69 protein-coding genes (1 of these 69 only partly in view) are annotated in these 56,612 nt (G+C 47.7%); 5 read left to right on the plus strand and 64 right to left on the minus strand.

The window, feature by feature from the left end; translation table 11 throughout:
* Positions 1-15: 15 nt before the first annotated feature.
* The 25 genes from ACFVSO_RS10815 to ACFVSO_RS10935 form a co-directional block, all read right to left on the minus strand.
* Positions 16-837, minus strand: a complete 822-nt coding sequence (locus ACFVSO_RS10815; RefSeq protein ID WP_387473100.1) for a VanW family protein — start codon at positions 835-837, stop codon at positions 16-18.
* A gap of 126 nt (positions 838-963) precedes the next feature.
* Positions 964-2,745 (minus strand): cellulose binding domain-containing protein, encoded by a 1,782-nt coding sequence (locus ACFVSO_RS10820; protein ID WP_387473102.1) that lies wholly within the window; start codon positions 2,743-2,745, stop codon positions 964-966.
* A 106-nt stretch (positions 2,746-2,851) separates the two neighbouring features.
* Positions 2,852-3,037 (minus strand): DUF4177 domain-containing protein, encoded by a 186-nt coding sequence (locus ACFVSO_RS10825; RefSeq protein ID WP_387473104.1) that lies wholly within the window; start codon positions 3,035-3,037, stop codon positions 2,852-2,854.
* Positions 3,038-3,057: 20 nt separating this feature from the next.
* Positions 3,058-3,444: a VOC family protein gene (locus ACFVSO_RS10830; protein WP_387473106.1), complete on the minus strand. Its 387-nt coding sequence runs from the start codon at positions 3,442-3,444 to the stop codon at positions 3,058-3,060.
* Positions 3,445-3,494: 50 nt separating this feature from the next.
* On the minus strand, positions 3,495-3,944 hold the full coding sequence (locus ACFVSO_RS10835; RefSeq protein WP_387473108.1) for a GNAT family N-acetyltransferase: 450 nt from the start codon (positions 3,942-3,944) through the stop codon (positions 3,495-3,497).
* Between the two features lie 50 nt (positions 3,945-3,994).
* On the minus strand, positions 3,995-4,876 hold the full coding sequence (locus ACFVSO_RS10840) for a PhzF family phenazine biosynthesis protein (protein WP_387473110.1): 882 nt from the start codon (positions 4,874-4,876) through the stop codon (positions 3,995-3,997).
* A gap of 460 nt (positions 4,877-5,336) precedes the next feature.
* On the minus strand, positions 5,337-6,620 hold the full coding sequence (locus ACFVSO_RS10845) for a Cof-type HAD-IIB family hydrolase (RefSeq protein ID WP_387473112.1): 1,284 nt from the start codon (positions 6,618-6,620) through the stop codon (positions 5,337-5,339).
* A 3-nt stretch (positions 6,621-6,623) separates the two neighbouring features.
* A complete protein-coding gene (pyrE, locus tag ACFVSO_RS10850; protein WP_387473114.1) occupies positions 6,624-7,154 on the minus strand; it encodes an orotate phosphoribosyltransferase in 531 nt (176 codons plus the stop codon).
* Between the two features lie 59 nt (positions 7,155-7,213).
* Entirely contained in the window at positions 7,214-7,738 is a 525-nt protein-coding gene (locus tag ACFVSO_RS10855) for a YfiT family bacillithiol transferase (RefSeq protein WP_387473116.1), read from the minus strand.
* A 42-nt stretch (positions 7,739-7,780) separates the two neighbouring features.
* A complete protein-coding gene (locus ACFVSO_RS10860) occupies positions 7,781-8,332 on the minus strand; it encodes a hypothetical protein (RefSeq protein WP_387473118.1) in 552 nt (183 codons plus the stop codon).
* A gap of 280 nt (positions 8,333-8,612) precedes the next feature.
* Positions 8,613-9,068: a GNAT family N-acetyltransferase gene (locus ACFVSO_RS10865; protein ID WP_387473120.1), complete on the minus strand. Its 456-nt coding sequence runs from the start codon at positions 9,066-9,068 to the stop codon at positions 8,613-8,615.
* Between the two features lie 56 nt (positions 9,069-9,124).
* Positions 9,125-9,538: a hypothetical protein gene (locus ACFVSO_RS10870; protein ID WP_387473122.1), complete on the minus strand. Its 414-nt coding sequence runs from the start codon at positions 9,536-9,538 to the stop codon at positions 9,125-9,127.
* A gap of 98 nt (positions 9,539-9,636) precedes the next feature.
* Positions 9,637-10,182: a GrpB family protein gene (locus ACFVSO_RS10875; protein ID WP_387473124.1), complete on the minus strand. Its 546-nt coding sequence runs from the start codon at positions 10,180-10,182 to the stop codon at positions 9,637-9,639.
* A gap of 16 nt (positions 10,183-10,198) precedes the next feature.
* Positions 10,199-10,762: a histidine phosphatase family protein gene (locus ACFVSO_RS10880; RefSeq protein ID WP_387473126.1), complete on the minus strand. Its 564-nt coding sequence runs from the start codon at positions 10,760-10,762 to the stop codon at positions 10,199-10,201.
* A 12-nt stretch (positions 10,763-10,774) separates the two neighbouring features.
* Positions 10,775-11,188, minus strand: coding sequence for an NUDIX hydrolase (locus ACFVSO_RS10885; RefSeq protein WP_387473128.1), 414 nt, complete (start codon positions 11,186-11,188; stop codon positions 10,775-10,777).
* 13 nt (positions 11,189-11,201) lie between these two features.
* Positions 11,202-11,861 carry a hypothetical protein gene (locus ACFVSO_RS10890; protein WP_387473130.1) on the minus strand — a complete coding sequence of 220 codons (660 nt, stop codon included), beginning with the start codon at positions 11,859-11,861 and terminating at the stop codon, positions 11,202-11,204.
* A gap of 57 nt (positions 11,862-11,918) precedes the next feature.
* Entirely contained in the window at positions 11,919-12,410 is a 492-nt protein-coding gene (locus tag ACFVSO_RS10895) for a cysteine hydrolase family protein (protein ID WP_387473132.1), read from the minus strand.
* A complete protein-coding gene (locus ACFVSO_RS10900; protein WP_387473134.1) occupies positions 12,407-12,538 on the minus strand; it encodes a hypothetical protein in 132 nt (43 codons plus the stop codon). The genes ACFVSO_RS10895 and ACFVSO_RS10900 overlap by 4 nt, the downstream gene beginning before the upstream one ends.
* An 80-nt stretch (positions 12,539-12,618) precedes the next feature.
* Positions 12,619-13,326, minus strand: a complete 708-nt coding sequence (locus tag ACFVSO_RS10905) for a hypothetical protein (RefSeq protein WP_387473136.1) — start codon at positions 13,324-13,326, stop codon at positions 12,619-12,621.
* A gap of 15 nt (positions 13,327-13,341) precedes the next feature.
* The gene (locus ACFVSO_RS10910) at positions 13,342-13,806 is read right to left on the minus strand and encodes a hypothetical protein (RefSeq protein ID WP_387473138.1); all 465 of its coding nucleotides are present in this window, start codon (positions 13,804-13,806) and stop codon (positions 13,342-13,344) included.
* A 180-nt stretch (positions 13,807-13,986) separates the two neighbouring features.
* On the minus strand, positions 13,987-14,733 hold the full coding sequence (locus ACFVSO_RS10915; protein ID WP_387473140.1) for an SDR family NAD(P)-dependent oxidoreductase: 747 nt from the start codon (positions 14,731-14,733) through the stop codon (positions 13,987-13,989).
* 33 nt (positions 14,734-14,766) lie between these two features.
* The gene (locus ACFVSO_RS10920) at positions 14,767-15,453 is read right to left on the minus strand and encodes a VOC family protein (RefSeq protein ID WP_387473141.1); all 687 of its coding nucleotides are present in this window, start codon (positions 15,451-15,453) and stop codon (positions 14,767-14,769) included.
* 187 nt (positions 15,454-15,640) lie between these two features.
* Positions 15,641-15,787, minus strand: coding sequence for a hypothetical protein (locus ACFVSO_RS10925; RefSeq protein ID WP_387473143.1), 147 nt, complete (start codon positions 15,785-15,787; stop codon positions 15,641-15,643).
* Positions 15,788-15,805: 18 nt separating this feature from the next.
* Complete coding sequence (locus tag ACFVSO_RS10930; protein WP_387473145.1) at positions 15,806-16,492, minus strand: HAD family hydrolase; 687 nt, start codon at positions 16,490-16,492, stop codon at positions 15,806-15,808.
* A gap of 120 nt (positions 16,493-16,612) precedes the next feature.
* A complete protein-coding gene (locus ACFVSO_RS10935; RefSeq protein ID WP_387473147.1) occupies positions 16,613-16,909 on the minus strand; it encodes a hypothetical protein in 297 nt (98 codons plus the stop codon).
* A 194-nt stretch (positions 16,910-17,103) separates the two neighbouring features.
* On the opposite strand from ACFVSO_RS10935, the gene ACFVSO_RS10940 reads away from it, so the two are divergent.
* Positions 17,104-18,183 carry a T9SS type B sorting domain-containing protein gene (locus ACFVSO_RS10940; RefSeq protein ID WP_387473149.1) on the plus strand — a complete coding sequence of 360 codons (1,080 nt, stop codon included), beginning with the start codon at positions 17,104-17,106 and terminating at the stop codon, positions 18,181-18,183.
* 112 nt (positions 18,184-18,295) lie between these two features.
* Here the strand turns inward: ACFVSO_RS10940 and ACFVSO_RS10945 are convergent, their stop codons facing one another.
* From ACFVSO_RS10945 to ACFVSO_RS11010, 14 genes are all read right to left on the minus strand, one after another.
* A complete protein-coding gene (locus tag ACFVSO_RS10945; protein WP_387473151.1) occupies positions 18,296-18,904 on the minus strand; it encodes a response regulator in 609 nt (202 codons plus the stop codon).
* A 4-nt stretch (positions 18,905-18,908) separates the two neighbouring features.
* Positions 18,909-19,991, minus strand: coding sequence for a sensor histidine kinase (locus ACFVSO_RS10950; RefSeq protein ID WP_387473153.1), 1,083 nt, complete (start codon positions 19,989-19,991; stop codon positions 18,909-18,911).
* Between the two features lie 16 nt (positions 19,992-20,007).
* Positions 20,008-20,694, minus strand: coding sequence for an ABC transporter permease (locus ACFVSO_RS10955; RefSeq protein ID WP_387473155.1), 687 nt, complete (start codon positions 20,692-20,694; stop codon positions 20,008-20,010).
* Positions 20,691-21,422 (minus strand): ABC transporter permease, encoded by a 732-nt coding sequence (locus ACFVSO_RS10960; RefSeq protein WP_387473157.1) that lies wholly within the window; start codon positions 21,420-21,422, stop codon positions 20,691-20,693. The genes ACFVSO_RS10955 and ACFVSO_RS10960 overlap by 4 nt, the downstream gene beginning before the upstream one ends.
* Before the next feature lie 2 nt (positions 21,423-21,424).
* A complete protein-coding gene (locus ACFVSO_RS10965; RefSeq protein ID WP_387473159.1) occupies positions 21,425-22,366 on the minus strand; it encodes an ABC transporter ATP-binding protein in 942 nt (313 codons plus the stop codon).
* Positions 22,367-22,579: 213 nt separating this feature from the next.
* Positions 22,580-23,068, minus strand: a complete 489-nt coding sequence (locus ACFVSO_RS10970) for an 8-oxo-dGTP diphosphatase (protein ID WP_387474251.1) — start codon at positions 23,066-23,068, stop codon at positions 22,580-22,582.
* Between the two features lie 100 nt (positions 23,069-23,168).
* Positions 23,169-23,639, minus strand: a complete 471-nt coding sequence (locus ACFVSO_RS10975) for a hypothetical protein (RefSeq protein WP_387473161.1) — start codon at positions 23,637-23,639, stop codon at positions 23,169-23,171.
* 128 nt (positions 23,640-23,767) lie between these two features.
* On the minus strand, positions 23,768-24,064 hold the full coding sequence (locus tag ACFVSO_RS10980; RefSeq protein WP_387473163.1) for a hypothetical protein: 297 nt from the start codon (positions 24,062-24,064) through the stop codon (positions 23,768-23,770).
* A 22-nt stretch (positions 24,065-24,086) separates the two neighbouring features.
* A complete protein-coding gene (locus ACFVSO_RS10985; RefSeq protein WP_387473165.1) occupies positions 24,087-24,581 on the minus strand; it encodes a hypothetical protein in 495 nt (164 codons plus the stop codon).
* Between the two features lie 36 nt (positions 24,582-24,617).
* Positions 24,618-25,193 (minus strand): hypothetical protein, encoded by a 576-nt coding sequence (locus ACFVSO_RS10990; protein WP_387473167.1) that lies wholly within the window; start codon positions 25,191-25,193, stop codon positions 24,618-24,620.
* A gap of 119 nt (positions 25,194-25,312) precedes the next feature.
* On the minus strand, positions 25,313-25,972 hold the full coding sequence (locus tag ACFVSO_RS10995; RefSeq protein WP_387473169.1) for an HAD family hydrolase: 660 nt from the start codon (positions 25,970-25,972) through the stop codon (positions 25,313-25,315).
* 543 nt (positions 25,973-26,515) lie between these two features.
* Entirely contained in the window at positions 26,516-26,797 is a 282-nt protein-coding gene (locus ACFVSO_RS11000; RefSeq protein WP_387474253.1) for a GNAT family N-acetyltransferase, read from the minus strand.
* Positions 26,798-26,989: 192 nt separating this feature from the next.
* Complete coding sequence (locus ACFVSO_RS11005) at positions 26,990-27,319, minus strand: low molecular weight protein tyrosine phosphatase family protein (protein WP_387474255.1); 330 nt, start codon at positions 27,317-27,319, stop codon at positions 26,990-26,992.
* Positions 27,320-27,466: 147 nt separating this feature from the next.
* Positions 27,467-28,039: a GNAT family N-acetyltransferase gene (locus ACFVSO_RS11010; RefSeq protein ID WP_387473171.1), complete on the minus strand. Its 573-nt coding sequence runs from the start codon at positions 28,037-28,039 to the stop codon at positions 27,467-27,469.
* Between the two features lie 140 nt (positions 28,040-28,179).
* On the opposite strand from ACFVSO_RS11010, the gene ACFVSO_RS11015 reads away from it, so the two are divergent.
* Positions 28,180-28,653, plus strand: coding sequence for a GyrI-like domain-containing protein (locus tag ACFVSO_RS11015; RefSeq protein WP_387473173.1), 474 nt, complete (start codon positions 28,180-28,182; stop codon positions 28,651-28,653).
* Positions 28,654-28,758: 105 nt separating this feature from the next.
* On the opposite strand, the gene ACFVSO_RS11020 is transcribed toward ACFVSO_RS11015, so the two are convergent.
* The 8 genes from ACFVSO_RS11020 to ACFVSO_RS11055 form a co-directional block, all read right to left on the minus strand.
* A complete protein-coding gene (locus tag ACFVSO_RS11020; RefSeq protein ID WP_387473176.1) occupies positions 28,759-29,268 on the minus strand; it encodes a DUF2569 domain-containing protein in 510 nt (169 codons plus the stop codon).
* Positions 29,269-29,511: 243 nt separating this feature from the next.
* Entirely contained in the window at positions 29,512-29,955 is a 444-nt protein-coding gene (locus ACFVSO_RS11025; protein ID WP_387473178.1) for a DUF4362 domain-containing protein, read from the minus strand.
* Positions 29,956-29,992: 37 nt separating this feature from the next.
* The gene (locus tag ACFVSO_RS11030) at positions 29,993-30,502 is read right to left on the minus strand and encodes a DUF6886 family protein (RefSeq protein ID WP_387473181.1); all 510 of its coding nucleotides are present in this window, start codon (positions 30,500-30,502) and stop codon (positions 29,993-29,995) included.
* Between the two features lie 200 nt (positions 30,503-30,702).
* The gene (locus ACFVSO_RS11035) at positions 30,703-31,107 is read right to left on the minus strand and encodes a hypothetical protein (protein ID WP_387473183.1); all 405 of its coding nucleotides are present in this window, start codon (positions 31,105-31,107) and stop codon (positions 30,703-30,705) included.
* A 27-nt stretch (positions 31,108-31,134) separates the two neighbouring features.
* Positions 31,135-31,608 carry a hypothetical protein gene (locus ACFVSO_RS11040; RefSeq protein WP_387473185.1) on the minus strand — a complete coding sequence of 158 codons (474 nt, stop codon included), beginning with the start codon at positions 31,606-31,608 and terminating at the stop codon, positions 31,135-31,137.
* 368 nt (positions 31,609-31,976) lie between these two features.
* A complete protein-coding gene (locus tag ACFVSO_RS11045) occupies positions 31,977-33,041 on the minus strand; it encodes a DUF4037 domain-containing protein (protein WP_387473187.1) in 1,065 nt (354 codons plus the stop codon).
* A gap of 54 nt (positions 33,042-33,095) precedes the next feature.
* Entirely contained in the window at positions 33,096-33,725 is a 630-nt protein-coding gene (locus ACFVSO_RS11050; RefSeq protein WP_387473189.1) for a pyridoxamine 5'-phosphate oxidase family protein, read from the minus strand.
* Between the two features lie 716 nt (positions 33,726-34,441).
* A complete protein-coding gene (locus ACFVSO_RS11055; protein WP_387473191.1) occupies positions 34,442-34,714 on the minus strand; it encodes a hypothetical protein in 273 nt (90 codons plus the stop codon).
* A 542-nt stretch (positions 34,715-35,256) separates the two neighbouring features.
* On the opposite strand from ACFVSO_RS11055, the gene ACFVSO_RS11060 reads away from it, so the two are divergent.
* Positions 35,257-35,682 carry a VOC family protein gene (locus ACFVSO_RS11060; protein WP_387473193.1) on the plus strand — a complete coding sequence of 142 codons (426 nt, stop codon included), beginning with the start codon at positions 35,257-35,259 and terminating at the stop codon, positions 35,680-35,682.
* Positions 35,683-35,812: 130 nt separating this feature from the next.
* Here the strand turns inward: ACFVSO_RS11060 and ACFVSO_RS11065 are convergent, their stop codons facing one another.
* From ACFVSO_RS11065 to ACFVSO_RS11130, 14 genes are all read right to left on the minus strand, one after another.
* The gene (locus tag ACFVSO_RS11065) at positions 35,813-37,369 is read right to left on the minus strand and encodes an ABC-F family ATP-binding cassette domain-containing protein (RefSeq protein ID WP_387473195.1); all 1,557 of its coding nucleotides are present in this window, start codon (positions 37,367-37,369) and stop codon (positions 35,813-35,815) included.
* Positions 37,370-37,471: 102 nt separating this feature from the next.
* A complete protein-coding gene (locus tag ACFVSO_RS11070; RefSeq protein ID WP_387473197.1) occupies positions 37,472-38,272 on the minus strand; it encodes a helix-turn-helix transcriptional regulator in 801 nt (266 codons plus the stop codon).
* Positions 38,273-38,457: 185 nt separating this feature from the next.
* Positions 38,458-40,083: an MDR family MFS transporter gene (locus ACFVSO_RS11075; RefSeq protein WP_387473200.1), complete on the minus strand. Its 1,626-nt coding sequence runs from the start codon at positions 40,081-40,083 to the stop codon at positions 38,458-38,460.
* A 47-nt stretch (positions 40,084-40,130) separates the two neighbouring features.
* Complete coding sequence (locus ACFVSO_RS11080) at positions 40,131-40,583, minus strand: MarR family winged helix-turn-helix transcriptional regulator (protein WP_387473202.1); 453 nt, start codon at positions 40,581-40,583, stop codon at positions 40,131-40,133.
* Between the two features lie 235 nt (positions 40,584-40,818).
* Positions 40,819-41,343: a DUF2179 domain-containing protein gene (locus ACFVSO_RS11085; RefSeq protein ID WP_387473204.1), complete on the minus strand. Its 525-nt coding sequence runs from the start codon at positions 41,341-41,343 to the stop codon at positions 40,819-40,821.
* Positions 41,343-42,236 carry an ectoine hydroxylase gene (gene thpD / locus ACFVSO_RS11090; protein ID WP_387473206.1) on the minus strand — a complete coding sequence of 298 codons (894 nt, stop codon included), beginning with the start codon at positions 42,234-42,236 and terminating at the stop codon, positions 41,343-41,345. The genes ACFVSO_RS11085 and thpD overlap by 1 nt, the downstream gene beginning before the upstream one ends.
* A gap of 60 nt (positions 42,237-42,296) precedes the next feature.
* A complete protein-coding gene (locus ACFVSO_RS11095) occupies positions 42,297-42,698 on the minus strand; it encodes an ectoine synthase (protein WP_387473209.1) in 402 nt (133 codons plus the stop codon).
* A gap of 25 nt (positions 42,699-42,723) precedes the next feature.
* Positions 42,724-44,049, minus strand: coding sequence for a diaminobutyrate--2-oxoglutarate transaminase (ectB, locus tag ACFVSO_RS11100; RefSeq protein WP_387473211.1), 1,326 nt, complete (start codon positions 44,047-44,049; stop codon positions 42,724-42,726).
* A gap of 34 nt (positions 44,050-44,083) precedes the next feature.
* The gene (ectA, locus tag ACFVSO_RS11105) at positions 44,084-44,590 is read right to left on the minus strand and encodes a diaminobutyrate acetyltransferase (protein WP_387473214.1); all 507 of its coding nucleotides are present in this window, start codon (positions 44,588-44,590) and stop codon (positions 44,084-44,086) included.
* Between the two features lie 12 nt (positions 44,591-44,602).
* Entirely contained in the window at positions 44,603-45,406 is an 804-nt protein-coding gene (locus tag ACFVSO_RS11110; RefSeq protein ID WP_387473217.1) for an amino acid ABC transporter ATP-binding protein, read from the minus strand.
* 69 nt (positions 45,407-45,475) lie between these two features.
* Positions 45,476-46,138 carry an ectoine/hydroxyectoine ABC transporter permease subunit EhuD gene (gene ehuD / locus ACFVSO_RS11115; protein WP_387473219.1) on the minus strand — a complete coding sequence of 221 codons (663 nt, stop codon included), beginning with the start codon at positions 46,136-46,138 and terminating at the stop codon, positions 45,476-45,478.
* Positions 46,139-46,142: 4 nt separating this feature from the next.
* Positions 46,143-46,793, minus strand: coding sequence for an ectoine/hydroxyectoine ABC transporter permease subunit EhuC (ehuC, locus tag ACFVSO_RS11120; protein ID WP_387473221.1), 651 nt, complete (start codon positions 46,791-46,793; stop codon positions 46,143-46,145).
* A 1-nt stretch (position 46,794) separates the two neighbouring features.
* Positions 46,795-47,697 carry an ectoine/hydroxyectoine ABC transporter substrate-binding protein EhuB gene (ehuB, locus tag ACFVSO_RS11125; protein ID WP_387473224.1) on the minus strand — a complete coding sequence of 301 codons (903 nt, stop codon included), beginning with the start codon at positions 47,695-47,697 and terminating at the stop codon, positions 46,795-46,797.
* A gap of 410 nt (positions 47,698-48,107) precedes the next feature.
* Entirely contained in the window at positions 48,108-52,649 is a 4,542-nt protein-coding gene (locus tag ACFVSO_RS11130) for a DEAD/DEAH box helicase (RefSeq protein ID WP_387473227.1), read from the minus strand.
* Positions 52,650-52,770: 121 nt separating this feature from the next.
* Between ACFVSO_RS11130 and ACFVSO_RS11135 the strand changes: the two genes are divergently transcribed.
* Together ACFVSO_RS11135 and ACFVSO_RS11140 are read left to right on the plus strand one after the other, a co-directional pair.
* The gene (locus tag ACFVSO_RS11135; protein WP_387473230.1) at positions 52,771-53,676 is read left to right on the plus strand and encodes an NAD(P)/FAD-dependent oxidoreductase; all 906 of its coding nucleotides are present in this window, start codon (positions 52,771-52,773) and stop codon (positions 53,674-53,676) included.
* A 107-nt stretch (positions 53,677-53,783) separates the two neighbouring features.
* Positions 53,784-54,074, plus strand: a complete 291-nt coding sequence (locus tag ACFVSO_RS11140; RefSeq protein ID WP_387473233.1) for a hypothetical protein — start codon at positions 53,784-53,786, stop codon at positions 54,072-54,074.
* Positions 54,075-54,183: 109 nt separating this feature from the next.
* Here ACFVSO_RS11140 and ACFVSO_RS11145 read toward each other — a convergent pair whose 3' ends face one another.
* The 3 genes from ACFVSO_RS11145 to pyk form a co-directional block, all read right to left on the minus strand.
* Complete coding sequence (locus ACFVSO_RS11145) at positions 54,184-54,450, minus strand: CD3324 family protein (RefSeq protein ID WP_119799745.1); 267 nt, start codon at positions 54,448-54,450, stop codon at positions 54,184-54,186.
* A gap of 379 nt (positions 54,451-54,829) precedes the next feature.
* Positions 54,830-55,798 (minus strand): EamA family transporter, encoded by a 969-nt coding sequence (locus ACFVSO_RS11150; protein WP_387473236.1) that lies wholly within the window; start codon positions 55,796-55,798, stop codon positions 54,830-54,832.
* A 290-nt stretch (positions 55,799-56,088) separates the two neighbouring features.
* Positions 56,089-56,612, minus strand: the end of a protein-coding gene (gene pyk, locus ACFVSO_RS11155; protein WP_387473238.1) for a pyruvate kinase. Its footprint extends 895 nt past the window's final position; only the last 524 of its 1,419 coding nucleotides appear in the window; its start codon lies off the right edge, out of view; it ends in the stop codon at positions 56,089-56,091.

Consider the following 56,612-nt stretch of genomic DNA (forward strand, 5'->3'; position numbering starts at 1 on the left):
CCACCCCTATCTTAATTAGCCGCTGTTCCGTCCTTTTCCTGGTGCTTCAAGCAGCGGTTCATACATCATTAACGCTTTGTTTTCGGCAACCAACTCGTCCGCAACACATTCACGGCTTAGATTCATTACCCGTCGATAAATTTGATTATGCCTGGTATAACCGCCCCAATACTCCTGTGACATACGATGCTCTCGTTCATAAACTTCATAGTGATAGAGTGGCAGTTCATTGCATCTCCACTCCCCTGCCAGATGCTCGTCGGTCAGGTTAAGAAACAATTGATAGGGCGTATCTGTCGCATTATAGATTTGCAGATCCAAATAATTGTAAGCGCAAGTCGCACCGCTTCCGAAGGGCTGCGTACGGTTCGAATCCGGGAAGACATCGTAGCTGTGGCGATGACGCTCTATCACGGTAAGAGGCGTATGGAGCGTGATCCAATAGAGCAAGTTCGATAATTGGCACAACCCCCCGCCGACGCCGCTCTTGAAGCTGCCATAGTGTAGAATCATACCTTCTACGTAACCCTTTCTTCTGGTTGGCTTGCCAATCAGCTTCCAATAGGAGAAGGTCTCTCCGGGACTCAGGATAATGCCGTTCAACCTTTGCAAAGCAATCTTTAAATTTTTGATTTTATTATACTGCATGGTCATATCCACATCTTTAAGTCGTCGAAGCAGCGGTGTCTGATGTGAGCTGATGCGATGAGGCAAGGACATTGTACTGATTGTTCTTGCGTACTTCTTGCCGCTGAATCGCCAGGCCAGATGTCTTCTGAACCGATAATACGCCGTACCCGCCATAATTCTTGCTTTTGATCGCTTGATGGGTTTCATCTCACATCTCCTTGCTTCTAACTTCACCCAATGATTGGAAATGATTGTAGCGAAAAAAGCCGAAAGGTGTCAAGCACTATTCGAATTCATAGCGGACACCTTCGACTATTCGCATCTATCTATACGCTATGGCTCAATGCCCCACACCAGTATGCCGTTGCGGTACAGCGTTATTTTGTCATGATCAGCAAATGAAGCTAAGGATGGCGCGTAGGAGTAATCATTGGCTTCGTTGAAGTTAGACCAATTGCTGTTATTTATTCTCACTTTCATAACCCCTGTATCGCCCGATGCCGCCACACTGCCTGCAGCGGCCGAGAATCCGAGCTCCAGATAAGCGTCGGCCGTAGCTTTCGGGGAGCCCATGGTATAGAAGCTTCCTGTTAGATTGGTCTTGCCGACGACGGCGTAGTCAATCGTAAGATTTTGGGCTACGGCAGCTTCCCGCTTGAAGTAATAGCGAACGGTTAACTCGCTAAGCGGAATAACTGTCGTACCGGTATTCACAATTTTCAAAAATGGCTTAATCGCATTATTGCCCGCTGACCCGTCTCCATCCTCATATTGAATTTTAAGAGAAGATGTCCCGCCCCCGCCTGAAGACAGAGTTGTCGCGCTGACGGAGGGGCTGCTTGCCGATACATTATTGAATGCATCATACGCTCTAACTGTATACGTATAAGCCGTAGATGAGCTTAGCCCTGTATCGGTATAGGACGCCGTATTCGTCGTCGCGAATTGAATTCCGTTGCGATAGATGCGATAACCGGCTACACCTACGTTGTCTGAGGATGCGCTCCAAGTTAACGCAATCGCGCTGCTTGACAGTGCTGTTGCGGTTAATCCGCCGGGCACGGTCGGCGCTTGCCGATCCCAAGCTACAGGAGGATGGCCTGCAAAAAACTGGTTGTTCGTGTACGTATTTCCATCGCTCGTGTCACCCAAGCTTTGATTCGACGTCTCGCTCGCAGGACACCACGGACTGCTGCTTGTGCGATTCACTTCTGCAATATCGGCTGTTATCCCTGTGTTGTTCTGGCGATAACCGATATTGTTGCGAATCGTCACATTGATACCCTTAACATCGATGAAACTATCGGCAAAGTTAAAGCCTACACCAGCTATTCCCGCCCCTAGAAAAAGATTATCTTCGATTAACGTATGGGAAGTACCTTCCTTAATATCGAGTGGTTCGGCCGCAACGGCAGGCCCAATCACATTGTTCCGCACAATCGTATGCAGCACAGCGCGATCATAACCTTGCCCGATTCCGACACTGCTGCCCGGCAATCCTTCGTTGACGTTCCATACCGAGCGATCCGAACCAATATAGATGCCTTCAGCGAAGCCTTTGTCCGTAGCATTGCCTGTCGCGCCAGTCTCATCGACAACACTATTCTCAATTATGGCATATGAACTGCCGTCTCGGATGTGAATGCCTTCCTGTCCCACATGCCGCACGGTTACACCGTTCAAGTGCACATGATTGGCGTTATCGAGCACAATCCCCTTCTGGCCATGCATAACCGTAATATTGTTGACGTTCCAATAGTCACCGGTTAAGTATAACGTGTAACCCGGTGAGGAGATGGCGCCGCCTTTTAGAATAGCCGGATTGGCTGGATTGGCGCTTTGAAGCGTAATCGGCGCGGCAGCGGTGCCGCTTGCTCCTGAATAATAATAAGCCGGTCTAATGCCTACAGTGCTGGCCGTTGTGAGTTCATAGGTTCCGGGTGCGACTAGAATGATATCGCCCGGAACAGCTTGCTGCAAGGCGGTCTGTATCTCCGCGACAGTGTCAACCTGTACGACCGCTGCGGCCTCTGCCTCAGGTGTACCAATCGTAATGGTACCTAAGACTAGTACAAACGCTAATAACCCTATCATGATTCGATGCAGGACTTTCAATGACTTTCCCTCCTCATAGAATGGAATGCATGCATGACGTCGCCGTCACTTTCCATCATATTCAGGTATGGGAAGGCCAAGAATTATTGTTGCTGCTGCCCGTCCTTCAGTCCTGGCGCGGTCTCTCAAACACAATCTCATATCCGCTTGGCTTACCGTGTCCATTGTAGTCAGTCGGCAATACTTGCACCAGCCTCCACCCTTGAGCAGCGTATTCCATAATCGTCTCGCGATGGGTTGCCTCTGTGAAGAAGCCGCCTAGATGAGTCTCAACAAAGCAATATTCGTACATATCCCCGCCTCCTGTCTGGTTTAATCCGTCTTACAATCACAAATCATAATCAGGTTGCCGTCCGGGTCCATGAACGTAAATTCAGATAAATCCGGATACACTTGTATGGAACTTACGCTCTTAGCTCCAATCTCCTTCACATGCTGAAAGGCGGCGTCAATATCTCCTGTACGGAGGTTAAATAAAGGATGCGTAGATGGCGTAAAGTCATAGTCTTGATCGAAGCAATGATTGTCTAGCGTTATTCCTGGGCGTCCCTCTCCCATGGGGAAGGTAAAGATCGGTCCGATATAGTCCTTCGGAAGCACCTCGATCCCTAGCAGCTTGGCATACCATTGAATCGATTCATTCAAATTGCGTACATGAACAAAGATTGTGTCGACACAGTTCATAATCGGGCTTGCCATGAATAGATCCCCCTTCTATATATATGGTATTGCATGACTCTCAAATGAAATTACAGCTTCATCACATAACCTGTCTTCACATCGCTGCGATAACCGGCAGCTTGATAGAATCGATGTACGGAATCGTCAGCGCGGCTCGTTAGAAGCATGATTTTGTAGCAGCCGCTCTCCTCAGCCATCCTCTTGGCCTCATCAAGGGCCATTCGCCCCAGCCCTCTTCTTCTGTAGCGGTTATGCGTTACGACATTTTCAATCAGGGCATAGGGCCTGGCGCCCCGCGTCAAATTTTTTAGAATATGTACTACGCATGAAGCCACAAGCAGCCCATCTTGCTCGACAACAATGATATTCAGCGTATCGTCTCGCATGATCGCTTCCCAATGCAGCCTCAGCTCTTCACTATCTTCCAGAAAAGGATCTTGCTCAATCAACTGTCTATAGAGCACCAGAAGAGCATCCCGCTCATGATGCCGTATGAGTCTTACTTCTGTTTGTGTCATTCCGTTCTCCCTTCAGCCTCTAGCGTATCCAACGGATTCAACTTCCCAGTCTATGGGGCTATCACTAATTCTTTCACAAAGACGGCATTCCCTGAGACGTAGACATTCATGCCTCGAGCGGTTCGCTTCACATCCACCTGAACCCTGCCATCCCGCTGCACTTCATGGCCTTGTTCGATCAGACAAGATAACTGATCCATTTCGGACTGAATATAAGTCAAATAATAGGCCCCCATTACTCCCGACGCCGTCCCTGTAACGGGATCTTCAATCGTACCGGAATAAGGCGAGGAAAAATGTCTGGCATGCATCATCGCTTCAGGATGAGTGGTATCGAAGCCGAATGGATGAATCGAGGCATGCGGCATCTCGGTCAGCAATACGGAAAATTGGGAGGGCTCGGGAAGCATGCTGGCAAAAGCATGTAAGGTCCGAATCGGAATAAGGAGCGTCCAGGTGCCTGTGCTTCCGTATACAATGGGATATCGTGTATCCAAATCATTAAGCGACAAGCCAATAGCGTGCATAAGCCGCTCCTGATCGCCTCCGAAAGGTACAAACTGAGGTTCGCTTTGCTGCATCCGAATCGTCAGCAGATCGCTGGAGTCAAGCGTGAGCGCAACCGGCAATATTCCCGCCTTTGTCTCTATCGTGATTTCAGGCACCGAATTCAGATACCCTCTGGTTCGAAGCCCATATATAGCTGCCATCGTGGCATGCCCGCATAAATTGATCTCATGACCGGGCGTAAAATATCGAAGTCGTACCGTTGCCACAGAGGAGGATTGCACAAATACGGTTTCGTTAAAGCCGACTTGCCCTGCAATCTCCAGCATGGTTGCTTCATCCAAGTGATCGGCTTCAAAAACAACGCCTGCCGGATTTCCTTGATTCGGTACATGCGTGAACGCATCGTAATGGTAGACAATCATGTCGTACTTCCTCTCTAGTTAGTCGTTTGGTTAGCCATCCAGTCGCACAATTTCATAGGATTGTATGTCTCGCCCGCTAATAGTAGCCAAGATTGTCTCAGGCAGCCGGTCGAGATCAAGCCTGATTAGCAATCCTTCCTTTGGCTTATTCGAATGATCCATCGTACCTGTTATTGTCTTGAATAAAAAAGTGAAATTTCAGTGAATTCATGCTATAAGATTGAAGAAGCGCTTGAAGATCACTGTCTAGCCTACCAACCTAAGAGTACACATGCTTCTCCTCCTTCGGAGAAGGCTTGTCTACTAGTAAACCCCACCCACGGGCTTAACCATGAGTGGGGCTTGGGTAACGGTTTATACCGAATTAATATCATGTTTTGTTATTGATTTCCATTATACCATTCGTAAATCAAGCATCCTATATCGACGTTTCGACTTTTTTTGATACTAATCAACGATTTTATCGCGGAATGGCTGCTTCCTTCAGAAGTCTTTCCAATACGGCAGCTACTCCATCCTCATCATTTGTCCCCGTAATTTCTTTGGCCAATTGCTTTAGCTCGGGAACTGCATTACCCATCGCGACTGGCCATCCGCAGCATTCGAATAAACCCATATCGTTATAATCGTCCCCGAACACAACGACTTCCTCGAGCGATATCCCCAATTCCTTGCATATGGCCGCAACGCCCTGCTCCTTGGCGGCATCAAGGGAAGAAATTTGAATAAGACCACCGCCGTCCGTAACAACGAAGTGAAGCTGCGAGGCGTATTTCTCTTTTAAGCGATCGATATAGAACGGCCCCGATATTAATACTTTTGTCGCAGCATACTTACGCATCTGCTCTAGCGGAATGATTGCCGGAGGTTGATTCACGCCTACATGTGATGATGCGTCAAATGGCTTTAGACTCATCCACTCGTCCAGCACTTCGATACTGAGCTCAATATCTGGATTCTCTTCGATACAAGCATTCAACAAATCGGACGTCATGGCAGCTGGAATAGGTCTATGAAGTTCAAGTCCTGTATGGGCGCATTGAATATAGGCTCCGTTGTAATAGACGAAGGAGCCTAACTGCTGCAGCTCGATCGGCAGGAACTGCTTTACCGTACGCGGAGGTCTTGCTGTCGCATAGATGACTTTGATTCCTAGAGAATGGCACATACTCACAGCTCTTGCATTACGTGCGCTTATTTGTTTGCTGGATTGCAGCAAGGTGCCGTCAAGATCCAATACGACTGCCGAGACTCTCATGGCGTCCATTTTCTTGCGAGGAATGGAAGTAACCGTATACGCATCACCTTTAAGCAGCTTTCCTATATAGAAGATTTGGCCCATATGCTCAGAGAAGTGAGTCGCGCACTGAAACAGCATGTCAAGATGGGTTCTCTCCTTCCCCCTTACAAGCTGAGTATGCTGCCACTGCTCGTCTGTCAACTGAGCGATTGTGTCCGTTATGATTCGGAAGGATCCGGCTGTCAGATCAATCAGTTCGATCTTGGACAGCTGCATCGGTTCGAATTCAGCATCTCTATCCCGCATTACAGCATGACCTTGTATGCCCGACACAATCCGCTCGTTCATGTTCCCTTTCATATGTACGATCAGGCTCCCGATGCTGTTACTGTAGTCATTGGGCCGCCAGCTCAGTTCTTCATCATCCAGTTGGTTGATGACAAGCAGAATTCGCCGTTCGATTTCATGGAATTTTTGGATCAGCAGATCACGTATAATGTCCAATCCCTAGCCCTCCCCGCGCCCGCTGAGCAATTGCTCCATGGTGAACAAGGCGTGGACGCGGACACCGATTTCCGCAAGCTTTCGCCTGCCGTCCGGATTGCGTTCAATGACACATAGGACATTCTCGACGATTGCACCGGCTTCGCGAAGCTCTTGTGTGCTGATCATGACTTGTCCGCCGGTTGTAATGACATCCTCCACCACGCAAACCCGCTTGCCCGCTATGCTTGCTCCCTCGGCTAGCTTGCAGGTTCCGTATTCCTTCGATTTCTTGCGGACAAAAGCTGCAGGAACGCCCGACTGAAGCGAAACTGCGGTTGCGACTGGAATACCGCCCATCTCAAGTCCTGCAAGCACTTCGGTACCGGCTGGAATGAGCGGTACTAATTGCTCTGCGATCGTACGCAGAAGGCCAGGATCAGCCTCGAATAGGTATTTGTCGAAATACTCGTTGGATACTTGCCCGGATCGCAATGTGAATGTGCCGTTCAGATGGGCCGTATCATAGATTTGGTTTGCCAGAGATCGTGTCATAGGAACCTCCCCATTAGATTTCTAATATCATACAATTATTAACAGAGATATGGGAATAACTATTTTCCATTGTTCTGAAGAATGGCTGATTCAATCTGCGCCAGGTGATGCCGATTATGCCATACGAACCGCTGAAGCGCGGTATCAAGCGAGATTCTGCCCAGCACCTCTGTCGTTAACGTCCTCTTGAAGTCGCTATTCTTCATTTGGGACAATATGATGATATATCGCTCGTGAACCAGCTCCAATAACCCAATCGCATGGGCTATAGGGATATGCTTATAATCGGCGAGTTCCGCCCAGAGATCTTCCCGGTATGAGGTTGCAGTCGGTGCATCCTCTGTTAAAGCACGCTTGAACCGGATATAGGCATTCATATCATTATCAGCCATATGATGAATGATCTGGCGTATGGACCACCCATCTGGTCGATAATTTTTCTCCCATTGAGTCTCGGTCAAAGAATCTGCGTATTGACGCAAGGATTGCGTTATCGAAGGCAATTCAGCAATTAATTGCATCCGATCATGAGATGACAGCACTTGCGGAAGAAACTTGCCGATTGGGAAGCGAATGGCATCCATATGTACAGGTACCTCTCCTCTATGTCAGGATCGATAAAGCAATTAGTTATCTATTTGAACGTCGATCATCTTGGACCAGCTTAAGTCATTGCCCAGCCAGCCTTCTTCGATATGCACATACAATAGCTGCGTATGCTGCCATTGTTCGATCTCTTGATCCGAGTTGAAATACGCGCGAAGCTTGTAGATCCCCTTCTGAGCAGGCGCCCAGATCCCATAGAACGTGTCTCTTTCCCATGTGAAGAGATTGTTCGTCGCAACCGCATCTACGATCTTGGGCTCATCCTTATCCACCAGTACAATGTTGGTCGGCACAAAAAATCCAAGCTCCTCGTCCTTGGCATCATACGATAAGCGATTAATTCCCGTAATGACCGGATAGATGAGATGGGTACTGTCGGTCTTCTGGATGAGCATGATGTCGAGCATATAGTCCAAATCCATTTTCTGATTTATGTTTTTGCTTACGCTCGCGGACAGATGAATATCAGCGGGGCTTGATTGTGCTGTCGTTGTCGAATGATAGGCATAGAAGCCTGCGGATAGGATCAGGATGACCAAAAGCACCGCCAGCAACAGACTCCTGTTGTTCATAGGCATAATCCCCTCTTGTCGTTGTTCTAGTTTATTAGAACGTTCCAAATCTGCAAGAAGTTACATCATTCTCTATAGAAATTTTTCATAGATGGTAGGGTTGCATATCCCTCATCTTGAAATGGTCGGCATTAGCGGTTGATGTAGTGGTTTGCTAAGGAGAAGTGCTGCGATGGCATTAGGTAGACTACGGAAAGCATTACTCTGAGGAGACGAGGACTAGTAACGATTGGTGTGTCAGGCTTTTACAAAGGGACAATAGATTGAACACGGCTAGGGGTTAGTCGGTTTCTTTTTTCATATGAATAGAATAGGGCTTGAAGCCGATAGACGACCAGAATGCACGGCCAGCCTCGTTTTGTTGAAGCACATCTATGGCAAGGTTGCATCCATGGGGGAACAATTTTTCTTCCAGCATGGCAAGGCCTTGTCTGCCTAATCCCTGCTGGCGGTACCGCCGGTCGATCACGTATTGGCGTATAAAAACTTCCGTCTGTTCCGGCCGATGGTTCTGCGAACGTTCTTGATACAGTGCATATCCGACCGGCTCATCGTTCCGCAGCAGGATCGCCGCTTGCCACTCCGTCTGCAGAAAAGCCGTCATCCGCTCGACAAGTTGATTGAGCTTCATCGGATTGGCGCTGCCCTCGTCTTGAATGAGTTGTTGATTCATCTCTGCCAATAGCGGAGCATCCTCTATATTCGCAAGTCGATAGCTTATAGTATGATTCGGCATCGCTGCATCTTCCTTTGATCGATAAATTAGACTCACTCATTAAGTGAACTCTTATTTTAGATATTATAATCTTCTTCGATTACGATTGGAGCCGCTTGGATCGAGGTTACCGTCTTCGTTCGTTTGTAATAGCGCAGTTCTACTTGAGCGCCTTCTTCAATATGGTCGAATTGCTCATTTGGGAGACGATAAGTATATTTATCACCTTTTGCATCAGTAACATAGATCTTATTGTGCCTTTTCTCCGCCAACGTACCGACAAAGCTTTGCTTATCCTGATAGATAAGATCCAAGCTAATCATGCCGATCACAAATAACAGGACTGGAATGCCCGCAAAAAAAGCGAAACTCAAGATAGCCGGATGATTGTTAGCTAGATTAAACCATATGAAATAACAAGCGATGATAATTGATCCAATCGATGAATACAAGGCTCTCCTCAAGTTTTTTGCCGCCTTGCTATCTTCCATAGAAAAGCATCCCCTTTCATTGCCCGATCGCCATGTTACGGTCAGTTGATGAATTCATCCTAAACGGTAGGCAATGCCAAGAGCATAGAACTCACCTCTTAGACATCGGTTGGAGCTGGTTGCCAACCCGTTTGTTGTGACCAGAGATGAGCCTTCTGCAGGATATCCCAAACAATCGGCCCTTTGCCTTCTACGTACTGAGGCCGGTCATGATAAAATTTACGGAAAAGCTTGTGTTTCTCTTCCGTATACCGATCGCAATCTTGCGGGTGCGTGCGCAAATAGTCTCGAAACAATAATGACAGCTGCTCCGAGTAACTGCCGTATTGACGCACATGAACATGTGTCCTTCGATGGCCTGGCAGCTCACGGAAGTATCGTTTGCTCTGATCGGGATTATCAGGGCGAAGCATAAAACCAGCAGACTCAATCTCATTCTGGTATTGTTCCAGATTCTTATAATCCGGTACCGAGATTTGAATATCGATTATCGGCTTCGCAGCAAGCCCCTCTACTGACGTAGAGCCGATATGATCAATTCGAATAGCTTTTTCTTGCAAAGCCTGTCTAAGTAACTGACCGGTTTGAAGGAATAACTCCTTCCATACTGAGCTGTAAGGGGCTATCGTCCACTGATCCTCCATATAACTGACCCCCTTTCTAATCGCTTGGCCATAAGCGGATTGTGTACTGTAAATGTGTTTCTGCAAAGACAAGTTTATAGATATCAGGCATCGATAACGAAGCCCAGAACGGATAATCATACTGAGAATCATATTGCTGCATCATAAGCGTCATAATATCCCCATGAGTTCCAATGGCGAGCTTTTTCCCTTTGTTCGCGGACAAAATATGATCAATTACTTTCACTGCGCGAGTTTGCGCTACAACACTCGATTCCCCTCCTGGGAAAGCAAATGATTTCTCCGCATAGAGTTTTCTTTTGGCATCGAAAAAAGCTTCCGGCTCAAATTGCCCCATGGCCCGCTCTCGCAAATCCTCATAGAGCGTAATCTTCATGTTTTGCTGCTCGGCAGCCGGACGAATCGTCGCTATGGCTCGTTCATAGGGACTGGAGATGAAAGCATCCAAGCACTCACTTTCCAATAAATCTTTTACCAAAAAAGCGTGTTTCTCGCCTTCCACAGTTAAACCCCTGCTTCTCTCCTCGCCCTCAGCATATATGGATTGTGCATGTCGAACCAAATATAGAATGGTCTCCATTTGGGTTCTCCTTTAGTCAGAATCGATGATTGTCCATACACCATTCCTGTGAAAGTCATCGTGTATCGCCTCAGGCAGCAATTCCGTTAACTGCTTCTGATCTGCCCATACATAGGCCGAGTGCTCCTCCGATAAGGTGACGGCATCTTGTTCTGTGCTGCAATGATACGACAATAAGATGATCTGGCGATCAGGGCCAGTTTGAAAAGTCGTCGCGTACATCAATTTTTCTACGGTGATCTCAATTCCTGCTTCTTCCATGACTTCACGAATAAGTGCCGATTCCAACTGCTCGCCGAAATCAACCTTGCCGCCCGGGGTTTCCCATTCACCTGCAGCGACTTGATCCTCATCGGAACGCCTCATCAATAAAACTTTTCCATCACGAATAATAATGGCCTTAACGACAACAACCATTTGATTCATACCAGACCTCCAGCTATGTAGATGTGTGCTCCCTTTTTTCTACTCTGAATTTGCACATGAACCAAGTTTTCAGGATGCATTCAGCCGAACAGTGCTTCGACACCTTATGCAGGTATGCAAAGTCTGACGGCTTCACCCGAATTTGGAACAGCGGCTTTACAGGTTCGAGACTGATCCATTCGTCAAAGTTGAGCAGCCCTTTGCCTTGCTTCTTAAATGATTCACGCGGGAGCACATAGACTGCGCCATCACACCAAGGATCATTATGATAGGTTTCCTCGCTCAGCGAGAAGAAGTAATAGCGTTGATCCCCGGATTCGATACAGCCATTACGAAAATTGACATTCAGCTTCTTGCGATTGAATACCGCATAAAAAATGGGCCATATGCCGTCAGAGGTTGCAAATACGGCCTCCGTCATCTGACCGGTATATAACGTTTGTGGTCTAGGTACGAATTCCTGTATCTCCGCTGCGTTAGTGCCATGGAACAAAATCGGATGTTGGCTGGACAAGTATTGCAAGAAACGATCCACTTGAATCGGTTCATCCAACTGACAGGTTTGAAGCAATACTGCTTCCTCATAGATATGAAGATACCTTTTAAGCTCAGCTTTATCAAATGACGGTTTTGCCCCTTGAAAGAACAGCTTTCGCCACAGCAGAGATCTCATAATCATCCCTCCGTTTACTGGCAGCCCATAGGTGGAACGCTTATGCCATGCCTTCGGTTATGAGGATTTCAGCATGAGCTTTATGACGGGATGGGAAACGACATGGCGGTCACGATATGCTGCAGCAATGGAGTCTTCATGCTCGCTTAATACGCCTCGCTGGAGAAGCGCTGGCGTGAACCCTCTTTCACTCGCCCCATTGTAAGTGAACAGTACACAATGTTCCATCGCAAAGCCGGATATGACCACAAAGTCAACGTGATGATCCCGCAGAAGCTGCTCTAGCTCTGTCTGCCAGAAGGAGTTGGAATATAGCTTGGTTACAACCATATCCGACGGTTCCATCTGAATTGCCGGAATTGTGGCATATTGTTCCTGATTCGTCTCGTCCTTCCCGTCCACATCTTGCACATGAACAATTAGCTGGTTGCTGGAACGAAGCATAGCCGCAACATGATTAATATATTCACAAGCGCTATCCACACGGGCAACGTCCACTTGCTTCAGATAAATCTCCTGCATATCGATGACAATGAGTGCGATGTTCATTCTTGTCTTCCGCCTCTCTTCTCGTTGATGTAGATATCAAGTGCAATAATTCCGCGCTTCGCCAATCGAATAAACATGATCAGTGCTATAAAAACGAGTACGACACCCGCTAAATATACCAATAGCATAATAAAAGGCCACCCTATAAGTAAAGATCGATCCATGTTAATTTCCCCTCTCGATAGGTTTACTGAATGTCACATAGACATTATGAATTAGATTGCACCTCCATGCGAGGCTGAAGAAATTGCTTTAGATTATTTGAGGCATGGAAGGAATAATGCTGTCCTTGAAAAGCTAACCAAAACACCTCGCCGTCCGGGCGAATCAACAATTCTAATCTCCGAAACACCTCTCGATAATTCTCGGTGTCCTGATGCAGCAACAGCCTCCACTCATCTCCTTGTTGCTGGTATGAATATTGTTTGGCGGGAGTGGATTGCTTAATGGTTTCATAGAGCTGACTCCCTTCTTCATCATGTTCATGATAGGACCAATAGATGGTTCCCTCTGGATTCTGGAGCAAGAGGCTGAAGCCTTGATTTGATTCTTCTCTATCGATCGTTAAGTAAGTGCTTATCTGGTCACGCGGATAGAACCAATCCTGCACCATGCTATGGAGTGGAATAAACTCGATGAGATAGACTGCAATGCCAAGAATAATGACCCGATGCTTATAGGTTTTGTTTTGCTTGGCATTTCGATAGAACAGCCATGCCAGTAGTACGCCTATTGGTACATGCAAGCCATTCAGGATAAGACGAAAAGGCGTAAGCAGCAGATACCCTGCCGTTTTCCAGCCCAAGCTATGTTCATCCGATCGCTCAGTTTGCTTCCATATCAGGATCAACAGAATCATTACCGGAATAGCTATGATCAAGGATGGCACAACCAAACTCCAATAATAGTAAGCCATTGCTAGCCTCCTGACCTATATCCAAGTCCGATAATGACCTGCTTTGACTTCAACCTGATGTTGATCTGCCCATTCTTTTAAACCTTTCATGCCCTCATCATGCTCGCGAAAGGCAAAGCATAAATAAGTGGGCACGAAACGTTTGCCTCGCGGTACGATGCCGATCGTCGGGAAGAAATAACCTTGTATGACGATTTTATCAATATCCGCAGCTTGAATTCCCCTATTATAGAGGGCTATGGCGTTCTCCAGCAGCTGAAGATGGCGGGGTTTAAATATAATGAGTTGAATTACAACAGTAATAAACCAAGCTGCATGTACGGAAAAAGCGAAACTGATTAAAATGAGAGGAATTAATGAATCGGGCAAGTTTATTCGGAATAATAGCGTTAAGAGTAACCCGATCATCAAAAGTCCATAAGGAATTACAGCAATGCTTCCGAATGGCCTTTTTATAGCATACTTTCGCTCCGACTCCATTCTTATCCTCCCTCGCTCTGTAGTGCCTCTTCTTCATAGGGATACGTTCATATTTGCATACAATTCCGGCGCGATGCCGACGAGAATAAACCGTTCATGATCAAGCTTGATTTCACCAAGAATCCTTGTAGATATGGTGAAGTGCATCACTCTTGAACCCATAGCTTTGCTCCCTTTGAATTAAGCTTCATTATAGGTGACAATCTGGCCATTGGAATAATGGTTTTCAATTATTCTTTGCAAATGCTGGCTTAACGCCTTCGGTGTGATCAATTGGCCTGCATCATGCACTTGCCGGAATAGTGAAGCCATGGCAAAGCTGTGCTCATCCTTACTACGGGCTATGACCTGCATCTCCGTATCGACCATACCTGGAATGACAGCTATCACTTCCACAGGATTCATCTGGTTCTGCTGTTCCAGCCCGACACATTGTGTGAACATGTTCAGCCCCGCTTTGGCGCTGCAATAGGAACTCATTCCCGGCGCAGGATAAGAGCCTGATCCTGATGTGATATTTACTACTTTACGCCTCGCATGGATATGCGATGTAGACTTTATGAAAGCTGAAGTCAACATCATCGGCGCAAGCAAGCCAATCTGTATATTGTTAATAAGATCATCTGAGCTGCATTGCTCGATAGGAAGCAGCGGTTCTAGCATGGAAGCGTTATTGACCAGGCAAATAAACTCCGCCTTTCTCTCCTCCAGCCTTTCGCAAATTTGATTCACCAGTCCCTCGATATCCGTTAGCTTGGAGAGATCAAATGAAAAATGCTGATACGTTCCATAAGAAGCCAGCTCCTGTGGTGTTCTCCGTGCTATGCCGTAAACATTAGCTCCTTGCTCCAGTAGATCCTTTGCTAATTGTGCTCCGATTCCGCTTGTGGTTCCCGTTATGATAAAGTGACGTGTTGGTAGTGTCATTAGTATCCTCCTTTGAGAGACAAGTGCGTTAGCTCAAGATTTATTCGTTATCAAGATCTGATACGGATGGCCGGGGAGCTGAAAGCTATCCATGTTAGAACCTTCCACTTCAACAGTGAGCGGAAAAATTTTGACCGGTTTATCGGAACCAAGCCAGTTGCGTTCTGTAGAGGAGAGAATAAACAGTCCCTCTTCATCTCCAATTGGGGCAAATAGCTCATCCGAGTTCAAATACACTTGCTCCTGCAAGAAGGTGGTCAATACCGCTGAAACCTCCGTTACATCCGTAACCGGCAAACCGATTTCACTGATGCCAAGCAGATCGTTAAAGTTGAACTGCATTTCCCCTGATTCTCCAGTTAGAAGATGACGAGCTATCAATTCAACGATATTGCCTGCCGGGTCATAGAAATAGATAGAGTCTGAATTCCAACTGTTTGAATGAACGACTTCCCTGCCCTCTACGAGATTTATTGCAATAACAAGCTCTCTAATCCATTGGATCGCAGAATCTAATTTGTTGGGTGTCATGTTAAATGCAAAATGGTAATAGGGTATGGTTTCCCCATGATGAACTTCAAACGTTAGCACAGAATTGCCGCATTGCAAACGAAGCACAGTATCGGAGTATTCTAGCACTGGCATTCCAAGCTGTACGTGATAAAAATGTTGTTGCTGATCTAACTGGCTCGTCTGTAGAATCACTTCTTTTATTCGCATGCTCCGTTACTTCCTTTCTTGACGATATGGATGAAGTTGTCTGTGCGTCAGGCAGTAGTTCCCTTTAGTCTTGCTTCGAAAACATCTTTAGCAGATCTTCCGAGCACTTTGAATATTGCCCTGCCTTTATACCCGCCATTCCTTCGCGTAATCATGTCATACTATTCGATCCCCATTGCTTTCCTCCTTAGCCCTGTTGAGCTGTCAGGTCGGATAGGAAGCTTGACGCTACTGCGTACGTCCATTCGACATTCCATCGCGCTGCATTAAAAACATCAATAAATAAGGCTACACCATTCTCAAAATCTTGTGGTTTGTAGACTCGCAGATTCATCTTCTAAAATCTCCCTAATTAAGTATTGTTGTTCTCATTTCCCCTATGCAAAATAGATAAGACCTCGTTCAAGTCGGAACATACATAATCCGGATGGTAGCCGTCAGGTTGCTGCTTGTTTAGACGATTCAGCCAAATGGCCTGTATGCCAAGCTGTTGCGCACCGCTCACATCACTTACAATCGAATCTCCAATATGGATCACTTCATGTGGCTGTAAGTTCGTCCGTCGCAGTGCTTCCTGGAATAATTCCGGTCTTGGCTTATAGGACCGTACATCTTCACTCGTTAATACCTCGTCCGCTTCAATGCCATGATAACGGACCGCTTCAGCAATATCGGCAGAATCGATGTTGGACAAAATATAAATAGTTGTCCCCCGAGTCTGCTCCAGGAATGGCGGTGTATCTGAATAAAGCCTTGGCTTCCTCCAATGGTCAAATTGAATTTGTATTAGTTCCTCTGCTTCATCAGCAGAATGAAAATGCTCCAAGGTGTTCCTGAGCGATTCAATGCCAATCGATCTTTGTGTTTGGAAGGTGCCGCCATAACTGTTGCTGAAGATGGCCGAGAAACTTTTCCACCAGTAGTTGCCTATCTCCCGCTGACTGCAAGAGATGGAGGCAGATTGTTGAATCTGTTCATAAATAGCAGGCAAAATATCATCGTCTTCATGAACTAGCGTCCCATAAAAGTCCAGAAACAAGGCTTTGTATCTCACATTTCACGCATCCTTTCACCCACCATTTATACTAAAGCACTAAGATCCCAGTAAACACATAACCCACCGGTGGCAGTTAACCATTGGTGGGTTATGGGACTTCAACTATAACATTCGGCTAAGCATCATTCTGACCGAATAATAAATGAATGCGATTGCGAGAAATCCAGCGGCCATAAAGAGAACGGTTCTCCACCCGAATGAACTCTGTATGTAGCCGAAGGATACCTGTTGCTGCATATAATCGACGGATTCGTAGTTTTTTACAACGTCAGGTACATACTTCTTAGTCGCGGTATATCCTTGAATCACCCCTTGCACGACTTGCCATATGACACCGACTATCAGAATAAAGAATGAGATAATAAGCGATTCCACTGCCAATGATTTATTAATCATCATATATTCCTCCGTAGATTATCTTCCCGATTGCCGGTTCTGATCGAGTTCAACATCTTGCTCCCTATTGTACCATCATATTCCAGCGTAATGAACCATTTATTTTCCTTAATAGCTTAAATTGGATCACATCCGCAACTTTTCAAATATTAGCGGGTATACACCAAATGTAGGGGATTTTGATTCATTAAAGGAGAGTGACCATTATCAAAAAATTTCTATTGGGATTAATCTGCGGCATGGCGATACTCGTCTTCACAGCTGCCGCTGTATCGGAGGAGGTAAGAGCGAAGTTAACGCCCGTATATGTCAACTTTCATGTAGGCGGGGAAGATCATACGCTCGCTTCTGAGGACACCAAAATTCTGAATTACAAAGGTTCCCTGTATGTGCCGCTGCGTTCCTTCTCTAATGAATTGGGTGCTTCTGTCTACTATACGGCGCCAACCAGCAGCGACCGGGCACAGGTGAACATTTACTACGAAGACGATCGTGATCTAGCTCTGAAAGACAAGGATGGCTACGTCAGTCTGGGCAACCTGAACGTTCGTTTTGCCTTGGATGATGATATGCCTGAAATTAAAGGTACGGTCAAGATTGATAAAGTGATCCCTAAAGACCGTGATATCGTCCTATCCATTCTGGACAGCAAAGGCAACACGTTAGGCGTGAGCAGCGCTATCGAGCCTTATGATCCGTATCATGTGCCTATATCCCAGCTCCAGCAAGGGGATACCATCAACTTCAGAACATCCTTCCCTTATATGGCTACGCCAGATAAATATACATTGAAGGTGGATGTGGTGAAGAAGCCGGATTGGTCTTACAGTCAAGGGTATGTAGGTTCAGTAACAGGTGCAGGCGGATTCTATGGTTATCCGCTGAACCCTGCGCTTCATCATACGAATTATGAAAGTAAACTAGGCGGAACTACACCTATTGTTGTGAATGTCATTAATATTGGCCAAGAAGATTCTGTCATCTTAACCAAGCCGCTTACGCTCAGTGTTGAAATTTCAGATAGCAATGGCAAGCTTCTTCGCACACTTACGACTAAGCCATTTACTGGTGAAATTCTATGGAGATATGGTTCAATCCGAACAACGATTCCTTGGGACCAAAAGGACAGCTCTGGCAAGAAAGTAGCCAAAGGCGAATATCATGCTAAAATCGTAACGACGGATGCTGAAGGATACTACAAAAATAATCCGGACAAAATCATTAAATTTGATCTGCTTTATTCCATGCAAGCAGGCATACCGCTATTGCTTGAATAGCAAAAAAGCTTCCCGCACCGTTATCGGTTGCTGGAAGCTTTTTTAGTAGGCCATGTTAGCTCTGTTGCCCGATCTCTCCTTCGCACGGTTTCCCAATCAGCATCAACCCACTTCAGAGTGATTTTCTCTGCCAATAATAGATCGCCAGCTGCGTGCGGTCGCGCAGCTCCAGCTTATCCAATATGGTCGTCAGCATATTGCGCACGGTCCCTTGGCTCAAATATAGCTGCTCGCTAATTTCTTTGTTGGACAAACCTTGCGACACAAGCTCCACGATGTCGGACTCCCGCTCTGTTAATCCCTGCAAGGCGTCTCTGCTCGGTTCCATGATCGTCTTTAACACATCGGGACTTAGAACGGTTGTTCCAGATGTGATCGCCCGAATATGATCCGCCATTTTATCAATCGTTGACGACTTGAGCAAATACCCTTCCGCTCCTGCTTGTAAGGCAAGTCTAATATTACGTTCGTCCTGAAAAGTGGTAAGCATCATAATCGAGATAAAGGGATATTGCTGCTTGATGATCTTCGTGCTTTCAATGCCGTCCATAGTCGGCATCTGTATATCCATAAGGATGACATCAGGCTGCAGATGGCACAATTGAATTGCGTCCTGGCCGTTAAGCGCCACGCCGACCACTTCAAAATCATCTTCTTTCCCAAGCAGCAGCTGGAGACTTTGACAAACAAGCGGATCATCGTCAACGATTAGCAGCTTCATCCCTTCACCCTTTCTCTCTTAGCGGGAGCACACAAACCAGCAAAAATCCATGGTTTGCGCTGACCGATAAGCTCCCTCCCAAGGAGCGCGCCCTCAACTGCAAGCTTCTCAGGCCGCTTCCGCTCTGCTCTTTTTTCTGTATCGTTCCGTTATCTTGCACAAGCAGCCGAACAATCGATTCGGCGGCCTGGACCTTCACGACTATCTCCGTAGCATCGCTATGGCGGGCTGCATTCGTTAAAGCTTCCTTCAAACAAGCTTCCAGAAGCCCCCAGTGATGCGCGGGGACAAACAGCAAATCACCTGATTTCTCAAATCGGACCTCCACTTGCGGAAAGTTGCATGCGACATACTCCAAATTTTCGACACCAATCAAGGCAATTGGCGTTGCATTATGTACGGTTTCTCTTAAGCTTTTTGTACTGTGGTCCAACCGACGTTTCACTTCCTGAAGAAGTTTATGTGCTTCCTCGGGCTCTTGGACATACTCATACGCTTGCAGAGCAAGGGCTGCGCCAGTCAAATCATGGCCTAAGTGATCATGCAATTGCCGAGCCATCCGGTATCGCTCCATTAGCTCTGCCTGCTGCGATACAGACTGGTTGGCTGCTAATAAGTCCGTTTTTATTTTCTCCAGCTCATATCTGGCTTTGCGCTGCTCATCTGCTTCCTGCTTGTACTTCTGCAGGTTTTGCAACGATACATAAGAAAAGAGGCCCAAAAACAATGCAAGCACCAAGTGCCAGAGCAACCATTCTGGAGAGAAAGGCGCAACAAATAAAGCTATGAAGAATAGCAGCGCGAAGTGCCATTTTCCTCGCAGAGCCAATTCAAATACAGGCAGCGACAAACCATAATATGCGATGGAGGTATAGGGAAAATAAAGAAAACAGACGACCGTATCTAATAGAATGCTCCACACCGGCAACTTGAAGCGCCAGCGCATGCTTGTAAATAGCAATATTAGAAGGATCAGAATGAAAACAGATGAAGCGTACTCGCCGCTCGCCCATAGATAAACCAGAAAGACAAGGTTAAGAATACGCCAGCCATTAACGAATCGTATGGGTTCCGTGAAAGATTTCATCCTTCACCCCTTTTCCTTATTGCATTCTTCTTGTGCTTCCGATGACGATAAAAATGAGAGTATATAGCCATAACACCCCATTAATGAGCAGGAATTCAGCAACATCATTCCCATCCGCTACCCAATTCAGGCCTTCCGTTAGCCAAAATGTCGGTAAGAGCACAGCAACTCGTTTTAATAGATCCGGGAACATCTCAAGCGGAATCATCACGCCTCCCAATAGGACGACGAGGAAGATAAGCGCCATATAAACAAGAAAAGAGCTGTCCTTATTACGATAAAGGGTAATCCAGGCCAAAGCAAGCGCCAGTGCCGTGAAACTAAATGAGATATATAGGAATAGTAGCGGTAAGGGCTGGTGCAGCTCCTGCCCCCACATTATACCGCCGCTGACCACGATGGCACACTGAATGATTAAAATAATAGCGTAAGCCAGCAAATTTTGCGTCAAATAACGAAAGTAACTGACAGGGGCAATCGATAATCGCTTAATAACACCTTTGGCCCGGTCCTCAAGGATAATAGAAGTTAGTCGAATCGCAACAAATAAAATCACAATACCAAAATATTGATAGCCGTATGGCAATAACGGCCATTGGTCTGCATTAGGGAAGAATATACAAGCCAGAGGAGCGATGGTGAGAAAAATCAAATTCGTGAGATTGCCGAAGCTTCTCTTTAATGCGAAAGTAAAGATTGTCACCTCATTCGCCTCCTTCCCGCAACCAACATGACGATGAATAAGATGACAATCGCCGCCAATAACAGATTGGCTTGAAACCAGGCTTCCGCGAGGTTACCGCTGCTTCTTTCTGTGACTGATCCGATCGCCAAAGTGAGCGGATTCCCATAAGAACCGAGAAAGTCAAACCATACGTTTTGAGGCATCGGAAAAAACAGTCCAGCCAGCAATACAAAGCCAACACCATAAAGTTCACTTAATCGTTCTGCGAGCTTGAAATTTTTCGCAATGCTGGCGAATATCACACATACGATACTAGATAATACCGACATTAAAGTAATTAGGTAAATGACCCATCCCCAGCTATGCCATGCAATACCCAGAACAAATTGAGAATAGATCATCAACAGAATGCCGAGCACGACAGAGTACATCGTTCCGCACATCATAATCGAAAAAGCATACATCGTTCGATTGAAGGGCAGAGCAAACATTCTCATCCGATTGACCGTAAACAAATCAATATGAATGAAATGCATAACGGTCGTCCCGCCGAATAGCTGGAAGACTAGCACCATCGTAAGGGCATTGAAATCTGCGTAAGGAGTGCCGTCTTCTGTCATCATCCCAGACAGTATAAAAGAGAAAAACGTAAGGAGCACGATTGGAACAAGAAATAACAGGATGAGAACAATATAGTTGCGGACCAGCCTCAGCATCGTAAATGGAACGGTAGCGAGCACGCGCATAACTATTCCCCCTTGTCTCTTAACTGCTTGCCAGTCAAAGTTAGAAAAACATCCTCTAAATTCGGTTTATCTGCCTGAATGGCGAGCACACTCGAATGTTCCCTGACAACGGATAAGACTCGATCGAGATTTCCTGCGCCGGCTGCTGATATAACCGTAATATGGCTTCCGGTTGCCACTACCTTTTGAACACCTGCAATTTCCTCCAGCTTGTTGAGCGGAACGTTGTCCGGAGCGGATACATCAAAGCTTACCTTCTCCTCGTGTTGAATCGTTTTAATTAATTGCTGAACCGTGCCTTCTTGAATCACTTGTCCTTGGTCCATAATCACAACCCGGGATGCGATTTCCTGAACCTCCTCCATATAGTGCGTGGTGTACAGGATCGTTGTGCCGTTGTCCCGCAGTTTTTTGACCGATTCCAAAATATGATTTCTCGATTGCGGATCGATACCGACGGTAGGCTCATCCATAATGAGAAATTTGGGCCGGTGCGTCAGCGCACAGGCAATATTAAGCCGACGCTTCATGCCTCCGGAAAACTTGGCGGGCATTTTATTCGCCTGATCGCGGAGACCTACAAATTCAAGCGCTTCCTCCACTCTCTTTTTCTTCTCTTCTCCTCTCAAACCGTACACGCCTGCAAAAAACAGCAGGCTTTCCTTGGCATTCAACTCCTCAAATACCGCAACCTCCTGCGTAACCAGGCCAATTTTCTCTTTATTTTCATTGGAAAACGGATTTTTCGACTGTCCGAACAACGCGATTTGGCCCTTTTCAAAAGAGAGCATGCCGGTAAGCGTTTGAATTAAAGTCGTTTTCCCTGCTCCGTTGGGGCCGAGCAAGCCAACGATCTCCCCTTCATGAATATCCAGATCAATATAATCCAGCGCTACGTAGGAACCGTATCGTTTCAGGACACCTTGCATGGAAGCTATTGTCATCCCTATCACCCTTTCCGCATCAGTTACTTAAGTATGACAAATTCGTTTTTTTGCAAGTAGTTACATTTGTCACGAATCCGATCAGACGGCTGCTAGTGAGGGCTTCAGTCTGGAGAAATACGAATAAAAATAAGGAGTGGCAATAGTTCCACTCCTGATTATAGAAGATACATGATATAGACAGCCATTATTGCAGACTATCGTCGCAATATCTTACCTGCTCGAAGGGCGTGCTCCTACTTTAGTTTCTTCCGCTTCATTATAATTTCGAATCGTTTCTTTGAGCGTCTCCCCTTTGCTCCCATCCCAAATGAAGCTCAATTCAAAGGTTCCTGGTTGAAAGAAAAGCGGGAACCTCCGCTGAAACCAATCCTGCATAGGCAGGTTCATCGCAGCTTCCCGCTCCACCCATACCAGCTCGCCTTCCGGAGGCTCCGAAAGCAGCTCACCTTCGAAAGACGTTACGGAATAGTTAAATACCATTGAACGAAGTCCTGTCGACGGATCACAAAATTCATCTAGTCCTTTATATACTATATCTTTGACGATTAGGCCCGTTTCCTCGCGCACCTCACGTATGGCTCCATCAACTATGCTTTCTGGAAAATCCACTTTTCCCCCGGGAGCGATGTAACCTGGAAACCCCATATGATCGGGACGATTGATGAGCAATACTTTTGTACCGCTCTGAATCATGCACATCGTGTACAGTTTATGATGAATGGATACGGACAATTATTTCACTCCATTTCAAAGATTGATAACTCGAATTCTTTATGACAAAATCTATACGCTTGCTCACTTATACTACATGTGATACTATACGCATCTCATCTTTTATTTCAACCAATTGCTCTGCGCAAAACAAAAGAAGCGCCTGATTCAATTGTTTCGCTTGAGCTTTTTGTTTTAGCTTGAGGCGAAGCACGGTATAGGAATGGATCTTGTGAACGAGTTCAATCGTTATTTGGTCTCCGGCTAATACGACTTCATCGATATTGTCCGCTGGAAGGATCATTGACCCAAATTGCAGCTGGTCCTGGGCAACCACAAGTTTTACGATCTTCCTGACCTCAATAATATGCCACACCAGCGTAATGAACGATATAAGAAAAGTCAGTATCATGAGAGGGACTTTCAAATCAGATTGGATCAAAAAAGCCGTCCAAATAAACATCAGCAAGCTCACTTGCATGATAATGGCAAGCGTGAATGTCCTCCAAGTATGGAAATGATGCATATCAAAACTGAGGTTTTTTGTTTTCAAGCTCATACCCTATCTCCTTCATATTGCCTGATCCAATATTTTACGAAAAACCCACCTGTTCAGGTGGGCTCTTATATCCTTATGATAGTGTACCATCATCTTCCATTATTGAATATGCATTCATGAAGAGAGCGCTAGTTTTGATCCTTTTTCTCTACATGTATTTCGGCTTCTTTCCAATTTTCATCGATCGTCACGAACTTTTTTTTCATCACTTTACGAATATCCGGATAAAAGAAACCAATACCCACAATCAAAGCGATCCAGCTTAATACCAAAGGACCGCTCCCCACATAAGTTAACATGTCTGCAAATAGTTCACTGCTCCAAGAGCTCAAATTCGACCCGTATATAGCTGCAGTTAGATAGCGAACGCTATACAAGAAAGCAGCGATTACAATAAAGGCAACGCCAACTGTTCTTCTATGCATATAATCCTCCTCTTACTCGACTTTACACGTCTAACGAGTCCTTTCCGAAATAGTAACCTTTTAAATGACTATCAAAAAAATCCTTTAACTCGCTGTGCTCAATCGTATATTTTACCGGATAGAACCTCGTATCTGTCCTCTCGATATAAATGCGGTCCTTATCATATTGCATTTGAATTGTCTTTCCTGATGTAACTGTAAGCTTAATAGCTGCATCGATCCTTGCCGTAAAGCCCGGCACCTCTCTAATCGTGGATTCCGGTATCGAATTCAGCCATTCAACAAGCTTCCCCACTTCTTCTTCACTAAGCGCTAACCGCTCAAGATGAATATTCGCTCCGCCATCCGTATCCATATACACCGCTTTGCTCATTTGAACACTTTGGATATGATTTGCCGATATTCTTTGATAGATCGATTGAAAATTATCGGATACGACAAGTATGCAGGACGCCATAAACGATACAAATACATAAATGAGTCTGCTGCTATAAGGGAGCTGCTGCTTCACTAACATTCCCTCACCTGCTTTCCGTATAAAATAAATGGACCACTAATCAATGTCTGCTATTTTCCACACGGCACCTTTTTCTTTCTTCTTAAGCAATACATATAGATAATTAAATTCTTGACCGTCCTCTCTTGATTCGATGACGCCCGCTACAGCTTGAAATACATATTTTTGCTCTTGAATACTGATATCGCTATGCAATTCAATTTTCTCTATTTTATAAACAGGAAACCCGTTATAAGAGCTGCTCTCATATAATAATTTCAAATACTCTTCTTCATTTTCCTCCCACAAATACTTCAATCGAGCATTTATCACTTGCACTATGGCTAATTCATCGTCCGTATAGTCCCCCTCCTCCAAATAAATCGGACTTAAAGGCTTCAACGAAACAATAGGCTCCGAGGTAGGTTCCGGAGTTGGGGTTGGGGTTGGGGTTGGGGTTGGGGTTGGGGTTGGTGAACTTGTAGGCGACGGGTTTAAGGTTGGATTATTGGATACCCCTTCAGCCAAACTGGAAGAAGGATTAGCTGCATCACTGGTTTTATTCAATGGCTGACAAGCGGCTACAGTTAACAAGCTGCCAATGAGCGAAAGTTTCAATAAAAAAGGCTTCATACCTACACTCCTTGTACGGTCTGTTTTTATTTACTACCTACTAGACGTCAAGAAGCATCGGATGGTTATCCAAAAATGATTATTTATTTCCATTTTTATATTGTCCGTTTGCTTTGCTATTATAGATATCGCTTCAGTTCTCTAATATCTGTAATCTCGCCAAGAGGGTCTACGCCTTGTTGAATCATTTTGACACGATCTCCTTTATACGCTATAAAAGGGATTCCAGCGGCAATTGATGCCTTGCCATCAATCCATGCGTCCCCTACCGAGATCCATTCCTGTGCGGATGTCTTCTTAAAATGCTGCAACACATATTGAAAACCATCAGGCGAAGGTTTAATCCGGTTCATCCTCTCCCTGCCGACTACGAGGTCAAAGAATCGGAGAATCTCATTATCTAGGAGCGCTGTTTCTGCTGCTTCCACTGCGTTATTCGTAACCACGGCCAAGTTATATACACCATGTAATTCATTCAAAAGCTCAACGACACCGCTCTCTAGCTTGGCTCCTCGCATTCCAGCCACTTCATACTTTTTCGCAATATCCCACATCTCGGAGATGTGTTCTGGACTCATACTTTGGGTGGAGAGTGCTTGTGTAATAATGGTCGATGTCGTATGTTGATCCAAATTCCAACCTGTAGGCAAGTATTGGCTTTCGACCAAATAGTAATAAGTATCCCGCTTCATGGCATGAAAATCAATACTGGATTGCAGCAGCGTATTATCCATATCGAAGACAATGCCTTTAATGATGGGGTTCGTAATTGACTTCATTACATAATCTCCTTGATATCAGCCGATTTCTTTAACTTTATGTTAAAATCAATGCCTATTAAGTAAATTTCCAAAATTAATAGTGTCAATGTGATACAAAACCCAATGAAAATAACCATGCTGCTGAGCTCTCCCAACAATGGAAAGTACCCGCACACAAGGATCAAACCAATAATGGAATAGTTATTGAGCAACAACATTCTCCACCCTCGCCTCGGGCGTCTGATCGTCGAGTTGATGATTAAGCTAGCACAAATCCAATTGGTATCGTAAGGATCAAATGAAAAAACTTTAAACCCGACTCTTGCTGAGCCCACGGAAAAATCGCATATTCATCCGTGTATAGAAAGCATGCAAAACCAATTGTTATGAGAAGTAAAGCATGATTGGCAAGCTTATTCAAAGATAAAGCGTCTTTGGATGCCATAGCCTATTCGACATCCTTTATTAGCGCATAAAGCTTCATATCATGATAATCGCCCTTACAAAAAACATACTTGCGCATGACTCCTTCAAATTGCAAACCAGCCTTCTCCATTACTCTCAAAGATCCGTCAGGCAGCGAGCTTCAATACGAACAAGTCCCATTATGGAAAATCCGATCTCAACCAGCTTCTCTACGATCTCAGTCATATAGCCTTGGTTCCAATAAGACCTCGATAAAGCATAAGCCAGCTCGGCTCTGGCGTGATTCGGATACCAGTTGACATATCCGCATGTTCCGATAAGCTTGCCAGTAGATTTATACTCTATGCCCCATGGGGCCAGCTGCTGCTGTTCATATTTTTCTATAATATTGCGTATAAATTCTCTCGTATCTTCAATAGAGTGATGAGTATGCTAGATTGTATATTGTGACACTTTATCATCCGAACAATACTCGAACATATCTGCAGCGTCATTTAGCGAGATTTTACGCAAAATGGTTCTTTCGGTTACCAATGTAGGCATCAATAAGATATGATTTTTCTCCATATTCACAAATCTGCCTCCTCTCTTATCTTCAACTAATTAAAATTAATCCGGTACTTCGATATATTCCGATACTCTCGACTTTAGCAGCTCGATAAGTTCTTCATCCATGTAAGAATATTCATCCGGAATGTCAAGCCGAATGATTGATTTGTCTGCTATTTCATCCCTAAATTTGGTCTTAAGCCTTCTGCTATGTTTTGTTTCCATCACAAATATCAGATCGGCCCAACCGATATGTCCTGCGGTTACCTTGATTCGGGCATTTTCTTCTGTTCCAGCGGATCTTACATCATACATCGGGTATGCGCTGAAGATCTTCTCAGCTGTTAAGCTCCGCCATTTGTTCCTGCTGCAAATGAATAATATTTTAATAGAAACTGCCTCCTCTATAATGAACATGAACAATTGCCTATCTTAGCTCTCTGTTGTACAGATAGATAGTGAAACATAGTATACTTAACAGCGAACTGATTACCCATCGCCCGCTTACTTTATAGACGCTTTTCAATAAGCAACGAACTACTCAGCAAGAAAATGTTCCAGTTTGTTTTTGATCAAAGGCCATTCACTAGCAATTATGCTATAAATCACGTAATCCAAATTGTAATATTTCTTTCGAAGGGTCCCTTCTTTAGTTGCCCCTAATCGTTCAATTGCTCGCTGAGACCGTATATTATCGATTGATGTGACGATCTCAACTCTGATCACCTTCAGCACTTCAAAAGCATATTGGAGCATCAAAAATTTGCATTCCGTATTAACCCTTGTTCTCCAAACGGCAGGAGAGTACCAGGTCGTTCCTATATTCAGATTCTGATGGCTTTCTGAGATGCGCAAAAACCTTGTAGAGCCTACAAACGCCTCCAGTTCCTTGTCATATATCGCAAAGGGGAACTGTTCTTTACGCTCTCTCATTTCCAAGCCTTGCTGTACGAATGCACTCATCTCTTCTACATTATCAATTCGATAAGGGAAATGAGCCCAAATCTCTGGGTTTCTTGAACATCTGAAAAGCGGCATCATATGCTCTTCTTCTAGCGGGATGAGTCGAACGCGCTTTCCTTCCAATTCTGAAAAATCGTACAATGCCATCACCCTTGTCCGTAAATTGTTAAAAATTAGGTAAGATAGGTTCCTCAAAATGGATTTTCGCAAAAAGGTAACGTATAATAGTTTCTCAATGCTTAGTTGGCATTAAATTGAATTTGATGTCATGAAGGAGTTGTCAATCTATGTTACGAGTACAGAAAACAGTGGAACGAACTGACACCAAGTTGGTTGGTTTTCAAGTTGTAGTATCTCTGAATCAAGATTTGGAGGAAGGCATTGTCGTTCAATTACGTGAAAGGCTATTAGAAAAACGTCATCAAATTCCGAATCAGAAAAATGATGGTATGTATTTAGTTCAGATTTATCCGGATGAGCAATGGACCCCTGATGTTCCATTTACAAGTATGGTAGCAGTGGAAGTATGCGAATTCGGGCAAAAATCGAAAGAGTTTGTAAACCATACGATTCCTGCTGGCTCATTTGTAAAAGTGACACACCGTGGAACGGAAGACGAAATAGGTCAAACCTATGATTGGATAAGCGAACAAGAACTCTGCATCAATCGGTGTTTCGATTTTGAGTACTGGGCTCCTAAGGCTTCCTTTGACCAGGAAGACAACACCATTGATATTTATTTACCGATAGAAAATAAATAGCGATTCGATACACGAAAACAAAAAAGAGGAGATCTAATGTCTCCTCCCACCATAATTCAAATATTATCCAGAATCAAGTCTATCATGAAGATTCTTTATCCGAATTCACTTATGAATAAATGTATTTTTAACACGAACTGATCTTATAAAATAGGGAATCCAAATCAGGCAAGTACCAGCCGATCTAATTATTTCCTTGATTGAACTGGCATCCTCCAAATCTCGTGCAAATGGAATTTGCATAAGTAGGATGTAATCAACTATGACAACTAACAAGCTGATGCCGAAGTAAATGATCATCAACCGTGGCAAAATCGCTTTTTTGCTATAAAAACATACTAAAATGAAGATGCAAAAAGCAAAAAATAAAACATTGTAGATAATTTCAAACAGGATGAGCGGTTGCCACATCGGATGATAAATCAGTGAGCTTTTGTCAGCAAAAAGCTCCCATGTCCCGTCCCCAAAAATGCTGACCGTGCTCATCACTTGATAAACCAAGATAAGCATGGTGACATAGAGGCCAATTTGAACCAGTACCAGCCAGCCCCCTAACCCAGAGATTAACTGCGGGTAAGGCCGATTTTCTGGTGTGGCCTGCGATTGCGTTTCCATCAATACACGTCCCTTTGTCAGATATAAGTGTGATATATTCCGGCTTCGCCAAGAAAGTCCTTCCGACTCAATCCCATCTCACCAAAATATACCCTATAATTACTTATCGTCCCATCATGTGAAATAATTAAGAGACGCTTCGTTCTTTCGCGGCACCACCTAATAAAGTCAGTAGCTATTTCTTTGAATAACTGATGACCCAGCTTATTAATGCCTTCTCCATCCTATTACCTCCGCATCTTTCTAGTTTCTCAACGTCAGCACATATATCACATCCCCAACGCTGGCTCCGATGATTTCATCACAGCCAGTAAGGACATAGTTGCTGATATGAATATCTTCCTCTACCGACTGTCTTATTTCCAAGCTGCGGCATGTTGTGCTGGCTGAATAATCCGCTCCATACTTATCTCTTGAATTATCGTATGAGTAACGAATATAATCGCCGCCTTCAAAAGCTAACTCTTGAACGATGGGGGCTCCCTCAACGGTATAATGAACGATTCCGATCTCATCACTCTTCTGTTGGCTCATGGCTGTCATGAACTGGTCTATTCTTTTTGTATTTTTGGTGCCTAGCGCATCAACTAGGATCGTACTTTTACGCAGCTCATGATAGGGATCTTTGGATGAAGAACAGCTCATTAGCAGAAGAGAAATGAATATGAAAACCGTAGTTTTTCTCAAAAGCATTTCCTCATTTCATTCGATCATGTACATAGGTCTAACCATTCCCCTGCGCATTACGCATCCGAATCATAGAGAAAGCAATCGTCGATTCCAGTACCTTGTCTCTCATTGGTAATAAAGAAGGGATAACCCGAATCTCAATTCCTTCATTCAAAATGGCAGCGAACAGATTATCCACCCGCTCCACCGCAAATGGCACTACTTTTTGATTAGAGACATAATATCCCGCATTCACGTCCTGTTCTCTGAAACAATCCGACTCAAACGTATACCGATAAATACGTCCCGCACTCAGCCGCTCATACCATCTCGATTCAATCGCTACCATTCTGCGTGAAGTTGACATTCCGAAGAAATCCGCAATATCCTTCTCCGATGTTTCTTCATTTGTCCATAGACAAATCCGAGGACATTCTCTTGGTAAATAGTAGTGTGGAGCGTGGTATCCGTCAATCGCCCAAACCTGTGCTTCAGTCTGATTATAGATCGTCCTTGGCTCGAAATAAGGAATGTTCGACTCCTCGCTAAAATGAAACAACTTCATCACTCAGTACCTCTCGCTTTAGTATAGTCCTATGTACCTCTTCGATTATTGAGTAATAATCCCTTGTGATTCAAGTCCCGAAGACCCTGACATGCACCCACACATCAAAGCTTCTTGTCCAGAATCGGAACCATGGTCTTTCTTTTGTTACAGATGCTGCTTCTAAGCTGTCCCCTCATCACTTTTCTCCTATTTGACTACTATCCTTCAACTAATTTGTAGTATCTAACATCACCTTTATCCGTGTCTGCAATTAAGATATCTCCACGCTCTTTCACACGATAAACTTTCGTCCCAACAGGTAATTCATTAGCAGCACCGTTTACAAACTTGGCTGCATCATCCGTTTGCAAAGTAATCTCTAGCAGCAATTCGTCTTTTGTTAGCTCTTCCTCATTCACCCAATCTATGCCTGAAAGAAGTACGATATCTTGAACCATCATAATGTTGGCATCTGGTCTTCCTTCTAACACCTCTTGAGGTGTTGGATTCCCCATATTGTATTGGGAAGAGCTCTTCTTCTCTTCCATCTTTTCCGTGCTGGCATTGCATCCTGCTAGCACTAAAGCAGAACTTATTATTATCATTAAAACCCAAATTTTCATCTTCATTGCCCCTTTTCACGCAAATTTTCACAGATAATAGCCGTCACTCTCCGGCAATGCTTGATAAGCCTCTTTATTTCTAATCATCTCTATAATCGTATCCGTCAGTCGTTGAAACTCTCTATGAGATTTGGTTTCATTGAATTCGCCTTCCCAACGGATGTTCTGCTCTTTGCCATCTACAAAGATTTGAAAAGTGTAGCCAGAAGACGGTTTAATGTTCATTCCTTCAAGTTCATTCGGATAATCAAATAACCCGATTTCTTGCATTAACGCATACACTTCCTTCTTTTCATTATCGGATAAATGCAGTTTAGTCGAGCTGGTGCCGTTCTTCACAAGATCTTTGGTATATGTCCCTTGAACCGTATCCAATACGTTTTTGTTCATCACGCCATATGAGAACACAAAATCAAATGCAACCGGCTTTTCCTCCTGTTCGGAACCGACCGCAGCACAACCAATTAGTGCTAGCAACAGTAGACCTGCAAGAAATTTCATGACTCACTAACCCCCTATGTAGTTGGCTTCATTCATTTCAATGCCCCACACGATGAGCAGCTTCATGCAAATTGCTCATCACCAAAAACAAAATAAGAAATACGACCATTACTACAATTATCCATCCCAACCATAAGAGCATATTGCTACTTTCTTTTCGCACCATCCGAGACCGTCCAACAAATGAAAATCCCATGATTAGCAAAATAGCTACAACAATCATTGTCAGTCCCCTTTTTGCAGCACCTATTCTCTAGACGAAATGGTTAAAGGAAAAGTTGTTATGATTTCCAAAATCACACAAAAAAACAGCGTCTCTAAATTAAGAGCACGCTGTTCCATCAGGGTAGTTTTGCAAATGAGTACAGTTACGATGTCTCTAGAATCTGGTTATACAGTTCGCGTAAAACATTGTTTGATGTTGGCTGCTGGCACCATTGACTCATACTGATAAAATCCGTGTTATCAGATATTTGATCGATCCCGCCTATTAGGCGTTTTTGGGATAGTTTTCGTATCATGGGATCTGTGATTTGACTAACGATTGTATTTGCAATAGCAGAGCCATGGATCACGTTATAAGGCCGTTCGTAAAAGGGAGTGACCTGTTCGGATACCATTTCGGAAATGCCTAGGCGATTATGCATGCGCGCTATTGTTTCATATGCTTTACATAAAGAGCGTTCTCGCTCCCACCATGTCATAGATGATTGAATGGCATGCAAAACATCAAGCAACTCATCTGCACAATCTAACGTTTTGAATGCAGTGCCGAACCATTTGGGATAGGGTGCGTATCGACGTTCCATTAAGAAACATAAGTTCATGATATCTCTTACCAATCTTGAACCAATGACAGACGATCCAAGCTCATCCCCTACATAACCAGCTCTTAGTACCAAATGCTCTTCTTGACCGATCCTATGCCAAACAGAAGCCATCATATATAACCATACATCGTGAGGATAGTACTTTAATTCCGTGCGAATAACGGTAAGTTGCCCTGTATCGTCGTGAAAGACCTCGCCGCCAACGATTTCAGCCAAAACCTGCGATGGAAACGTCAACCAGTCCAATCCTTCAATTTTCTTCTCCATATCTATGGCAAGCTTGGATTGAAGAAATTGAGCTAGTGTTGTGATTACGGTTTGATTCAAGTCAACAGGGTACCCGTAAAATTGTTGTGGGCAATGAGTATATAGAGCTTTTCGGATATCATTTGCCGAATCCATATCCTTTGCCTGAAGAAACAATACCACTCTTGGTCCCCAATCATGATCTGTTGACATTTCGGTATCTAGGCCCTGCACTTCGCTTCCTGGTCCGATGAGTGACGATGTGTATCGCAAATCTGGGAACTGGCTTGCAAGTAATGGTTCAACAAGTTCATAATGAAATCTTTTGCATAGTTCAATTCCTTGCATAAAAGCCATGTGATTTCCTCTTTTCAAACTTCGTGAAAAACATCTTCAATCAACGAAAATCCGTTAATACATTCTTTTCTCATAACTCTCTTTCAGTCCATCTCTAATCTTCTCCACTGTAAAAGGCTCCGAATTTACATGTGCAGATATCATATGCGGTATGGAAGGCAAGCGACCTTGATCTGACCAAGAGTCCTTATTCCATGCGCCTGAGCGCTTAAAAGATTTGGCGCAATGGATGTAGGCTTCATTGACCCGAACGCCTATACCGAGAAGCGGTTTCTTATCATTTACTTTCATCTGCTCCAATAACTCATCATCCTTAATCACATACGCTTCCCCATTCACTCTAAGCGTTTCTTCAAGTCCGGGAATGAGAAAAATCAGCCCTACTCTAGGATTGGAGAGAATATTTCGAAGCGAGTCAATCCGACGGTTGCCCGGTCGCTCAGGTATGACCATATGATCGTTGTCGAGTATGTATACAAAACCGGGCGCATCTCCGCGTGGAGATACATCACAATTGCCTTGTGCATCAGAAGTAGCCATGAACAAGAGTGGTGACATAGCAATGAAAGCCCGGCAGTGACTATCCAGTTCATGGATCGTTTTCTTCTGCACGACTTCACTTGGAAAACCAATCAGCTCTCGGATTTCGCCTTCCGTAGTAACAACCTGCTTGAATGGATTCATTCCTTCACAGCCTTTCTAATTCGTTATCCCGGTTACAAACGCAACGACGCCCAGAAGTACAAACGAAAATAAAAGATACTTTAATATTCTGAATTTTATTTCCAGGACGTTGCGAACACGTTCTACCTTTGTATAGTAAAAAACATTGCTCATAACTAGCGATACCGAAAATGCAGCAATGGCAAATCGCATAGGCTCTTCTTTTATTGACGATATAATGGAAAGATGGTTAACCCACATAGAACAAAAAAACCGATTAGAATATATTTCATTCTCACTTGAATGATAAACCGAGATCGGTTGCGAACCCCTTCAATAAAGCTCCAGATGGACACGATTATAACCAAACATAGAATGATTAGTGGAAAGAGAATCTTCATACCGTCCCTTCAAATCGATTCGATGACACTTACCTTACTTTAGTCTGCGGGATATCTCCATCGCTGCTTTTAGAGTTGGCAGTGCAGCTGGTTTAATACACATGTATCGTTCAAACAGTTCTTGAATGAAAACGGCCAGTTCGATCTCTGTCATTAATTCAATTCGCTGCTCACATATTACTCTAATCTCCGAATTATATTCGTCTAATGGCGCCCCACCGGCAAGCAGTCTAATGGGATCCCAATCGTTACTTGCTTATTATTGTTTAATTCTTTAAAGTAGCACCATCTACGATACAAAATGGATGATTCGCATCTACTCTTTCACCTCAACCATTAATCGCTCTTAACCTTCCGGTACATCTTCTCCGTCCAGTTCCATATCCATAAACCGAATATCATTCCGCCTAAAGAAAAAACCACTAACGATATAATCAATGTTTGGTAAAAATCTTGATTGAACACTATCTCTTTATGATTGATATAGTTCCAAATAGCAGTGAACAATAATCCGGCAGGTATACCCCAACCCACTACTCCATTCCATATTACATAGTTTTTCTTCCCTTTAGCTCGTGTAAGCTCCCATTTATCCCATTTGGATTTCATCAGGAACACCTTCCTTTATCGTTGATTTAAATAAGCAGTCAGATCATGCCAATTACTAGTGCTATACATCACTTTTTTTGATTTCGCCTTCATTAAAATATATGAATCCGATGTCTGATACGAGTGATTCATCTCAGACCATACGCCTACAGTAATGGAGCTGACCTTTAGACCTTCAAAATCATCATCATGAATTTCCTCATTTCCATTTATAAATAAGGTTACTTTACGGGCATCATGATACGTTGCGAACACATTCACACAAATGAAGAACACAACAAACGAAAGACAAGTCACAACAAATATCCGTTTTGTATTATTAATCACAATCACTCTTTCCATTAGGTCGCAACGCCTATTCTTTTCTAACCCTATTATACGGTTAGCTTTTTCATTTGGAAACAAAAACCACCAGCAAGGAAGGGGATTTCCAACAACGATAGCTTGGTCATTTAATGGTGTAACTTCGCAATTTAGAAGAAATGGGTTTGCAACGATCGGGGTATACTAGAGTTACGCTATTAGAAGAGGAGCTGTTCATCATGTCGATTAAACTTACTCCATATCTCGTTATGGAAGGCAACGCGAAGGAGGCAATCGCTTTTTACCAAGAGGTGTTTGGCGCTAAGGTTCTAATGCAACAGGCATTCGGCGAGATGCTAGCCAATCCGGAATATCCGCTACCGGAATCCGTGGTAGATAAGATTGCCCATGCTCAACTGAAGATTGGCGAGTCCGAACTAATGTTCTTTGATTCGTTCCCGGGATCACCTTATACCCGCGGCAACAATATTACGGTCTGCGTCACGCTGCCGAATGCAGAACAGGCAACGGAAGTATTCGATAAGCTTGCCCACGGAGGACAGATCGTACAGCCGCTTCAAGCTACGTTTTTTAGTCCAGCATTTGGTACTGTTACGGATGCATTCGGTATTACATTCACTGTGACTACGGAAGCCGCTCAATAATTCCGCTTTCCTGAGAACAAATAGTAGCCAGCCCCCTCTTCGAATCTTTCGAACCACCCACCTTACCTAACAAAAAAGAGGCCCTATTCGCAGTCAATCGCGTGATAAGGCCTCTCCTCTGATTCAGCTATTAAAATACTTTGGTCGTCCAGCTCTCGCAATTCCATGTCTCGGTCACGACATCACGATAGAATTCCGGTTCGTGAGAGATCAGCAGAATGCTTCCCTTATATGCTTTAAGCGCGCGCTTCAGCTCTTCCTTCGCATCCACATCCAAGTGGTTTGTCGGCTCGTCAAGCACAAGCAAGTTCGTATCGCGGTTGATCAGCTTGCACAGGCGTACCTTTGCCTTCTCGCCGCCGCTCAGCACTGTTATTTTACTTTCAATATGCTTCGTCGTCAGACCGCACTTCGCAAGTGCAGCACGAACTTCGAATTGAGTATAGGAAGGGAATTCATTCCAGATTTCTTCGATACAAGTGTTGTAATTGGCGTCCTTCGCCTCTTGCACAAAGTAGCCGATTTCGAGGTTGTCGCCTAGCTCCACTGAGCCGGATACCGCTGGAATTTCACCCAGTATGCTGCGCAGCAAGGTTGTTTTACCAATACCGTTCGCTCCGACCAAGGCGATCTTCTGCCCGCGCTCCATACGCAGATCCAGCGGACGAGACAGCGGTTCAGAGTATCCGATTACCAGATCCTTTGCCTCGAAGATGACACGGCCAGCCGTTCTGCCTTCTCTGAAGTTGAACTGCGGCTTCGGCTTCTCCTTTGCAAGCTCGATAACATCCATCTTATCAAGCTTCTTCTGTCTGGACATCGCCATATTGCGGGTAGCAACGCTGGCTTTGTTACGGGCGACAAAGTCCTTCAAATCCGCAATTTCTTGCTGCTGGCGTTTGAAAGCGGACTCCAATTGCTGCTTCTTCATATCGTATACTTGCTGGAAATGATCGTAGTCACCGACATAACGGTTCAACTCCTGATTCTCCATATGGTAGATCAGGTTGATTACGCTGTTCAGGAATGGAATGTCATGCGAGATCAGTATAAATGCATTTTCATATTCCTGCAGGTAACGCTTCAGCCATTCGATATGAACCTCATCCAAGTAGTTGGTAGGCTCGTCAAGAAGCAGAATATCCGGTTTCTCCAAGAGCAGCTTCGCCAGAAGCACCTTTGTGCGCTGGCCGCCGCTGAGATCATTGACATCCTTATCGAGACCGATATCCGTAAGACCAAGACCCCGAGCCGTCTCATCAATCTTGGCATCGATCATATAGAAATCCTGATTCGTCAGCGTATCCTGAATCGTACCGACATCCTCCAACAAGCGCTCCAGCTCTTCAGGCGATACTTCGCCCATCTTGCCGTACATGTCGTTCATCTCCTGCTCCATATCGAACAGGTATTGGAACGCGCCCTTCAGCACGTCGCGCATCGTCATGCCTTTGGACAGCACCGCATGCTGATCCAGATAGCCGACGCGCATCCGCTTTGACCATTCCACCTTACCGTCATCCGGCTGCAGCTTGCCTGTAATAATATTCATGAAGGTCGATTTGCCTTCACCGTTGGCGCCAATAAGACCAATGTGCTCGCCTTTCAGCAAGCGGAATGACACGTCGTTGAAGATGGCGCGATCTCCAAAGCCGTGGCTCAATCGTTCTACGTTCAATATGCTCATGAATTAACACCTTTTCTGTTAGACTTCATACTCGCTATATTATAAGCGTTACAGGGTGCTTAACTCAATAACGAAATTGCCGATTTCCGTCGAAAATGGCCTCTAAACCCGGTATTCCTCCCTATTCTGCACCCGTGCCAGAAAGTGATTCATCAAAACAGGCAAAGAAATGAGAATCGGCGGATCATCCAGCGCAGGCGGATGCAGCGTAACATGTAGGGGGGCTGGGTCGGTGCCAGGACTGACCACGACAGCTTCCCTAGACCGCGTGCGAAGCGTCGACTGAGGCAGCAGCATATCGATTGCCCCTGTTCCCCATGAGATGGTTGTTGCCAATAAATAATAGATGCCTGGTTCGACATTGGGAAACTCGAATTCGCCGAGCGAGCCGAGTAATGTACCATGTAGTGGGAAGCCTTCCGGTATGGGCTTCGGGAATAGTCCGATCAGCACCACGCCTGAGAAAGGATGCTCGGAGCTAATCATTCCTCTTACTGTAGTATGCCTCGGCTTGCAAAATAATGGCGTGTGCCAATCGCGCAATTGCTCCAGCGACTGCAGATGCTTGCTAGCGTCATTGGCTGTGTTGCGGAATTGTGCAGGAGTCATGCCTACCCGCTCCGTGAACCGCGTGGTGAAGGTGCCAAGACTTTGCTGGCCGATCTCCAGACTAATATCCCTGATGCTCAGGTTGGTCTGAAGCAGGAGGTCCTTTGCCCTCTGCAAGCGTATGGACGATACATAATACATGGGAGAGATACCCATACGTTCCTTGAATAGTCGGGTGAAATGATAAGGGCTGTAAGAGACATGACTTGCGAGACGCGCAAGCGGCAGCGGATCGTAGATATGCTGATGGATATAAGCAATGACTTCATCGATTTCGGTGGTCGTTGTGGTCAAGTCATACACCGTCCTACCATGGTCTAAAGCAAGACGTTCCTGCCGCCTTGATTCTTCCATAGTTTAACATCATTCAGCAATGCGATCAAGTGTTCTCTTTTTCAAATATTAACCTGTAAAAAAAGCCCTCATCCCCTCCCCGGCCTTTTACCGAAGAGAAAAATGAGGGCTTCTTTTAATATTGCTTATGCATTAGCCGGGCTTTTCAGATGCACGTCCGTTTCCTTTTCTTTCTCTTTCACTTCCGGCATCTCATTAGATGTGCGGAGCGGAATTTCTCTCAAGAAGAACGAAAGCACGAGCGCGACAGCTACAAGCGCTGTACCAGCCAGGAAGACCGTTGTCAGCGACGAGCTTAATGCATCACGCAGCGTCTCAATCAGCTGAGAGATAATCGGCTGAACATCGGCAGGCAATGTGGATTGAAGCTCATGCAGCTTCGGCTGATCCAAAAGCATCTCCGGATTGTGGAACATCTCCAATTGCTTGGCAAGCGCCGGATCGATGTTCTCAAACTTGAACCCTTCAGCCGAGGCCGATTCCTTCGTCATGTTGCGAACCAGGCTTGATTGCATGATCGTACCCATTACCGCAATACCGATCGTACCGCCCAAGTTACGGAACAGCTGGGACGAAGCAGTTGCTACGCCTAGCTCAGTAGGCTTGACCGCATTTTGCACCGTTAGCGAGAAGACTGGCATACCTACACCAAGACCAACACCGAATACGATCATCGCGACAACCGCGAGCCATACGCTGTTCATGAATGCCATGATGAGCATGCCTGCGATCATAATCGGCAGGCCGAGAATTGCATAACGCTTGTATTTGCCGGTTTTCGTAATTTGACGACCGATAATCGTACTCATGATAACCATGGCGATAGACATCGGCATGGTGACATAACCGGAGTAAGTCGGCGATATGCCTTCAACACCCTGTACGAAGAACGGCAGGTAGATGAGCGCGCCCATCATACCGGCGTTCATCAGAAAACCGATGACATTGGAGATCGTTACAATGTCGTTGCGGAACAGATGAAGCGGCAGAACCGGGCTCTTCGCTTTCCATTCCACGAAGATGAAGATCACCAGGCAGACAGCAGCCCCGATGAACAAACTAAGAATTTGCCATGAGCCCCAATCATACTTTGAGCCTGCCCACGAGAAGCCAAGCAGAACGCCGATAATCGTCAAGCTCAGGAAGAGCGAGCCCACATAGTCGATTTTCTCCGATTTGTTCGTCTCGACCTTAGGGAAGAGGAACAGAATCATGAAGAATGCGACAAAGCCGAGAGGCAGGAAGATCCAGAACAGCCACTTCCATGCGAAGTTATCAACAAGCCAGCCACCGAGAGTCGGGCCGATGACGCTGGAGAAGCCGAACACGGCCATCATAACTCCTGTCCACTTGCCCCGCTCACGCGGCGAGAACAAATCGCCGACTGCTGTGAAGACGGATGCCATAATAATACCGGCGCCGACGCCTTGAATACCGCGATAAATAATCAACTGAAAAATATCCTTTGAAAAACCGGTTAAAAATGCGCCAATCATAAAGATGACAATACCCGCCAATATGAACGGCTTCCGTCCGTAGATATCGGACAGCTTGCCGACCAGAACGGTAGCGAGCGTCGAAGTCAGCATATAGATCGTGATGACCCAGCTGTAATATTCCATACCGCTCAAAACCGCAATGATGCGCGGCATCGCCGTACTGACGATCGTTTGGTTAATCGCGGAAAAGAACATTGCCATAATAATGGCCATCATGATGGTAATTTTGCGCTTGTGGGACAAATGTTCCATTGGTTCCTGTTCCTTCTTTCTCTTTGTATGAGTTAAACATAATTTCGTTAGCGGTTATGCCGCCCATGACATTTGGAGTTCGCTTGTGCGATCAGCACCATCTTCTCCAGCACTTCTGTAGCCCTATGGACATCATCGGGGTCCAGCTTTTCAATGTAAGCTCCGACAATTTCTTCACGCATCGCTTGTGCTTTCTCCAAAATTTCAATGCCGGTTGGCGTAAGCTCGACCAGTATGACTCTGCGGTCATCCGTATCATGCGTTCGCACCACATAATCCGATTTTACCAATCGATCAATCATTACCGTTACCGCGCTTGGCTTCACATCCAGCTTCTCCGCAAGCTCCGTCAACCGGCATCTCTCACTCTGACGGATGTAATGAAGCATATACATCTGCGTCCCCGTTACTTGGGAATCGAGCCGATCTACGATTTCTGAAGCGAAGAGCCGGTTAAGCTGCGTAACCGAACGCTGAAAACGACTGACGAGCGTTGGCATAGAGACACCTCCTTCTATATTTGCTTAGCACTAAACACTTTAGATCTATAAACTTTAGATCTATATATTTAAACTATTTAAATAATAATCGCCTTCCTTCCCCCTGTCAAGCGCCCAATTCAAGGATGTGATTCGGAGTCGCTAAGTAAGCGAATTCATAAGCAGGCTGCGATTTGAACGAAATTCCATAAGAAAAGGATACCCTCCATATTGGAAGATATCCTTACTCAGACTCTTATTTCTCAAGCAGCTTTGCCCAGAATCCGCCGCGAAAGTGCCTCGGTTCATGCGAAATCACGAATGCTTTTGGCGCCACCGCCGATATGGAATCCAGCAGTTTTTTCTCTGCGCTGCGTTTCACGAGCACTTGCATAACAAGCCTTGGACCGCTTCGCCCTTCTCCCTGCCATACCGTTACCCCGTAGCCGTTCGCCCGGAGCTGATCCGGTAAGCTGGTGTTGACGGTATCAGCGATCACTTGCACGACAGAATAACCGAGCGCGAGCGCTTCTTCTATTCGGCTGCCGAGATAGACGCCCAGTCCGAAGCCGATGCAGTACGCCGCCATATAGATCGGCGTGGACAGGTTATTCAGTACGAGCTGCAAACCGACGAGATAGACGAACACTTCCACTGTCGAGAGGAGCGCAGCCGCCGTTCGTTTCCCTTTGATGACCAAGATGAGCCGCAAGGTGAACATCGAGACATACGTTATATTAATGCCCAGTATGAGGGCGACAATCCAGACCGGATTCGTCACTAGATTCTCGTCGCGATATATTCAGGTCTTGGTTTTTGTCCCGAATACGGCTGAACCAGCCGGTTGTCTACGCTGTTATAGACCATAAAGACATTGCTGCGGGGGAACGGAGAGATGTTGCTGCTTGAGCCATGCATCAGATTACAATCGAACAACAAGATGGAGCCCGCTTTGCCGACCGGCATATGAATCCCCTTCTCTTCCGCCATGGAATGGAGACTCTCATGATCGGGAACACCATACTCCTGCTTGCGCAGTGATTCCTTGAAGTGATTGTCTGGCGTCTTGCCAACGCATGAGATGAACGTCTTGTGAGATCCGGGTATCACCATAAGCGGACCATTGTACGCGTAATTGTCGCTGAGCGCGATCGAGCAGCTGAGCGCGCGCATGCCCGGCATTCCATCTTCCACATGCCATGTCTCAAAGTCCGAATGCCAATAAAATTCTTTTCCCGTAAATCCAGGCTTAAAATTAATTCGGGATTGATGGATGTATGTATCTGAGCCTAACAAATAGGAAGTGATTGCCTGCAGCTTCGGATGCTTCGATAACGCCTGGAAGAGGTCGTTATGCTGATGAACCGCAAATACCGATCTCACCTCGCTGCTTGCCGGCTCGCGAATGACATGAGCATCTTCCCCGTCGCGGTAAACCTGCTGCAGCCGGCTCAGCTCATTTTTCCAGAGCTCCAGCTCCTTGTCCGAAAAGAATTGCTCCAGAAATAAATAGCCGTTCCTTTCATAGAAGGAAGATTGCTCTTCCGTAAGAGGACTATCCGGTGTCCATTCGCTATAGACGACAGGGTCCTTGCGTTCCAGCCTGGAAGGGACATCCGCTACCCGCGAGGGGTAGCTGTTGGTTGCAATCGTACTCGTCCTGTTGCTGTTCATTTCCTTCATCTCCTTTATTTTCAATCCTGAATGAGGTTAAATAGATCATTCCTATCGTTCTTATCGCTGCACTTCGCTCTCTTCTTCCATTAGAGGATACACGCCGTCTTGATCATGAACCTCAGCACCGGTAAGCGGCGGGTTGAACACACAGACCATGCGGAGCTGGCTTCGCGCGCGCAGAAGATGCTTCTCATGGCCGTCCAGCGCATACAGCATGCCGGGCGAGATCGGATACGTCTCCCCGCCGACGACTTGTATTTCACCCTCGCCTTCCACGCAATACACAGCTTCCACATGATTCCGGTACCAGATTAGGGTCTCGGTCCCGGCCTTGATAACCGTATCGTGCATGGAGAAGCCCATCCCGTCCTTCCTCAGCAACAAGCGTCTGGAATTCCATGTAGGCGTATCAATATCGTGAGAAGTGCCTTTGATATCCTCCAGATGTTTCACGATCATATTGGATCACTCTTCCTTTCATTCTTTAGCTTTTCCCTTGCAATGCTGCTTTCGGCTTCATGCTGGCATACAGATTGGACAAGGCCTCCTCAATCTGCTGGAGCCCCTTCTGCAACACCCCGGCTTCAATGGTAAGCGGCGGCATCAGCTTCGCAACCTCATCGCGCGGGCCCGATGTCTCCATAATGACGCCTCGCTCGAAGCTAAGCTTGCATAATCGGGAAGCGTCCTCCGGCTGATGGAAGACAAGACCTTGTATCATTCCTTTGCCTCTGACTTCGGCAATTTTATCGCTATATCTTGAAGCCATCCGTCCCAGGAACTCGGCGATGACATCGCTTCGATTACGGATTTGGTTCGCTAGACGGTCGTCCTCCCAATAACGAAGCGCTTCGGAGGCGGCAATGAAAGCCAAATTATTGCCCCGGAACGTGCCGTTATGCTCACCCGGCTGCCAGATATCATGTTCGGGCTTGATCAATGTGAGAGCCATTGGCAATCCGTAGCCGCCAATTGACTTGGACAAGCATACAATATCCGGTTTTATACCTGCAGACTCGAAGCTGAAGAAGGTTCCTGTTCGCCCGCAGCCCATCTGCACGTCATCGATGATAAGCAAAATGCCATGCGCACGGCATATTCGCTCAAGGCTCCGCAGCCACTTGCCGCTTGCAGCAGTCAAGCCGCCTTCGCCTTGCAGCGTCTCCACAATGACAGCCGCAGGCAAGTCAAGTCCGCTGCCGGGATCTTGGAGCAGCTTCTCCAGCAGAGCTGTCGTATCGACGAGCGGCCCCAGATATCCGTCATAAGGCAGGAAGGTCGTACCCTGCAACGGCAGTCCGGCTCCTTTGCGCTTGAAGGCGTTGCCAGTCGCGGCCAAGGAGCCGAGCGACATGCCATGAAACGCATTTGTGAAGCAGACGATGTTGGTTCTCCCCGTCACTTTGCGGGCGAGCTTGAAGGCGCTCTCTACCGAATTTGTGCCGGTAGGACCTGGGAACATCACCTTATAGGATAGTCCCCGCCGCTTCAGAATCGTCTCCTGGAATCGGAGCAGGAAGGCTTCCTTCGCATCCGTCGCCATATCCAGACTGTGCGTGATGCCGTCCTCCAGCAAATAATCGATCAGCTTCGTGCGGATATGCGGATTGTTATGTCCATAATTCAACGCGCCTGCACCTGCAAAAAAATCGATGTACTCTCTCTCGTCGCGATCCTGCAGCAGCGCATTGCTGCCTTTTACGAAAACCGTCTCGAAGCTCCTGCAATAGCTTCTTACTTCAGATTCCAGACTTTCGAATACATTCAGCGGTCGCCTGCTCGGCGCCGCCTTGCTGCTCCATTCAGTCATTGTCATCCTCCTTTATGGTGAACATTAGAGATGATTATTTTCCTTCAGAGAAAGGACCTATCCGAAACAACAGCTCCGTCTCGTGGCTCTCAGGGAACATGGATGCCTCATACTGCTCCGATATCTTGCATTCGCTTGCCAGCTCGCGCGCCATAGCCACGAACAAGCTTCGAGACGCCATGTTACCTGGACTAATGGTCGCTTCGAGATACCGGATGCCGGTATTGCTTTGTCGCGAGAGAACTTGCTTCAGAAGCGCGCCTCCGATTCCATTGCCTCGAAGCACAGGCTCTACAGCAATCTGCCAGACGAAGAGCGTTCCCGGTTCCTCAGGCTTGCGGAAAGCGGAAAGGAAAGCGCTCAGCCGACCATCCCGTTCGGCAATACAGCATGTCTCGCTGAACATGTCGCCTAACATCAAGTAGCAATAGGCGGAATTGACATCCAGACCGCCTGCCCGTTTTATAAGCCTCCAGATGTCTTGACCGTCCCCAGCGACTGGCTTGCGGTAGACAATTGTTGATGGATTCCGTATTTCCAACCCTCTCACCTCCTATAGCCGGTTTAGAAATGTGCGAAGACGCTCGCTTTGGGGATGATTGAAGATCTCATTGGGCGTACCTTCCTCCACGATAAGCCCCTCTGCCCCGAAGATAACCCGGTCGGCGACTTCCCGCGCAAAATCCATCTCATGGGTGATCAGCATCATTGCGGTCTCGCCTTCCTTTGCAATTTCCTTAATCACCGCCAGAACCTCTCCTACAAGCTCCGGGTCAAGCGCGGATGTGACCTCGTCAAAGACGACAACCTTGGGTCTCATGACAAGCGCTCTTGCTATGGCCACGCGCTGCTTCTGTCCGCCTGAGAGCTGAGATGGATAGTTGTACAGCTTGTCGAGCAATCCGACCTTCTCCAGCATCGATTGGGCCCGAGCACTCGCTTCCTCTCGCGTCAAACCCAGCACAGACGTAAGCGCCAGCGTCACATTGCGCTCCACCGTCAAGTGCGGGAACAAGTTGAAATGCTGGAACACCATCCCTACCTTCTCCCTGATGGCTCTCAGATGCGACTCGTTCGCCGCTTTCCATTTCCCCCGGCTGTCTTTCATTTGCCAGATGGAAGTCCCATCGATAGTTAACGTCCCGGACGTCGGACGCTCCAGCGTCATCAGCATGCGCCCCAGCGTCGTCTTGCCCGAGCCGCTCGGACCGATGAAGGCCAGCTTCTCGCCCGCATGCATCTGGAGATCAACTCCTTTAATGACCTCCAGCTCTCCGAATGATTTGGTCACGCCTCGATATTCAACCAGCGGCTCGGCAGCTTCACCTTTGGAATCAGGCTTGTTCCTCTGCCGCACCGCCTGGGACTGGGCAGCTTCTTCCCTTTCATTTTCCAGTTTTATGTCCGTGATGTCGCTTCCTCCTTTCTATACCGACGTCCGCCGCTTCCATCTAATCTCCAGCCGAGATACAAGGAACGACATCAACAGGCTGCCGACGATGAAAATAATGCCTACGATCGTATAAGGCTCGAAAACCCGATACGAGACGGAAGCCTCATTCTTAGCGCGCAGTAGAAGCTCGATATACGTAATGGCTGATAGCGTCGGTGTTTCTTTAAATATGACGATCAAATAATTGCCCATAATCGGCAGCACCGGCGGTATGGCTTGCGGCAGTACGACCGAAAACCACGTTCGTCTCTTTGACAGATTCAGAGCGGTCGCCGCTTCCCATTGCCCCTTCGGCAGTGCATCGATGCCGGAGCGGTACACCTCCGACATGTAGGTCGAATAATGCAATCCGAGGCCGATTGCCCCGGTCCAGAAGGCTGTCATCGATACCGGAACAAGCATCGGCAAGCTGTAATACAAGAAGAACAGCTGCACAAGCAAAGGGGTGCTGCGAATAAAATGCGCGACACCGCTCGCAGTACGCCTGACCGCGGCGAATCTTGAGCGGATCAGCGCTGCGATCAGAAGCCCAACTGTTGAGGCAATGACAAATCCGGTAGCTGCGGCCAGCAACGCGGCTGGAAGCGCGCGCAGCAGTACGGCGCCAACCTCCATGGCGTAATCCCAATTCCACATAGACTCACCTCCAAGCCGTGAGCTTGCGCTCCAGCCACTTGACCGGCACCGCTATACAAGATGCGAGCCCATAATAGATAAGCAGCAGCAAGCCAAAGATTAGCGGCGTATCCGTGTAGTAATTGTTGCGCAGAACCATGGCTTCATAGGTCAAATCCGCCATCGTGATGAAGTAGACAAGCGATGTCGACTTCAGCATTTCAATCCAGAGATTGCCCATCGGAGGCAGCATTCTCGCAATGGCTTGCGGCAAGATCACCGCTCGCATCCGGGTTAGCGGCGAGAGATTAAGCGCGATAGACGCTTCATACTGTCCCTTTGGTATGGCTTGGATAGCGCTTCTAACGATCTCGCCGCCGTAAGCCCCTATATTAAGACCGATTGCGAGCACGGCGGACCATGTCTTGGACAGCTCCAGACCCGCAATCGGCAAGGCGAAGTACACCCAGAACAACAATACCAGCAGCGAAGCCGCCCGGAACAATTCGATGTATCCTCCCGCCAGCCAGCGAATCGGCTTCAAGGGGGACAGCCTGCCAAGCCCGGACATCAAGGCGAACAACGTCGCTACGACGCCGGAGAGCAGCGTGATCTTGATCGTCACCCATGCGCCTTGTCCCAGATACGGCAGCCACTGGCTTAAGGTTTGGATCATGTTATCGTCCGCAAAGCTGCTGTGCGGTCACGTCACCCGGCAGCTCCTGCTCCGTAAAGCCGAACTTCGTCAAAATAGCCAATAGCTCGCCGTTTTCCTTCATCTTCGCAAGCTCCGCATTGAATGCGTCGCGAAACGACGTATCATCCATGCGGAATGCGGTAGCACCATAGCCGGTCACACTCTCGCCGTCCACAAGAGGCTGCTCGAAATCCATGACCCGCTCAATGCCAGGATCGTTAGCCGCTACCAGTCTGGATTGCAGCGCGGGCCCGGTCATCGTCATGGCGTCCGCCCTGCCGGACTGCAGCGCGCTAATCGCCGCGTCCTGATCCGGAACGATCACCATCTGCTTCTCGGCTACGCCGGATGTAGTCAGATAACCAATCTCCACAGCACCCGCCATTACCGCAACTTTGGCATTCCCGCTCTCGGCGATGGCAGCATAGCTGTCAAGTCCGAGCGGATTGCCCGTTTTGACTGCCAGCCCTTCTCCGATGCTGTATTCGGGATCCGCGAACAGCACGGCCGCACAGCGGTCCGGGTTAATGAACATCCCCGCTGTGATCATATCGAATCGCTTCGCTTGCAAGCCAGCGACCAGGGCAGAGAACTCCGTCAGTTCCCCTCTCATCTCTCCAATGCCCAAGCGTTTCAGGATGACGCTAGCAATCTCTACAGCTTCACCTGTCAGCTCCCCTTGCTCGTTCTTATACGCATACGGATTTTCGCCCGCAAAACCTACCGTTATGTAGCCTTGCTTTACAGCCCGCTCCAGCGTCGTCAGCTCCGCCTCATTTTGTTTGCCGTTGTTGCCATCAACCGAATTGGTCTCGTTATTCACCCCGCAGGCGCCAATCAGCATGATGGTCAACAGCATGAAGGCCAACCATTTTCCGCGCAAATTGCATCCCAACCTTTCCCACTTTTTTTGGTCACTACAAGGCTAACATGAATGCGAAGCCCCGGTCATTTCCAGGAAAAGGCGATAATGTATCGTATGATGGGGTAACTTTTGCTGAGGGGGACTCACCCCGCTTCTCCTCCTTTTTCCTTCCACATCCTTCCTGATCGTTCCGAATAAGAAAGTTTACATAACTGATGAAGTATGTTATATAAATAATCCTTATATATAATTCAGCCTTATTAGGGATTTTTAATTATAAATTTTATTTATAAAAATATTGTCGAATGATCTCGGGAAATCCCGGCTTCAAGCGCATCTTTTCGTCAAAAAATAACGGCTTCCCGTTCCGGCGTAATTGCCGGACAGGAAGCCGCATTGAAGTTTGCTTATCTGTTCTTTAAGGCAAGCTACAGCTTGCTCATCCATAAGACATACGAATTCCGGTCTCGCTCCGCTCCCATCCCGGTTAGCAGCTTTGCCGCTGCGGATTGAGAGACGGGCTCGCCGTTCCATTCCTCGACCACAATCTTTGCGAGACCCTGCCGGCGCAGCACGGCCCCAAACATGGCGCGGAGCTTCTCCATGCGCATCTTCTCATTAGGCTCGGCATCCGATTGGACCTCAAATACTTTTTTGCCGTTGCCCTCCAGCCAATAGTGCCATTCCCCGCCGTCCAGAACCACGTAACTGCCGGCTTTCCTGGCGTAGGAAGGCGCGCTTGCCGTCTTGACCGGCCAATCAATGAACAGCCCATATGGATTGGCTGGATCAAGCGCGGACAGCACAGTGACCTTCCCCTCTTCCTTGCCGGGGAGAGGACTGCTAAGCATTCCGGCAATATCCGGCGTCGTGAATTGCATAGCCGCTGCCCCCTCAACGAATACACCTCTGGTCAGCGTGCCCCATTCCTCCAATTTAGCCATAATAGGCAGCACCTCATCCCAGCGGAAAGGCGTATATGCCGTGATAAGCGCCTTCGTAATAATGCCATAGCTTTCAATCAATTGATGAATCCAATGGGAAGCAGACGGAGAAGCCGACTTGCCTTGCAGCTGTGCTCCGGTGGATTCGGCAAGCTCATTCAGCTCGTTACCCGCATCTGAGCTTCCAGCCGGCTTGCCGCCCAGCGTCCCGGTCCAGTACCAGCGGCCGAAGCCGGAGCCTGTACGCGCCCAGTCCTTGCCTCTCTTGCCGATGCCAAGTCTTAGCGGGGCGAATTGATCATTGGAGGCGTGGCCCTCCCAGGCCAGCTCCAGCAGATCCTGCAGCGTCTCGCTTGGCGGCTTGCCGTACTGCCGGCTCAGTTGGGTCAGGAAGCTTGCGCCGCCTTCCATCAGGATGCGCAGCAGCTCAGGATGCGACGTGCTTCTGGTCAGCAGCTCCTCCGCATAAGGCGCAAGCAATGCGGAATTCGACGCAAGGAAGAAGGCGATCCTTCCCTCCTTCTGGCCAGAGGCCCGGCTGCCCAGCCAGACCACTTCTCCGGTTGCGCATAACGCGTCAAGCTCTTCCTTCCGGTAGTCCTTCAGCCTTGAAGGAAAGAGGAAGCTCTCCCAATGCGCAGCGGGAAGGAACAGGCCTTGCAGGCGGCCAATAACGGCCAGCAATCCCTCTTGTCCTTGCAGCTGCGCGCCATGCAGCGCATGCTGCCGGTACGCAAGATAGCCGCACCACTTCGCTGGAGCTATTGTGGGCACTTGCTTCCGGGCTTCGCCAATCGACAGTCTGATCATCTGCGCGGCCGCTTTGGCGCTTGTCCAGATCCGCTCCGATTCGTCCGCCGCGAACGGCGCCTGCCTGATGATATCCTGCCGCACCAGCTCATCCGTCAGCCGACGAGCATCCTCCAATTGCAGCGCAGGATAGCGCTCGCACAGCTCCGGCTCGGTATAGGACATCCGCCCTTCCGCATACCGGCTAATGATGAACAGGCAAGAGGATAGCTCTTGCGGGAATGAGGCATAGATGTCCGCTTCGTCCGCGCATATCCAGCGTGGAAGCGGCCCATCGTCATTGCTGCCTCCCATATCCATTTCTTGTATCGTTCCCGCCGACGCCAATGACTGACTCCAGTCTGCGGCATTCGCCCCCGCAAGCGAGATCAGTTCGGTTAAGCTCATATCCCCGCGGATCTTCAAGTAAGCACGAAGATCATCAGCGGAGCTGATCGTACCGGAGCGCTTGTCGATCCGTTCCTCCACCTGGCGCAGCACATCGTTCGAGACGCTTCGCTTCACCGCATCGCGGCCGAACAGCTCGCCTGCCAGGTCTTTGCTAATATGCAACAGACCCGCTTTCGTCGCCGCATCCAGCCCGTCGCCTTCATACAATCGCATGTTGACGTAATCCGCCAGAAACTGCGTCGCCATCGGCGAAGGATATTCCGTCTCCCTGATGACGATCTCGATCTCACCGCTTTGAATCGAAGCCAGCAGGGAGCGCAAGGATACAAGGTCCAAATAATCATACAGACATTCCTTCATCGCTTCCGTCAGGAATGGGAACGAGTCGGCATACGGCAGGGATTCCCGCAGCAGCTCCTCACTACGGAGTCGCTTCTGCCACATGGGGACGCGAGTGAAGCTTCTGGCAAGCAGCAGCGACGTCTCTGCGATGCGGCGGAATGCGATTGCCAGCAGCGGCGAGCCCGTCACAGCTTCTGTCAGCAGCGGCTCGACATTGGCCGGCGTCACCTCCCAGATCATTCTAAGCCAGGACGCATCCCACTCCGGAAGCACAAATTCAATGCCGTTATCCTTCGCATTCCCGTACAGCTGATAAGGGAGCGAGCGCTCGAACTGCCGTTGAACGGCGAGCAGCCATGTCCGGTTCAAGCGTCTGCCGTAGGGATTCAGGATAATGACATGAGTCTGGTTCATCATATCCTTGTAATGCTCGATGACAATTCGGCTGGCCGTGGGCAGCTCGCTGAACGCATGCTGGGAGACCACATACCCTAAGAGCTCGCCAGCCGTATAGCCATCCAAGCCGTATTCGCTGCCCAGCCAATTCATCGCCGCGTCCAAGCGGTCCTCACCTGCCGGATAAGCGGACCGCCAGTTGCTCCATTGCCGCTGCCGAGGCCTGTCGGGCGACGGGTCAAGCCCAAGGCGGGCGGACAAGCTCTCCATCAGCTCGCCCACCTTCAAGCCGAGCGCCAGCGTGCGGCCAGGACCTTCATTGCGCCAGAACGGCACCTCGCTGAAGCTGTTCGCAGCCTCAGAGACATATACCCTGTCTTTATCGATCTTGCGGATCATCCATGAGCTCGTACCAAGCAGGAAGACGTCTCCTACCCGGCTTTCATGCACGAATTCCTCATCCAGCTCCCCCAGATGAGTGCGACTGTCGAGGTGATGCACCGGGAAGTGGGACGACTGGGGTATCGTGCCCGCGCCCGTCATTGCCGCTATGGATGTGTTCCCCCTCTTCGCAAGCAAGCCAGACTCCCGACTCCAATCCAGTATCGGCCGCGCGAATGGATACAGGCCAGCCAGCACAGCCAACGTATTCTTTAGCTGCTCCTTCTCCAACTGGCGGTAGCTGTAGCTGCCAAGCAGCAGCTCATACAGTCGGTCAACCGTCATCTCGGCCGAAGCCACAATGGCGATAATCTGCTGGGACAAGACATCGAGCGGCTTCTCAGGCATTCGGATCGGTTCAATCTCCCGATTCGCAATTAACCCGCCGAGCACGGCCGCCTCTGGCAATACGCCCCGTTGGCGCACCACAATCACGCCTCTCGATACATCGCCTACCGCATGTCCGGCCCGTCCGATTCGCTGAATGCCGGAAGCCGCTTCAAGCGGGGAATCGATCTGAATAACCAGATCGATATGTCCGACGTCAATGCCGAGCTCTAGCGATGATGTCGCTACAAGACAGCGCAGCTCGCCGTTCTTCAGCATCGCTTCTGCTTCAAGCCGCTTCTCCTTGGACATGCTCCCATGATGGGATCTGGCCATCTGATACCCGGCATGATCGTTAATGCGCAGAACGAGACGCTCGCATAGCCTGCGGCTGTTGACGAACACCAGTGCCGAGGTGCAATTGGCCATCAGATCGAACAATCGCGTCAGAATCGGCAGCCATACGCCGTCTCTCGTCTGCGCCGGCACACTCGTATCCGGCATCGTTACGCGGACATCCATCCGCTTCTCCATCCGGCTCTCGACAATGTGAACGGGACGCCGCGCATAGCCAAGCGGATAACGTTCCTCCTCCGGAGCATCCGGATGGGGATCAATCGTGAGCCCCCGATCCGGTTCAAGTCCGCCGAGAAATTGCGCGACCTTCCACATCGGCTTCTGGGTAGCAGACACGCCGATTCGCTGAATCCGTACACCTTCTGCGGCGTTTTGCTCTAGCCGCTCAAGTGATACAGAGAGATGAGCGCCGCGCTTGTCTCCCGCCAAATCATGAATTTCATCCACAACGACATAGCGGACCTCGCTCAGCATGACCCTGCCTTGCTCCGACGTTAACAGAATGTATAGCGATTCCGGCGTCGTGATGAGCAGCTCCGGCGGATTCCTGAGCATGGACGCCCGCTGGGACGAAGGCGTATCGCCTGTCCGGACTCCGCTTCGGAAGCCGGACCATGGCATGTCCAGCGCTGTGGCCTCCTCCTTCAGCTGGCTCGCAAAAGAAAGAACATGATGCTGAATATCATTATTGAGCGCTTTGAGCGGTGTAATATATAACAGCTTGACTCCTTTTCGCGGGGGAGTCGTGCTGCAAGCTTTCGCTTGAACAATCGCATTGACACAAGGCAGCAAGCCGGCCAATGTTTTGCCGGAGCCAGTAGGGGCCGCTATCAAAGTATGGCGGCCTTCTGTAATCGAAGCCCAAGCTTTGGCCTGGACATCCGTAGGCTCACCGAACGAGCGGCGAAACCAGGACATGACCACAGGATGCCAGACCTTGCTATTCCATTCGTATTGAGGCATAACTTTCAACTCCAACCGGCATAATAGTGACATTCTATTCCTTGCCATCCTAGTCCAATTATAACAGTGATTGAGGCGGCAGAATAAGGAAATCATTCAGAATCCGAAAAGGAGTGTCACGATGAACGTATGGGATGTTGCCATTATCGGCGGCGGTCCGGCAGGGCTTAGCGCAGCGCTAGTGCTTGGACGCGCGCTCCGCTCTGTCATCTTGATCGACGAGGACAAGCCCCGCCATGCGGCTGCGCACAGCTCTCACGGCTATTTGACGAGAGACGGTATTTCGCCATCGGCGTTCAGGGAGCTTGGACGCGAGGATGTTCGCGCTTATGAGCTGGTTCGAATGGAACACGATACCGCAACGGGTGCGAAGAAGGAAGACGATCATTTCCATATCGCCACTGCCAGCGGCAAATCTTATATAAGCAAGTATCTGGTCATCGCGACTGGCGCTCGCGACCAGCTTCCGCCTATTCCGGGCATTCAGGAAAGCTACGGAATCTCCGTCTTCCCCTGCCCTTATTGCGATGGATGGGAGCATCGCGGCGAGCCGCTTGCCATCATTGGCAGCAGCCAGTCCTTGTTTGGCTATGTGCAGCTGATCTTCAACTGGAGCCGTGACCTCAGCGTATTCACCGACGGCGCTTCCATGCTCACGCTTGAGCAGAAGCAAGCGCTCCAAGCTCGCGGAATCGCTCTGTATGAGCAGCCGATAAAGTCGCTAAGAAGCAGCGGTGGCCAGCTGGAGAAGATCATGCTGGAAGACGGACAAGAGATTGCGCGTCGGATTGCCTTCCTGTCAGATACCGGAGCGCGGGACGCGACGACTATTCCTGATGAACTGGGAGTCGGACGCGAGCAGGACGGCCAATACGAGACGATGGAGCATGGAAGCACGCACATCGAGGGATTGTATCTGATCGGCGACGCCAAACATTATTTTACGGGGCTGATCGGTTCGGCTAGTGAAGGCTATGAGGCGGGAGTTGCCATTAACCGCAGACTTGTGGAGGAAGATTGGGTTTAGTGTCGATAAGTATTCAAGCGCAAAGCCATGTTGTGACAAACATTTCAACATGAATCTGATAGGATGATAGGCATGTCGCCTATAACTAGCAGAGGAGCGTTGCGAGAATGAAATTGATTATGAATGAAAGCTTTAACAACGAGACGATTAACTTTGACGGCTTTAGCTTCAAAAATTGCAGCTTTACAAACTGTGTCATCATCATAACGACACTGAACTTTAACTTTGAGGGTTGCTCGTTCTATGGATCTGCGCTGCATGTGAACCCGGATCTGCCCATCTTCGAAGTATCCCATCGGCTCTCTCAATCCGTCTACGATACAGAAACGAACTGCTATCGTGACGATTACAAATATCCGCGAACCGTAGTGCCGCTTCCAACCTCGAACGTCCATTAATAGCGAATAACGGCCTGAGCCGTTATATGCAAAAAAAAAAAGAACCTCCCGCCGCATCAATGCGACACTTGGGAGGTTCTTTGTATAGAGTCCGCTCGTATTGTTTCATCTAGCGCGCCTTCACAATAATCTTGCGTATGCTCTCGCTGGACAGGTGGTACTTGCGCTCCAGCTCCGCTACGGTCGCCCCGTTGCTGTAATGCTGGAAAATTTCCTTATTGCGCTCCGCCAGAAGCTTGCGCGTACCGCTCACTTCTCCCCAGCTTGCGCGCTGGTTGGACGGTTTAGGAATATAGATCAGATCGCCTTGAATATATTTTTGCAGCTCCAACAGGAGACTAGGGGGAAGCACGTCTCTTCCATTTTTGTAGTTCACGGTATAAATCCTCCTCAAATAAGTTCAAACGTTTTGCTTGCAGCGTGTCATTCATAAATACATTTTCCATGTCTTGCCGCCTCCCTTTCATGATTAATAGTATTTGGGGTGGTCCCCGTGCTTCATATGAAGCGTCACTTTTCCATTATAAAGAAAACCAATTTTGAGCACAATCGTTTTTTACAAATAAAAAGAGGCCCGAAGGCCTCTTCGATTACGATAATCTCCGTTAAACGGAGACCACCTCTAAGTTGTGAATCACACGGATCAGCTCCTTTCCTTCACGTTAATACGTCGGCCCGACAACCAAAGTATACTGCCAATCCGTGGAAGCGGGAAAGGAACAAAACGAGTTAAAAAAAACTTTACCAGCTTGAGGCTAAGCCCCGACGCCAGATGAGATGCGTTTGTTGCGCCTCACCAGCTTGATCAGCTCCGGGTAAGCGACTCCCGCAAGGACAATTACAACGCCTGCCCATTGCAGCCAGGACACTTGCTCGTGAAGGACAATTGACGAAAGCAATACCGCGACAGGCAGCTCCGCTGCGCCCAGAATGCCGGCCATCCCTTCACCGATATGAGGTACGCCATAAGCGAACAGCAGCGGCGGGATGAAAGCGCCGAACAGTCCCAGCAACGTCCCGAACAGGAACAAGCTGCTGAACAAATCGCCATTCCACAGAAACTCCGGCGGGAACAGAATAAAGACGAACGTCATGCCTCCAGCCATCATCCATTTGCTGCGCGTCGCTGGCGGTACTTCAGGCGCCGCATTGCCGCTGAACAGAATGAACATCGTATAGCTGATCGCGGCCAGGAAGCCCAACGTCACACCTAGCGGATGGAAGCTGCCCCCGCCTTGCTCCATAATTCCTGCGGCCAAGATCGTGCCACCAAGCAAGATGACGAGCGTGGTCACAATGGCGCGGTTCGGGCGCTTCTTCTGTCTGATGCACTGCACCAGGACGCCAATCCATGTGAATTGGAACAGGAGCAGGATCGCAAGCGAGGCCGGAATATACCGGAGCGAATGATAGTACACCAGACCGGTAATCGCTGTTGGCAGTCCGGCAGCCATAAGCAGCAGCCGCGTCTTCCAGCTTAGCCTCTGCAAGTTTTGTTTCACGCCGCCTGCTCCCGTACGTTTCCCCGCTGAGCCGGATTCTTCGGATCTTCTTTGCTTGCGTTCGATATAAGTCGCGAACAGCCACGACAGCAAGAAGCCGATCATCAGCTGGCTTCCTACAACCTCTCCAAGCTTATAGCCTTCCCCGTATGCGAGTACGACGAAGGTCGATAATACGCCATAGCTGGCTGCGCCTACAAATACGGAAATCATATATTTCATAATGTCTTCTCTCCCCCTGAATATCTGTTGCAAGTAGCTTAATAAACGCAAAAAAGCTACGGATAGCAAGGTCTGGATGAATCATTAGACCTGCCATTCGTAGCAAGGAAGTTAGGCTTCCCGTAGATACCCCCACCCTGTGCCCAAGGCCGTTATGTGGAGTTATACGAAAGGATTGCGTATAGATGGTACGATGTCACCTGCGTGAATCGAACCTCACTTATTGTGTCACCAAGCAGCGGATCTGTCAATAGCCGGTTATGCAAAAAGCAACACCTAGGCAGTCATTCCTAGTCCATCTGCTGAATTTGGATCAAGTTCGTCGCGCCGGCCCGGCCGCTCGGGATGCCTGCTGAGATGACGAAATAATCGCCCGACTTCAGCAGTTGCGTGCGGGACGCATTGCGCACTGCAGACTTGATCAAAGCGTCCGTGGATTCCGCCCATTCGCCCTTCACCGGGACGACGCCGCGCACCAGCGTCAGGCGACGCAATACATGATCATGAGCCGTAATGCCAATGATCGGAGCCTTCGGCCGATACTTGGATACCATGCGCGCTGTGAAGCCGCTCTCGGTAGGCGCCAGGATCGCTTTGGCGTCCAGTTGCAGAGACGAGCTGACAACCGCCTGGCTGATCACTTCCGTCGTGGACGAAGATGGAGCCGTCAGCTTGCTGCGGAACAGCTCGGTATAGTCAAGTGTCGATTCCGCGCGCTCCGCAATCATCGTCATCATGCGGACAGACTCAAGCGGGTACTTCCCGGCTGCCGTCTCGCCGGATAGCATGATCGCATCCGCTCCTTGCAGCACCG

It is taken from the genome of Paenibacillus sp. NPDC057967, assembly GCF_042887015.1.
Taxonomy (GTDB): Bacteria; Bacillota; Bacilli; order Paenibacillales; family Paenibacillaceae; genus Pristimantibacillus.

Bases quoted from the DNA above. Each gene is read 5' to 3' on its own strand.
- ACFVSO_RS10815 (WP_387473100.1), bottom strand. From the start codon at position 837: ATGAAACCCATCAAGCGATCAAAAGCAAGAATTATGGCGGGTACGGCG.
- ACFVSO_RS10890 (WP_387473130.1), bottom strand. From the start codon at position 11,861: ATGAGATCTCTGCTGTGGCGAAAGCTGTTCTTTCAAGGGGCAAAACCG.
- ACFVSO_RS10920 (WP_387473141.1), bottom strand. From the start codon at position 15,453: ATGCGAATAAAAGAAGTGATTCTACAGACGAGCCAGTTAGATCAGCAA.
- ACFVSO_RS10965 (WP_387473159.1), bottom strand. From the start codon at position 22,366: ATGACAATAGCTTCCATGCAAGGTGTCCTGAAACGATACGGTTCCTAC.
- ACFVSO_RS11010 (WP_387473171.1), bottom strand. From the start codon at position 28,039: ATGGCATTGTACGATTTTTCAGAATTGGAAGGAAAGCGCGTTCGACTC.
- ACFVSO_RS11060 (WP_387473193.1), top strand. From the start codon at position 35,257: ATGTCGATTAAACTTACTCCATATCTCGTTATGGAAGGCAACGCGAAG.
- ACFVSO_RS11065 (WP_387473195.1), bottom strand. From the start codon at position 37,369: ATGAGCATATTGAACGTAGAACGATTGAGCCACGGCTTTGGAGATCGC.
- ACFVSO_RS10875 (WP_387473124.1), bottom strand. From the start codon at position 10,182: ATGGAGGATCAGTGGACGATAGCCCCTTACAGCTCAGTATGGAAGGAG.
- ACFVSO_RS11075 (WP_387473200.1), bottom strand. From the start codon at position 40,083: ATGGAACATTTGTCCCACAAGCGCAAAATTACCATCATGATGGCCATT.
- ACFVSO_RS10975 (WP_387473161.1), bottom strand. From the start codon at position 23,639: ATGAGCTTGAAAACAAAAAACCTCAGTTTTGATATGCATCATTTCCAT.
- ACFVSO_RS10960 (WP_387473157.1), bottom strand. From the start codon at position 21,422: ATGCGCGTGCTCGCTACCGTTCCATTTACGATGCTGAGGCTGGTCCGC.
- ACFVSO_RS10950 (WP_387473153.1), bottom strand. From the start codon at position 19,991: ATGAAATCTTTCACGGAACCCATACGATTCGTTAATGGCTGGCGTATT.
- ACFVSO_RS11130 (WP_387473227.1), bottom strand. From the start codon at position 52,649: ATGCCTCAATACGAATGGAATAGCAAGGTCTGGCATCCTGTGGTCATG.
- ehuC (WP_387473221.1), bottom strand. From the start codon at position 46,793: ATGATCCAAACCTTAAGCCAGTGGCTGCCGTATCTGGGACAAGGCGCA.
- ACFVSO_RS11045 (WP_387473187.1), bottom strand. From the start codon at position 33,041: ATGGCTTTTATGCAAGGAATTGAACTATGCAAAAGATTTCATTATGAA.
- ACFVSO_RS10910 (WP_387473138.1), bottom strand. From the start codon at position 13,806: ATGGAGTCGGAGCGAAAGTATGCTATAAAAAGGCCATTCGGAAGCATT.
- ACFVSO_RS10895 (WP_387473132.1), bottom strand. From the start codon at position 12,410: ATGAACATCGCACTCATTGTCATCGATATGCAGGAGATTTATCTGAAG.
- ACFVSO_RS10865 (WP_387473120.1), bottom strand. From the start codon at position 9,068: ATGCCGAATCATACTATAAGCTATCGACTTGCGAATATAGAGGATGCT.
- ACFVSO_RS10995 (WP_387473169.1), bottom strand. From the start codon at position 25,972: ATGAAGTCAATTACGAACCCCATCATTAAAGGCATTGTCTTCGATATG.
- ACFVSO_RS10900 (WP_387473134.1), bottom strand. From the start codon at position 12,538: ATGCTATTGGTATATTTAGCGGGTGTCGTACTCGTTTTTATAGCACTG.
- ACFVSO_RS10915 (WP_387473140.1), bottom strand. From the start codon at position 14,733: ATGACACTACCAACACGTCACTTTATCATAACGGGAACCACAAGCGGA.
- ACFVSO_RS10980 (WP_387473163.1), bottom strand. From the start codon at position 24,064: ATGCATAGAAGAACAGTTGGCGTTGCCTTTATTGTAATCGCTGCTTTC.
- ACFVSO_RS10945 (WP_387473151.1), bottom strand. From the start codon at position 18,904: ATGAAGCTGCTAATCGTTGACGATGATCCGCTTGTTTGTCAAAGTCTC.
- ACFVSO_RS11030 (WP_387473181.1), bottom strand. From the start codon at position 30,502: ATGAAGTTGTTTCATTTTAGCGAGGAGTCGAACATTCCTTATTTCGAG.
- ACFVSO_RS10835 (WP_387473108.1), bottom strand. From the start codon at position 3,944: ATGACACAAACAGAAGTAAGACTCATACGGCATCATGAGCGGGATGCT.
- ACFVSO_RS11050 (WP_387473189.1), bottom strand. From the start codon at position 33,725: ATGAATCCATTCAAGCAGGTTGTTACTACGGAAGGCGAAATCCGAGAG.
- ACFVSO_RS10905 (WP_387473136.1), bottom strand. From the start codon at position 13,326: ATGGCTTACTATTATTGGAGTTTGGTTGTGCCATCCTTGATCATAGCT.
- ACFVSO_RS10855 (WP_387473116.1), bottom strand. From the start codon at position 7,738: ATGGATGCCATTCGCTTCCCAATCGGCAAGTTTCTTCCGCAAGTGCTG.
- ACFVSO_RS10860 (WP_387473118.1), bottom strand. From the start codon at position 8,332: ATGAACAACAGGAGTCTGTTGCTGGCGGTGCTTTTGGTCATCCTGATC.
- ACFVSO_RS11040 (WP_387473185.1), bottom strand. From the start codon at position 31,608: ATGAAATTTCTTGCAGGTCTACTGTTGCTAGCACTAATTGGTTGTGCT.
- ACFVSO_RS11015 (WP_387473173.1), top strand. From the start codon at position 28,180: ATGTTACGAGTACAGAAAACAGTGGAACGAACTGACACCAAGTTGGTT.
- ACFVSO_RS10990 (WP_387473167.1), bottom strand. From the start codon at position 25,193: ATGAAGCCTTTTTTATTGAAACTTTCGCTCATTGGCAGCTTGTTAACT.
- ACFVSO_RS11020 (WP_387473176.1), bottom strand. From the start codon at position 29,268: ATGGAAACGCAATCGCAGGCCACACCAGAAAATCGGCCTTACCCGCAG.
- ACFVSO_RS11150 (WP_387473236.1), bottom strand. From the start codon at position 55,798: ATGAAATATATGATTTCCGTATTTGTAGGCGCAGCCAGCTATGGCGTA.
- ACFVSO_RS11035 (WP_387473183.1), bottom strand. From the start codon at position 31,107: ATGAAAATTTGGGTTTTAATGATAATAATAAGTTCTGCTTTAGTGCTA.
- ACFVSO_RS11095 (WP_387473209.1), bottom strand. From the start codon at position 42,698: ATGATCGTGAAACATCTGGAGGATATCAAAGGCACTTCTCACGATATT.
- ACFVSO_RS11055 (WP_387473191.1), bottom strand. From the start codon at position 34,714: ATGAAATCCAAATGGGATAAATGGGAGCTTACACGAGCTAAAGGGAAG.
- ACFVSO_RS10870 (WP_387473122.1), bottom strand. From the start codon at position 9,538: ATGGAAGATAGCAAGGCGGCAAAAAACTTGAGGAGAGCCTTGTATTCA.
- ACFVSO_RS10925 (WP_387473143.1), bottom strand. From the start codon at position 15,787: ATGAATCTGCGAGTCTACAAACCACAAGATTTTGAGAATGGTGTAGCC.
- ACFVSO_RS10935 (WP_387473147.1), bottom strand. From the start codon at position 16,909: ATGATGATTAATAAATCATTGGCAGTGGAATCGCTTATTATCTCATTC.
- ACFVSO_RS10840 (WP_387473110.1), bottom strand. From the start codon at position 4,876: ATGATTGTCTACCATTACGATGCGTTCACGCATGTACCGAATCAAGGA.
- ehuD (WP_387473219.1), bottom strand. From the start codon at position 46,138: ATGTGGAATTGGGATTACGCCATGGAGGTTGGCGCCGTACTGCTGCGC.
- ACFVSO_RS10970 (WP_387474251.1), bottom strand. From the start codon at position 23,068: ATGTGCATGATTCAGAGCGGTACAAAAGTATTGCTCATCAATCGTCCC.
- ACFVSO_RS11135 (WP_387473230.1), top strand. From the start codon at position 52,771: ATGAACGTATGGGATGTTGCCATTATCGGCGGCGGTCCGGCAGGGCTT.
- thpD (WP_387473206.1), bottom strand. From the start codon at position 42,236: ATGAACAGCAACAGGACGAGTACGATTGCAACCAACAGCTACCCCTCG.
- ACFVSO_RS10825 (WP_387473104.1), bottom strand. From the start codon at position 3,037: ATGTACGAATATTGCTTTGTTGAGACTCATCTAGGCGGCTTCTTCACA.
- ACFVSO_RS10880 (WP_387473126.1), bottom strand. From the start codon at position 10,762: ATGGAGACCATTCTATATTTGGTTCGACATGCACAATCCATATATGCT.
- ACFVSO_RS10985 (WP_387473165.1), bottom strand. From the start codon at position 24,581: ATGTTAGTGAAGCAGCAGCTCCCTTATAGCAGCAGACTCATTTATGTA.
- ACFVSO_RS11080 (WP_387473202.1), bottom strand. From the start codon at position 40,583: ATGCCAACGCTCGTCAGTCGTTTTCAGCGTTCGGTTACGCAGCTTAAC.
- ectB (WP_387473211.1), bottom strand. From the start codon at position 44,049: ATGACTGAATGGAGCAGCAAGGCGGCGCCGAGCAGGCGACCGCTGAAT.
- ACFVSO_RS11140 (WP_387473233.1), top strand. From the start codon at position 53,784: ATGAAATTGATTATGAATGAAAGCTTTAACAACGAGACGATTAACTTT.
- pyrE (WP_387473114.1), bottom strand. From the start codon at position 7,154: ATGACACGATCTCTGGCAAACCAAATCTATGATACGGCCCATCTGAAC.
- ACFVSO_RS10885 (WP_387473128.1), bottom strand. From the start codon at position 11,188: ATGAATCAAATGGTTGTTGTCGTTAAGGCCATTATTATTCGTGATGGA.
- ACFVSO_RS10830 (WP_387473106.1), bottom strand. From the start codon at position 3,444: ATGGCAAGCCCGATTATGAACTGTGTCGACACAATCTTTGTTCATGTA.